The organism is Sinorhizobium terangae (genome assembly GCF_009601505.1).
GTDB lineage: Bacteria > Pseudomonadota > Alphaproteobacteria > Rhizobiales > Rhizobiaceae > Sinorhizobium > Sinorhizobium terangae.
Window position 1 is genome coordinate 1 of sequence record NZ_WITC01000055.1, and the last position, 57,671, is coordinate 57,671.

General features: G+C 59.1%; 51 protein-coding genes and 3 pseudogenes (1 of these 54 running past the window's edge). 35 read left to right on the plus strand and 19 right to left on the minus strand.

The window, feature by feature from the left end:
- Nucleotides 1-1,035: IS110 family RNA-guided transposase (locus GHK62_RS13655; RefSeq protein WP_153439716.1), on the minus strand; the 1,035-nt coding region annotated here is incomplete at its 3' end.
- A gap of 355 nt (nt 1,036-1,390) precedes the next feature.
- Between GHK62_RS13655 and GHK62_RS13660 the strand changes: the two genes are divergently transcribed.
- On the plus strand, nt 1,391-2,794 hold the full coding sequence (locus tag GHK62_RS13660) for a hypothetical protein (protein WP_153439717.1): 1,404 nt from the start codon (nt 1,391-1,393) through the stop codon (nt 2,792-2,794).
- Between the two features lie 101 nt (nt 2,795-2,895).
- On the opposite strand, the gene GHK62_RS13665 is transcribed toward GHK62_RS13660, so the two are convergent.
- Together GHK62_RS13665 and GHK62_RS13670 are read right to left on the minus strand one after the other, a co-directional pair.
- Entirely contained in the window at nt 2,896-3,144 is a 249-nt protein-coding gene (locus GHK62_RS13665) for a hypothetical protein (protein WP_153439718.1), read from the minus strand.
- Nucleotides 3,145-3,173: 29 nt separating this feature from the next.
- A complete protein-coding gene (locus tag GHK62_RS13670; protein ID WP_210253344.1) occupies nt 3,174-4,208 on the minus strand; it encodes a hypothetical protein in 1,035 nt (344 codons plus the stop codon).
- 932 nt (nt 4,209-5,140) lie between these two features.
- Between GHK62_RS13670 and GHK62_RS13675 the strand changes: the two genes are divergently transcribed.
- From GHK62_RS13675 to GHK62_RS13730, 12 genes and pseudogenes are all read left to right on the plus strand, one after another.
- Nucleotides 5,141-6,598, plus strand: a complete 1,458-nt coding sequence (locus GHK62_RS13675; RefSeq protein ID WP_153439720.1) for a caspase family protein — start codon at nt 5,141-5,143, stop codon at nt 6,596-6,598.
- Nucleotides 6,599-6,732: 134 nt separating this feature from the next.
- On the plus strand, nt 6,733-7,752 hold the full coding sequence (locus tag GHK62_RS13680; protein WP_153439721.1) for a hypothetical protein: 1,020 nt from the start codon (nt 6,733-6,735) through the stop codon (nt 7,750-7,752).
- The gene (locus tag GHK62_RS13685; RefSeq protein ID WP_153439722.1) at nt 7,749-8,438 is read left to right on the plus strand and encodes a GTP pyrophosphokinase; all 690 of its coding nucleotides are present in this window, start codon (nt 7,749-7,751) and stop codon (nt 8,436-8,438) included. The genes GHK62_RS13680 and GHK62_RS13685 overlap by 4 nt, the downstream gene beginning before the upstream one ends.
- Before the next feature lie 197 nt (nt 8,439-8,635).
- A complete protein-coding gene (locus GHK62_RS13690; RefSeq protein ID WP_153439723.1) occupies nt 8,636-9,112 on the plus strand; it encodes a hypothetical protein in 477 nt (158 codons plus the stop codon).
- A gap of 143 nt (nt 9,113-9,255) precedes the next feature.
- Nucleotides 9,256-10,950, plus strand: a pseudogene (locus GHK62_RS13695) (ISL3 family transposase).
- Between the two features lie 119 nt (nt 10,951-11,069).
- On the plus strand, nt 11,070-14,471 hold the full coding sequence (locus GHK62_RS13700; RefSeq protein WP_153439724.1) for a TM0106 family RecB-like putative nuclease: 3,402 nt from the start codon (nt 11,070-11,072) through the stop codon (nt 14,469-14,471).
- A gap of 107 nt (nt 14,472-14,578) precedes the next feature.
- A complete protein-coding gene (locus GHK62_RS13705) occupies nt 14,579-15,793 on the plus strand; it encodes an SIR2 family NAD-dependent protein deacylase (protein WP_153439725.1) in 1,215 nt (404 codons plus the stop codon).
- A complete protein-coding gene (locus GHK62_RS13710) occupies nt 15,790-17,637 on the plus strand; it encodes an ATP-binding protein (RefSeq protein WP_184109014.1) in 1,848 nt (615 codons plus the stop codon). Before GHK62_RS13705 ends, GHK62_RS13710 begins: the two co-directional genes overlap by 4 nt.
- Nucleotides 17,627-17,839 (plus strand): KTSC domain-containing protein, encoded by a 213-nt coding sequence (locus tag GHK62_RS13715; RefSeq protein WP_153439726.1) that lies wholly within the window; start codon nt 17,627-17,629, stop codon nt 17,837-17,839. Before GHK62_RS13710 ends, GHK62_RS13715 begins: the two co-directional genes overlap by 11 nt.
- A 95-nt stretch (nt 17,840-17,934) precedes the next feature.
- Nucleotides 17,935-18,990 (plus strand): type I restriction endonuclease, encoded by a 1,056-nt coding sequence (locus GHK62_RS13720; protein ID WP_167528239.1) that lies wholly within the window; start codon nt 17,935-17,937, stop codon nt 18,988-18,990.
- 252 nt (nt 18,991-19,242) lie between these two features.
- Nucleotides 19,243-20,148: a hypothetical protein gene (locus tag GHK62_RS13725; RefSeq protein ID WP_153439727.1), complete on the plus strand. Its 906-nt coding sequence runs from the start codon at nt 19,243-19,245 to the stop codon at nt 20,146-20,148.
- 339 nt (nt 20,149-20,487) lie between these two features.
- A pseudogene (locus tag GHK62_RS13730) lies at nt 20,488-21,695 on the plus strand (IS66 family transposase); the annotation flags it as partial.
- A 117-nt stretch (nt 21,696-21,812) separates the two neighbouring features.
- Here GHK62_RS13730 and GHK62_RS13740 read toward each other — a convergent pair.
- Nucleotides 21,813-22,133, minus strand: a complete 321-nt coding sequence (locus GHK62_RS13740) for a hypothetical protein (protein WP_153439729.1) — start codon at nt 22,131-22,133, stop codon at nt 21,813-21,815.
- 692 nt (nt 22,134-22,825) lie between these two features.
- On the opposite strand from GHK62_RS13740, the gene GHK62_RS13745 reads away from it, so the two are divergent.
- Nucleotides 22,826-23,737: a recombinase family protein gene (locus GHK62_RS13745; RefSeq protein WP_153439730.1), complete on the plus strand. Its 912-nt coding sequence runs from the start codon at nt 22,826-22,828 to the stop codon at nt 23,735-23,737.
- Nucleotides 23,738-25,823: 2,086 nt separating this feature from the next.
- Here the strand turns inward: GHK62_RS13745 and repC are convergent.
- The 3 genes from repC to repA all read right to left on the minus strand — a co-directional run bounded on the left by repC (nt 25,824) and on the right by repA (nt 29,470).
- Complete coding sequence (gene repC / locus GHK62_RS13750; protein ID WP_153439731.1) at nt 25,824-27,023, minus strand: plasmid replication protein RepC; 1,200 nt, start codon at nt 27,021-27,023, stop codon at nt 25,824-25,826.
- 195 nt (nt 27,024-27,218) lie between these two features.
- Nucleotides 27,219-28,250, minus strand: coding sequence for a plasmid partitioning protein RepB (gene repB / locus GHK62_RS13755; RefSeq protein ID WP_153439732.1), 1,032 nt, complete (start codon nt 28,248-28,250; stop codon nt 27,219-27,221).
- Nucleotides 28,247-29,470, minus strand: coding sequence for a plasmid partitioning protein RepA (gene repA, locus GHK62_RS13760; protein WP_167528240.1), 1,224 nt, complete (start codon nt 29,468-29,470; stop codon nt 28,247-28,249). The genes repB and repA overlap by 4 nt, the downstream gene beginning before the upstream one ends.
- 378 nt (nt 29,471-29,848) lie before the next feature.
- On the opposite strand from repA, the gene traI reads away from it, so the two are divergent.
- The 13 genes from traI (at nt 29,849) to GHK62_RS13825 (ending at nt 41,017) form a co-directional block, all read left to right on the plus strand.
- Nucleotides 29,849-30,472 (plus strand): acyl-homoserine-lactone synthase, encoded by a 624-nt coding sequence (gene traI / locus GHK62_RS13765; RefSeq protein WP_153439734.1) that lies wholly within the window; start codon nt 29,849-29,851, stop codon nt 30,470-30,472.
- Nucleotides 30,473-30,482: 10 nt separating this feature from the next.
- Nucleotides 30,483-31,460 carry a P-type conjugative transfer ATPase TrbB gene (gene trbB, locus GHK62_RS13770; RefSeq protein WP_184109016.1) on the plus strand — a complete coding sequence of 326 codons (978 nt, stop codon included), beginning with the start codon at nt 30,483-30,485 and terminating at the stop codon, nt 31,458-31,460.
- Nucleotides 31,450-31,836, plus strand: coding sequence for a TrbC/VirB2 family protein (locus GHK62_RS13775; RefSeq protein ID WP_153439736.1), 387 nt, complete (start codon nt 31,450-31,452; stop codon nt 31,834-31,836). Before trbB ends, GHK62_RS13775 begins: the two co-directional genes overlap by 11 nt.
- Nucleotides 31,829-32,128, plus strand: a complete 300-nt coding sequence (locus tag GHK62_RS13780; RefSeq protein ID WP_153439737.1) for a conjugal transfer protein TrbD — start codon at nt 31,829-31,831, stop codon at nt 32,126-32,128. The genes GHK62_RS13775 and GHK62_RS13780 overlap by 8 nt, the downstream gene beginning before the upstream one ends.
- 10 nt (nt 32,129-32,138) lie before the next feature.
- Nucleotides 32,139-34,595: a conjugal transfer protein TrbE gene (locus tag GHK62_RS13785; RefSeq protein ID WP_153439738.1), complete on the plus strand. Its 2,457-nt coding sequence runs from the start codon at nt 32,139-32,141 to the stop codon at nt 34,593-34,595.
- On the plus strand, nt 34,567-35,370 hold the full coding sequence (gene trbJ, locus GHK62_RS13790; protein WP_153439739.1) for a P-type conjugative transfer protein TrbJ: 804 nt from the start codon (nt 34,567-34,569) through the stop codon (nt 35,368-35,370). The genes GHK62_RS13785 and trbJ overlap by 29 nt, the downstream gene beginning before the upstream one ends.
- On the plus strand, nt 35,364-35,540 hold the full coding sequence (trbK, locus tag GHK62_RS13795; RefSeq protein ID WP_153439740.1) for an entry exclusion protein TrbK: 177 nt from the start codon (nt 35,364-35,366) through the stop codon (nt 35,538-35,540). Before trbJ ends, trbK begins: the two co-directional genes overlap by 7 nt.
- Before the next feature lie 40 nt (nt 35,541-35,580).
- Nucleotides 35,581-36,723 (plus strand): P-type conjugative transfer protein TrbL, encoded by a 1,143-nt coding sequence (gene trbL / locus GHK62_RS13800; protein WP_184109022.1) that lies wholly within the window; start codon nt 35,581-35,583, stop codon nt 36,721-36,723.
- Between the two features lie 25 nt (nt 36,724-36,748).
- Nucleotides 36,749-37,411 (plus strand): conjugal transfer protein TrbF, encoded by a 663-nt coding sequence (locus GHK62_RS13805; RefSeq protein WP_153439742.1) that lies wholly within the window; start codon nt 36,749-36,751, stop codon nt 37,409-37,411.
- Between the two features lie 17 nt (nt 37,412-37,428).
- Nucleotides 37,429-38,241: a P-type conjugative transfer protein TrbG gene (gene trbG, locus GHK62_RS13810; protein ID WP_153439743.1), complete on the plus strand. Its 813-nt coding sequence runs from the start codon at nt 37,429-37,431 to the stop codon at nt 38,239-38,241.
- 3 nt (nt 38,242-38,244) lie between these two features.
- A complete protein-coding gene (gene trbH / locus GHK62_RS13815; RefSeq protein ID WP_153439744.1) occupies nt 38,245-38,682 on the plus strand; it encodes a conjugal transfer protein TrbH in 438 nt (145 codons plus the stop codon).
- Between the two features lie 11 nt (nt 38,683-38,693).
- Entirely contained in the window at nt 38,694-39,986 is a 1,293-nt protein-coding gene (gene trbI / locus GHK62_RS13820) for an IncP-type conjugal transfer protein TrbI (RefSeq protein ID WP_153439745.1), read from the plus strand.
- Nucleotides 39,987-40,312: 326 nt separating this feature from the next.
- On the plus strand, nt 40,313-41,017 hold the full coding sequence (locus GHK62_RS13825) for an autoinducer binding domain-containing protein (RefSeq protein WP_184109024.1): 705 nt from the start codon (nt 40,313-40,315) through the stop codon (nt 41,015-41,017).
- Here the strand turns inward: GHK62_RS13825 and GHK62_RS13830 are convergent.
- Complete coding sequence (locus tag GHK62_RS13830; protein ID WP_153439747.1) at nt 41,002-41,340, minus strand: transcriptional repressor TraM; 339 nt, start codon at nt 41,338-41,340, stop codon at nt 41,002-41,004. The genes GHK62_RS13825 and GHK62_RS13830 overlap by 16 nt on opposite strands.
- A gap of 208 nt (nt 41,341-41,548) precedes the next feature.
- Between GHK62_RS13830 and GHK62_RS13835 the strand changes: the two genes are divergently transcribed.
- Both GHK62_RS13835 and GHK62_RS13840 read left to right on the plus strand, forming a co-directional pair.
- A complete protein-coding gene (locus GHK62_RS13835) occupies nt 41,549-41,797 on the plus strand; it encodes a helix-turn-helix domain-containing protein (RefSeq protein ID WP_153439748.1) in 249 nt (82 codons plus the stop codon).
- A gap of 690 nt (nt 41,798-42,487) precedes the next feature.
- Nucleotides 42,488-43,237, plus strand: coding sequence for a carbonic anhydrase (locus GHK62_RS13840; RefSeq protein ID WP_153439749.1), 750 nt, complete (start codon nt 42,488-42,490; stop codon nt 43,235-43,237).
- Between the two features lie 254 nt (nt 43,238-43,491).
- Here the strand turns inward: GHK62_RS13840 and GHK62_RS13845 are convergent.
- The 4 genes and pseudogenes from GHK62_RS13845 to traA form a co-directional block, all read right to left on the minus strand.
- A pseudogene (locus tag GHK62_RS13845) lies at nt 43,492-44,107 on the minus strand (TraH family protein).
- Nucleotides 44,108-44,123: 16 nt separating this feature from the next.
- Complete coding sequence (locus GHK62_RS13850; protein WP_153439750.1) at nt 44,124-45,287, minus strand: conjugal transfer protein TraB; 1,164 nt, start codon at nt 45,285-45,287, stop codon at nt 44,124-44,126.
- Nucleotides 45,277-45,843 carry a conjugative transfer signal peptidase TraF gene (traF, locus tag GHK62_RS13855; RefSeq protein WP_153439751.1) on the minus strand — a complete coding sequence of 189 codons (567 nt, stop codon included), beginning with the start codon at nt 45,841-45,843 and terminating at the stop codon, nt 45,277-45,279. The genes GHK62_RS13850 and traF overlap by 11 nt, the downstream gene beginning before the upstream one ends.
- Nucleotides 45,840-49,148, minus strand: coding sequence for a Ti-type conjugative transfer relaxase TraA (gene traA / locus GHK62_RS13860; RefSeq protein ID WP_184109018.1), 3,309 nt, complete (start codon nt 49,146-49,148; stop codon nt 45,840-45,842). Before traA ends, traF begins: the two co-directional genes overlap by 4 nt.
- A gap of 256 nt (nt 49,149-49,404) precedes the next feature.
- On the opposite strand from traA, the gene traC reads away from it, so the two are divergent.
- From traC to GHK62_RS13885, 5 genes are all read left to right on the plus strand, one after another.
- Complete coding sequence (gene traC / locus GHK62_RS13865; protein WP_153439753.1) at nt 49,405-49,701, plus strand: conjugal transfer protein TraC; 297 nt, start codon at nt 49,405-49,407, stop codon at nt 49,699-49,701.
- A gap of 4 nt (nt 49,702-49,705) precedes the next feature.
- On the plus strand, nt 49,706-49,921 hold the full coding sequence (gene traD, locus GHK62_RS13870) for a type IV conjugative transfer system coupling protein TraD (protein ID WP_153439754.1): 216 nt from the start codon (nt 49,706-49,708) through the stop codon (nt 49,919-49,921).
- Nucleotides 49,908-51,890: a Ti-type conjugative transfer system protein TraG gene (traG, locus tag GHK62_RS13875; protein ID WP_153439755.1), complete on the plus strand. Its 1,983-nt coding sequence runs from the start codon at nt 49,908-49,910 to the stop codon at nt 51,888-51,890. The genes traD and traG overlap by 14 nt, the downstream gene beginning before the upstream one ends.
- A 435-nt stretch (nt 51,891-52,325) precedes the next feature.
- A complete protein-coding gene (locus GHK62_RS13880; RefSeq protein ID WP_193571416.1) occupies nt 52,326-52,709 on the plus strand; it encodes a thermonuclease family protein in 384 nt (127 codons plus the stop codon).
- A gap of 201 nt (nt 52,710-52,910) precedes the next feature.
- On the plus strand, nt 52,911-53,168 hold the full coding sequence (locus GHK62_RS13885) for a WGR domain-containing protein (protein WP_153439769.1): 258 nt from the start codon (nt 52,911-52,913) through the stop codon (nt 53,166-53,168).
- 32 nt (nt 53,169-53,200) lie between these two features.
- On the opposite strand, the gene GHK62_RS33555 is transcribed toward GHK62_RS13885, so the two are convergent.
- The 3 genes from GHK62_RS33555 to GHK62_RS13890 form a co-directional block, all read right to left on the minus strand.
- Nucleotides 53,201-53,374 (minus strand): hypothetical protein, encoded by a 174-nt coding sequence (locus GHK62_RS33555; protein ID WP_167528241.1) that lies wholly within the window; start codon nt 53,372-53,374, stop codon nt 53,201-53,203.
- A 381-nt stretch (nt 53,375-53,755) separates the two neighbouring features.
- Nucleotides 53,756-53,920, minus strand: coding sequence for a hypothetical protein (locus GHK62_RS33560; protein ID WP_167528242.1), 165 nt, complete (start codon nt 53,918-53,920; stop codon nt 53,756-53,758).
- Nucleotides 53,921-54,211: 291 nt separating this feature from the next.
- On the minus strand, nt 54,212-54,523 hold the full coding sequence (locus GHK62_RS13890) for a DUF736 domain-containing protein (RefSeq protein ID WP_167528243.1): 312 nt from the start codon (nt 54,521-54,523) through the stop codon (nt 54,212-54,214).
- Between the two features lie 456 nt (nt 54,524-54,979).
- Here GHK62_RS13890 and GHK62_RS33565 point away from each other — a divergent pair, with 456 nt between their 5' ends.
- Nucleotides 54,980-55,156 carry a hypothetical protein gene (locus GHK62_RS33565; RefSeq protein ID WP_167528244.1) on the plus strand — a complete coding sequence of 59 codons (177 nt, stop codon included), beginning with the start codon at nt 54,980-54,982 and terminating at the stop codon, nt 55,154-55,156.
- 31 nt (nt 55,157-55,187) lie between these two features.
- Here GHK62_RS33565 and GHK62_RS13895 read toward each other — a convergent pair whose 3' ends face one another.
- The 4 genes from GHK62_RS13895 to GHK62_RS13910 form a co-directional block, all read right to left on the minus strand.
- Entirely contained in the window at nt 55,188-56,114 is a 927-nt protein-coding gene (locus GHK62_RS13895) for an ArdC family protein (protein ID WP_184109020.1), read from the minus strand.
- A 205-nt stretch (nt 56,115-56,319) separates the two neighbouring features.
- A complete protein-coding gene (locus GHK62_RS13900; protein WP_153439758.1) occupies nt 56,320-56,724 on the minus strand; it encodes a type II toxin-antitoxin system VapC family toxin in 405 nt (134 codons plus the stop codon).
- Nucleotides 56,724-56,969 (minus strand): type II toxin-antitoxin system VapB family antitoxin, encoded by a 246-nt coding sequence (locus GHK62_RS13905; protein WP_153439759.1) that lies wholly within the window; start codon nt 56,967-56,969, stop codon nt 56,724-56,726. The genes GHK62_RS13900 and GHK62_RS13905 overlap by 1 nt, the downstream gene beginning before the upstream one ends.
- Nucleotides 56,970-57,094: 125 nt before the next feature.
- Nucleotides 57,095-57,671: the 3' portion of a hypothetical protein gene (locus GHK62_RS13910; protein ID WP_153439760.1), read on the minus strand. 11 nt of this gene lie beyond the right edge of the window; only the last 577 of its 588 coding nucleotides appear in the window; its start codon lies beyond the right edge, outside the window; it ends in the stop codon at nt 57,095-57,097.

The following is a 57,671-nucleotide window of genomic DNA, read 5'->3' on the forward strand; positions in this document are numbered from 1 at the left end:
AGCCGCCACGGCTGGCGCTCCCTTATGAGCAATGAAGTTGGTTCTGTCCCTGAGCAGGCAATGCAACACCACCGCGAGCTTGCGGGCCAGCGCCACGCGCGCCTTTCTGGGACCGGCCCGTTTGGCGACCGCCAACGCCCAGCGCTTCAGATCGGAACCTTTGACCGGTCGCGTCAGGATGACGTTGGCCGCCTCGTAGAGCGCGGTGCGCACGCTCCCATCGCCGATCTTCGAGATGCGACCGCTATGATCGGTCTCGCCCGATTGATATTTCTTCGGCGTCAATCCGAAGTGCGGCCCCACCGCGCGTGATGAGCGGAAGCGCTCCGGCGCATCGACGGCCGCCACAAACGTCAGCGCCACCAGGACACCAACGCCTGGCGTCGTCATCAACCGCTGTGCGTTGTTATCCTGGCGGGCGATGGCGCGCAGCTGGCGCTCAAGCCCTGCAAACTCATGCACAAGCGCGTCGCGCACCTTCAGCAGCGAAGCGGCGATCGCTTCCAAGGTCGAATGGCCTGCAATCAGCTCGCGGATGCGCCCCGCGTAAGTGCGCCGCGTCGTCGGCCCGACCTTGAGGCCGAAGCCGCGCAGGATGCCCCGGATGCTCATCTCGATGTCGTGAAGCTTGCCTTGAATGAGCTTGCGGGCGGTCAGCAGCGCACGCACCTCCTGGGCCGCAAGAGATTTGCAGTGGACCGGCCTGAACCAGCCAAGCCGCATCAACTGCGCAATGCCCCGAGCGTCCTTCTTGTCGGTCTTTACCGGCATTGTCTTGAAGGCTGCACGCACGTGGCGCGTCTCGATCAGCTCGACCGAGAGACCGGCTTTCACCATCCCGGCATGGAGCCACTGCGACAAGGGCCCGGCCTCCAGACCAATTCGCTCCATCGCAACGCCGTGCGCGCCGAACCAGGCGATCAGCGCAGCGGGCTCGCTGAGGATCTTTGCTTCCCGCACAATGCGGCCATCCGCATCCACCACGCACACACTTGAGTATTCCAGGGATACGTCTATGCCGGCATACTCTTTCATGGTCGTCTCTCCGTGCTGCTATGGAGCAGGCCACTCCTGACTCCGCGACACCATCATTGTGAGGGACGACCACCGGCCCTTCAAACCTGCCGGGCCGGGTTCCGCCCGTTACACCATCTTCTTGGCCTAGAACGTGAACAACCTGGCAACACTCCGTGTGTGGGCTCGAGCAGCGGAAAGCAGCTATCTCCAAGCTCGGGCCAATAGCGGACAGGCCGCACGCAGCCTCGTACCTGCCGGAACAGGCGTTTCGCGAGCCTCCACTCGGAAGACAGCCCGCGGCGCCAGATGGCTCGCGGGTTGCCGACGGGAAATCCGGATTGCTGCCCCAGCCGAGTTGGGTCAGACTAGCAGGATGCCACGAACCGATTTCGAGACCACCGTTACCGTTAAGCTGCTTCACCCTGACCGCGGCGACTCCGTGTTCTCTGCAATCCTTGAGCGTGATCCGCACTTCCTGCGTTGGAACCGAATGTCACTGATCGGCGGTGACGACGACTATGGGCGTTTCTTGGGGATCAGCGTGGGGCAGCTAGAGTGGGAGCTCTACGACAACCCTGATTGGCCGAATTCGGGAGGCAGTCAACCAGAACACCGAACATTCGGTGCGGCTATTTTGACTCGGAGTGGAAGGGCAGGCGGCACCTCAATTGCACGCGACGGCATTCAGAAATTCGCCGACCTAGCGATCCACAGACATGTGGAAACACTCACAATATCTGATGGCAAGCTATCTGCCATCTACGAGTTTCTTCAAAGACCACCCACCTGGTACGCCTATCCAAGGCGGCTGACCGACGCGCTGTACGTGCGCGGGGAGTGGCGAAGCGTGCCTTCGCTGGGGTTGAAGCTGCGGTTGCTCACTAGCGGATACCGGCGGAAAGATTCCAGGATTTCGCAGGAAGTCGAACTGATAGAAATTCCCGGCGTTGAAGTTCAACCCATTACAGACATGCCACCTGAGGCCTTTATCACAGCCGCCGAGGACCTTTGGTTCAGCATTCGTGTCCTGCTGATGTATCGGTTCCGGCAGTCCATAACGGCACTGACCGAGCAGGTCTCCACCTCTGACACAATAACGACCACGTGGCATCACGTAGAAGTCGAGCCTAGGCAGGAAGCCCGCGACTTCGACAGTATTGATTTCTTCGGACGCGTAGACGACTTTCTCGCCCAAGCGGCTCCGAGGCTCGCGGCCTATCGCGATCAAAGTGGCCTCCTCCACGCGGCAGCTTGGGGCTACGCCGCCTCTTTTGGCACGTCTGTACTGAATGCCCAACTGACCGACCGCGTTGAGGCAATTGAACGGCTCGTGGCTGTTTACGAAAAGACCTCTGACCTCGATCGCGACCGTGTCAGTCGTGAAATGTGGAAGCCGATCAAATCGGCGCTCAAGAGGACGCTTGACGACCTCGACATTGCTGAGGAACTGGCAGGCCACCTGAAGCGCGGGTTCGCCTCATCGCCCACCCTGACCCTCCAAGAACGTATAGAACGGATGGCAGCCAGGTATTCCGATCAATGGAACCAGGAGGATCAAGGCTTACTCAAAGGGCTTAACAATATGATCGCCGCACGCAACGCCATCGTGCATGGCAGGTTAGTCGATAACATCGATCGGCTCGCTGTGGAACGGCTGAGGGCACAAGTGATCTTCGAGAAGCTCTTTATGAGCTTCTTGGGATGCGACGAGTACTATTCGTCAGGGCATGTACAGTTATCGATCTCATCCCTTGAGCAGCGGCTGGCGGGGTTATAACGACAGATAGAAACTCACGCCATCGAGTGGCTTTCTATCTATTTAACAGCCGCCTTTGGCGAGCGGCAGTGTACCCATGCAGTCCACCGCCGCTGCGACACTCACGTGCCAGCGCGTGTCATATTGCTTGTCAGCGAAACGGACATGTCGATGCGACGAAGTTGGCGGCGAAGGGGCGCGCAATCGGGATACCCAATCTTCAACTTCTGCTTTAAGCCTGTAAGCATCGCGACAACATCCTCGGGTGATTTGGCCATTTCCCGGTATGGAGCGTCCGCCTCGACCTCGGTATAGGAAACCTCAAAGAACTCCGGTCCATCGAACACTCCCCTTCCAATCTCGAGACTCATCCAGTCCTCTAAGGTCGCGCGCAGCGAATTCAGTCGCCGGTATGCCCCATAGGGTCGGTGTTTCGAACGCAACGGAGTACCGCCTTGATGATCCGCCCAGCCTCTATATGCCCCGCAATCCCCAGCTCGCCGGCAGGGCGGCGCTGAGACACCCCTACATTGTAGCTGTAGGCAACGGTCGTCGCGCTAGGGACAGGATAAATGGTGCCCCGGCATCTGGCGCGGCGCACATCCGGAGCGTTTTTCGCCAGCGGGCTTGTGAACGTATCCCATGAGTATGAAGATTCCCCCGGCCAATCTGGTTCGACGAGCGGTGCGGGCATTGCCTCGATCTTGGCCACGAGTCCCTCAAGCTCATAGCCCGAGCGCCCATCTGTCGCGACGTGCAGCTCGCAATTGTACGGACCGTACATTCCCGGCCAGGACGTTTTCAAAACTCGCCAGCCGGTACGGATCGCCCACGCAGCACGCGCCGCTTCATCTGGCGCTCGAGCGTAGGGCTCATCAATCAGAATGAACTGTCCTCTCTCCGGGTCGACCCATAGGGTCGCGTGATCGCTGTGTGGCAGTTCATCCTCGACTGAGCCATTCGGATAAGCCTTGCGGAGATTGCGCGATGGAAGAAGGCCTGTGTGCTCCATGAAGCGAAGTGAGCGTTCGGCGGTACAGAGGCGCGCGCGTGCGTAGCTCTGCGACGGGTCGACCATATCACATACGAAGTGATCGTCGGACACCCGTCGAAGCTCTCCAAAACCACGAACCTTCTTGAGCTCGGATTTCCCGCAAACTTCTAGGAGAGACTTTCGGAGGTCGATTCTGAGGGTTTCTCGACCGCTTTGCCGTAGCTCTTTATCCAGCCAATATCTGGTCAGCAGCACATATGGCCTTGAAGTCATCTCAGCCTGCGCATTGAACACGCGTCGCGCGTTCCGAAAATTCGTGCAATTGGCTGCCCTAGCAGCAAGATCTAGCGCAAGCGAGTGCTTGATCCCTTGCTCTTTGCGAAGCTGCGAGGCGAGCCTTTTAATACCGTCGAGCGTCGTCGGACGCACATTACCAATCAACAGAGCCATTCTCCTGGCTTGATTCGCAAGCGTCACTCGCCAACCGCCTTTCAAGCCCGAATGGTTGTTGAAAGGATTCCGATACATGTAAGAGCAGTGCTGCCAGCAGCTTAGGAACGGCGAGTGCCATGCTCATGCCAAGAGCAACTCAACCGTAGGCGAAACCGCGCATGCAATCAATAGCGCGATCGCAAGCGTCGAGGATGTGCACGCAATCATTCCGAGCGGATCACCGATGGGCGTTCCCTAGGACAGGCAGTGCCGCTGCCCTACTTCAATTGGGGCGGAAAGTCCTGGCCTGGCTAAAATGACTGATTTTTGCCCGCAAATGCGGCTTTCGGGACAGAGCATGGATAGTTGCCTTCCAGATTATGCACCACGAGGATCATCAAGCAATCCTATCGTCCCGTGGTCAGCCGATCCAACTCAGAAGCTTTTATCAAGATCATCATCTTCGACAGCCTCATCGCGAACGCCGACCGGGCTGATCGAAATATGTTCTGCCTCGGTGAAGATCTCATTCCCTTCGATCACGACCAAGCTTTTCACGGACTTGGATGGACCGTCGAGAGCCTGAACAGGCGGGGACCGAAGCGAACCGGTCTACTGCAGACACTGACCTTTCCTGGACCAACGACGACACGCGGAAGAAAATGCTTTCGATTGCGTCCAATTGGGCCGCTGCGCTTGATAGTCAAGTAGAAAACATCGTCTCGAAGATAGGGTCTTTCGTTGCGCTCGATTCAAAGGAGCATTCGGCCATTTGTGAATTTGTGTCGTGGCGAGCACAGAACCTGGAAGAACTGGTTCGTGAGCGCCTCCAGACACATCCATCACAGGTCTAAATGCATGAATGGAGCACGAACAATACAAACTCATGTCCTCTTTGAAGGCAAGCGACGACCAACAGTCCAGGAAAGGCAGCTGACCGAATGACGCGTAAGGCACTTGTTATCGGCAATCGAAAATACAACGGTGCGTATGAGCTTAGAAATGCAGTTAATGACGCAAACTCGATAGCCGATGCTCTGACGCGCAATGGTTTCGCGGTTCAAAAGTTGATAGACGCAACCTCTGACAAGATGAAGCAGGCAGCCCTCGACTTCGGCAAGTCGTTGGCACGAGAAGGAGCAGGCGTGTTCTACTTCGCCGGCCATGGCGTACAGATTAAAGGCGAAAACTACCTCGTTGGATTGGATGCAGATCACACGAATCAGGCATCGACCGAATACCACTCGCTGCAGCTGAGCTATGTCGTCTCCCTTATGGACGGCGCTCGCACGGAAACCAACATCATTATTTTAGATGCGTGCCGGAACAATCCCTGGGACGGAGGCTGGTCACGTTCTGGCGGATTAGGTGGCTTGGCACCGATAAGTGCGCCGCGCGGTACGTTAATCGCTTTTTCTACATCTCCCGGACAGAAGTCACTGGACGGACTTGGCTCGAATGGTCGTTATACCGAGGCGTTGCTTCAGCATATCGATGCCGTCTGTCCGGTTGAGACGATGTTCAAGCGTGTCCGCGCCACGCTTGCCGCCGCCTCGACGAACGAGCAGGTTCCGTGGGAACACACATCACTCGTCGCCGAGTTCTATTTCAATCGCAGTCGTAGAATTCCCACAACGAACTATGCAAGCCAAGCCGTTCAAGACGGTATATTTATCCCCGATCCCGCAAATCCCGGCCACGCGCTAATCTCGGCATTGCGCTCGCATAATTGGCCGGATCAAAATCGGGCCGCCGACCATTTGGATGCAATGGCCGCAATTGCCATGACTGACGACGAGTGCTTCTTGGCGGGGCGCGGTTTGTATTCCGCTTCGGTAGGCGATGCGCGGCGCGCGACCACCTTTATCGACCAGTTCGTCAATCGAACCATTCCTTTCCCACCAAGCAAGCGAAAGGCCGTGCTTGACGGAATTCTGTTCGAGATATTCTTCGATCGCGCCGGAAAGGTTCGGATGGAGCCGAAAACGGAGCGATTCGACGCGGTATTTGAGATCGCTATTCTGCCCGATCTACGCAACAGCCTCGAATTCGTAGCCGAGTGCCTCGTTCAAACCGGTAAGTCTTTTCACGCGTTTCCAGATTTCGATCTTGACGTCGCGGTCGATGTCCTGACGGAAATCGAGGCCGGACAGGCTGTCCCCGCAGTTAAGGGAATCATGGCCGGCGGGCGCAATATTCTAGCTCCCCAGTTTCCGGACGAGGAGGACCCAAATATTGCACCGATCTATCAAACAATAAGCGAGCAAAAGTTTCGCCAGAAGCTATCCAGCCAAGCCGCGATCCCAATTTCACGATTGAAAATGAACTACCCGGACCTTGTGGGGCAGCCTCTACAACTCAGATTCCCTTACGGCCAGCTCGTCCGTTGGATGATTTGATTGATCACGACCGCTGGCCGCTGAAGTCTACGCATCCTAGCGTTTGGTTATCTAACTTTCTTTTTTTCCTACGAGGTGACCCCGTTTACAAAATGAAGAGCGGACTGATAGTAATACCGTGTTGGGGAGCGGGCATGACTATTGAAAATCTTCAAACCTTCCTTGTTTATCCGAACAAGGGTGTTGCTGAACCACGGCTAATCAGCGGCACGGACGTGCCACTAGAGGGAGAAGTTTTCACACTTCTCAGTGAAATCTATTTAAAATCGGAGCGCGAATGCTCGATCGACATCGCCTTCAATCAGCCGACAGAGGGAGTTGGCTTAAATCCTTGCCGAGCTCTTTTGCTTGATTACGCTCGCGCCCCGTCGGTCGCTACCGGACTTCCTCTGGCGACGCGCCTGGCAGCTTATTCGACGAAGCGCTCAGGGCTTGGTCTCCTTTTCCTCGCAACGGGCGTGGTGGGTGCCCAGCGCAAGATCGTCATCGCGCGCTTTGCCGCAAACAGCGGCATTCTGGCGGATGAGAACCGAGAGGCACTTAGCGTCGAGTTCGTCGAACGTGTTTTTCTCAGAAGCGTTGGATCCTACAAGGCCGTGCTGTACCAAGATACAGTCACGGATCACGGCTTCTGGATGGCCAAGGCTGTCGATCGACAGATCAATAGTAGCGAGACGGAAGTCTCCCGTTATTGGATAGCAGATTTCTTAGATTCCGACTTCAAGACCACGTCAGCCACGGGCACCCGGGTGTTGGCTGTGGCCATGCGGAATGCAGCGAAAGCGACTGACAACCTTGACATAAAAAAAGAAATTACAGCCGCCGCGACGCTTGGGGCTGGTCTCAACGATCAGGTGATGACTGCAAACGAATTTATTGCTCGCCTCGGCCTCTCCCAGCGCTCACGTGAAGCGATCACGGCGCAGATGCGACATCAGGGACTTTTGAACGAGCAGTTTCGGTTCAGCGCCGAAGAATTCAATCGCCAATTACCTTACAAGTCCGTCGAACTGCACTCCGGCGCGATATTGACAGCTGCAGCCACTGAGTTCGATCAGGTGTTTGCTCATACTGAGCCGACCGCAGACGGCCAGGTCACCTACACAGCGACCGGAAGAGTCATTAGCGAGAAGCTTGAAAAGGTGCAGAGGTGACGATCGAGGACGAATATCGGGCTCGCTACGAGAAGGTGCTGCTACCGCTTTCTGCCTCACTTTCCGCGCTGTTGACGGAGCATTTAAGTGGTCACAAGCGGATTGACCGGATTAGCTCACGGGCCAAGAGCGTGGATCGGTTTGTCGCGAAGGCGGGAAAAATGACGGACCGGAGCGTCCCGAAATATGAGTATCCGCTTGACCAGATCCAAGATCAAATCGGCGCCCGCGTGACGGTCTTCTATAAATCCGACGTGGAAAGCGTCCGTGAGGTGCTGATGCGTTATCTTCGACCTGTCGAGTCGAGAGATCTCGTCCCAGCATCAGAATGGGAGTTTGGCTACTTCGGCTGGCATTCAGTATGCCTATTTCCGGCGGAGCTCATAGTGCCGGATTGGCCTAAAGAACTTGTCCCCAACTTCTTCGAGATCCAGGTTAAGACCCTATTCCAGCATGCTTGGTCGGAAGCAAACCACGATCTCGGATATAAGCCAGAAGGAGGCGGTCTAACATCTGACCAAAACCGTCTGCTTGCTTTCGCCTCTGCGCAAGCGTGGGGCGCCGACCGTGCATTCGATGAGTTGTTCAATGAACTTCACGGCCTGCCGTTTAACACTTGTGGGGAGCATGCCGCCGGAACAGGCTTTGATGCCACGGAAGGATGTAGGGTCCAACTCTCTGGATGAGTAATCCAACACCCGTACCAAAATTGTTTCCGCTGGGTAAGCTCGAACAAAGTAAGAACATTTACTTTGACAATCATCCGAATTCGTGGCTAATCGGTACCTTCGGTCTTGCCCAGTTGAACTTTGAGTCTCAGGGCAGCCCGCCTACAGCATGAAAATTTCGTATCCGAAGATAATAAATTCGCAGGGTTATCCTTATGGCAAAAGATAATTCACTGTCATTGGAATTGCACAAGATAATTGGACAGCGGATCGACGCCGGTCAAATTGCTCAACCTAGCCAAATTGTAGAAGAGGCCTTCAGGAACAGGCCCCTGACTGGACCGCATGCCGAGTTCTACAAGGCCTTTGCGAAGAAACAATTGGTCAGCGTTGTAACGCAAATGCTGAAGCGCATTGGCATGAGCGACGATCCTGCACCGCCCCAAATGGTTTTCCCGGGCCATACCCGTTTGGTCAAGTCCTATCCTGTGCGCAGGAACGGCGAGCGAGCTTTGGTTCCCCTAAGTCAGTGTACGCCCCAAGAGCTATCAGACCATATTTCGCTTTTACGAAAGCAGGCGAAGGGCTGCGAAAACCACGCGACTGAGTTGGAAGGCTATGTCAACAAGAGGCTTTCTGTAGGAGACGCGGCTTTCGCCGGCCAAGCGGTACACCAGCTCGAGCCCGCTTGACGGATAAAGGATCGAGCTAATTTTCGCGACTTCCATAGCGGGGAACGCTGAACCCAAAGCAGATGTCGCTTGGCATTTAATTAGGGTCTTCCTCACTTTGCGTGGTTCACTCACCGTTAGACGTGATTCCGCTATGGCCGGGCATGCAAACGAAAACAAAATGGTCGCCCGGCCCAGGGGCAAAAGTCCTGGGTGTCGCGCTCACTGCTGATGACAGTTGGGTTGTTTCCGCTACCGGACCAGGGTTGAGCATTTGCCCTGATTGCGGCCGGCGGATTCGAAATCGGCATGGCTGGTCCAACCGGAGCGTTCAGGATCTGCCGGTCCAAGGAAAGGCCGTAACGGTTAAGCTTCGGTTGAGCCGCTGGCGGTGCGCACACCAGAACTGTCAACGACAAACGTTTACTGATCGACTTCCGACGATTGCTCCCCCTTATGCGCGCCGGACAAGGAGGGTCTCAGAGATTGTCAGTCTGCTCGGCCACAGTGCAGGTGGTCGTCCTGGCGAGCGCTTGATGCGAAGGCTCGGCATGGCTGTCAGCGACGACACGATCCTGCGGCAGCTGAAGCGGGATGCCGCGCTCGCGCGTAGCGACGCTGCGATCCGGGTCGTTGGCATCGATGACTGGAGCTGGCGGCGATCCTGGCGCTACGGCACGGTGATCGTCGACCTGGAGCGCCGTTCGGTTGTCGATATCCTTGACGACCGGAGCGTGGCAAGTGCCGCGCAATGGCTGGAGCGGCACCCTTCTGTCGAGATCGTGAGCCGAGACCGATGCGGGCTTTACGCGCAAGCGGCCCGCGAAGGAGCGCCGCAAGCGCGTCAGGTGGCTGATCGGTTCCATCTCATGCAGAATCTGCGCGTCGCAATCGAGGAGCAGATGAGCCTTTCCGGCCGCGCCACGGGACGAGCTTTGCTGCCGGATAAAAACACCGGAAGCGCGCAAATCGATCTGATTCAGGAGGATCCGCAGGTTGATGCAGCGCACCGGCGCCGGTTCGCCACGCTCATCGAGAATCACGGCAGATGGTCTTCGATACCGTGCACGCCTTGCACAAGGAGGGTCTGGCCTGTTCGGAGATCGCACGTCGCACCGGCTACGGCCGGCGCAGCATTGCGAAATGGCTGACTTTCGAGACACCACCCGACCGGCGAAGGTCGGCGTTGAAGCCGACATCGCCCTTATATTTCGAGGCATTCCTCGCCGCGTGCTGGAAAGATGGCAATCGCTGCGGACGACATCTGTTCCACGATATCAAACAGCGCGGCTACACGGGCAGTTTCTCGAATCTCGAGCGGCTTCTCGCAAGCTGGCGCCGCGCCGAGAGGTCGGTCAAGGACAGTGCGTCGCCGGCTCCGATCATACCGCATCAATCGGACCGCGATGCTGTCATCCCGATACGGGATCCGGAGACCGGCCATGTGATCTCGCCGGGTCGCGGCTGCCCTTTGCATGAAGCCGCGAAGCATGCTGACGATCAATCAGGCGAGCAAGGCGGACGCCCTGAAGCAGGGGTCACATGAGTTTGCCCTTATGCGCAGCCTTGCTATGCGATTTCGCGGCATTCTCCGGAGCGGCGAATCGAGCAAGCTTGACATCTGGATCGACGATGCCGTCAGCTCCGGGCTCGCTCCGATGGTGCGGTTCGCGCGGGTCTTGCACCGTGACATCGGCGCCGTCCGCAACGCCATTGAACTCCCCTGGAGCAACGGCCAGGCGGAAGGCCAGATCAACCGCCTGAAGACGATCAAACGTGCGATGTATGGCAGAGCGGGCGCGGAGCTCCTCAGAGCGCGCATGCTACCGCTCATCAATAATCATCACCACACAAGGTGAGAAAGACCCGGGCACAAGTCATGTGCCGAACTTAAAGAGTCAGAGCGGCGCCTGAGAGAAATTGCTGCGGATCCGATCGCGCATTAGACAACGCCCTCCCCACCTCTTACAGTTGAATGATGCAGCGAATCGGCACTCAACTCATCCTCAGCGCGCATGATCTGGTTGGCCACCTGAACTGTCGCCATTTGACGGAACTCGACCTTCAAGTGACAGACGGCGTACTAGCGAAACCTACTCGGTGGGACCCATTGCTCGAGATCCTCCGAGAGCGGGGCTTGAAGCACGAAGCCGAGTTCCTCGAACATCTCAAGGGTCAGGGATTGGAAGCAACCTTGATCCCCGGCGTCGAGGTCAATGACGGCACCGTTGCTGCCACGTTAGAGGCAATGCGATCCGGCCAACCTATCATCGTCCAGGGGGCGCTTCGGGATGGGCGCTGGATAGGTAGAGCGGATGTTCTGCGGAGGATTGAACAGCCGAGTGAGCTGGGTTCGTGGTCCTATGAGATCATCGACACCAAGCTCGCTCGTGAAACCAAAGCCGGAACGGTGCTTCAACTCAGCCTCTATGCCGATCTGCTCAGGTCGATGCAAGGGATCGCCCCAGAAAACGTTTATGTTGTGGTGCCGTGGACCGATTTCGTGCCTCAAGTCTTCCGCGTTGCGGATTACGGCGCGTTTTTCAGAAAGGCGCGCCGCGCGGCTGAGGAGGCCACCAACGTTCGATCGGGGGAGTACTACCCGGAACCGACCGAACATTGCGACGTTTGCCGGTGGTCGGACACATGCGACGCTCGCTGGCGAAAGGACGACCATCTGTCCCTCGTCGCGAATATCTCCAAGTCGCAAATGGCAGACCTGCGTGCGCACTCCGTTTCGACAACAAAGTCATTGGCGGACCTTCCATCTCCGTTCCCATGGAAGCCCGACAGAGGCTCCTCGGCGAGCTTCGAAAAAATCAGGGCGCAGGCGCGTATCCAAGTGAGTGCGCGCGAAGCAGGCGAGTTGCGATACGAGGTCCTCGAAGTAGTTCCGGACACCGGGCTCTGTCGGCTTCCGGAACCGTCGGCCGGTGACATCTTCTTCGATATCGAAGGCGACCCGTTCATCGGTGAGCATGGGCTCGAATACCTGTTCGGGTACCATTACCGCAACGAGGCAGGCGAAATCGTCCGGATCGCCGACTGGGCGTTCGACCGGAGCACGGAAAAGGCCATCTTCGAACGGTTCATGGATTTCGTAACCGACCGCCGTGTGCAGTTCCCGAACCTTCACATCTATCATTATGCGCCATATGAGCCCGGAGCATTGAAGCGCCTGATGGGACGCTACGCTACCCGCGAAAGCGAAGTGGACAAACTGTTGCGCGGCAGCGTCCTCGTCGATCTCTACGCGGTGGTCCGTAACGCAGTCCGCGCGAGTGTAGAAAGCTACTCCATCAAGAGGCTCGAAGCGTTCTACGGGTTCGTCCGCGCCATGCCCCTGAAGGAGGCGAACGTTGCACTTTCGGCATTGCAGGTGGCGCTACAGGTCAATGACTTTGTCTCGGTGTCAGACGAGATTAAGGAGGCTGTAGCCACCTACAACGATGACGATTGTCGATCGACGGAAGCCTTGCGCGACTGGCTGGAGCAGCTGCGTACGGATGTTGTCGCCTCTGGGATCACTATCGACCGTCCTCCGCCCGAAAAGGAAGACGCAAGCGAGGACGTGTCTGAGCGTGAGGCACGCATCGCGGCGCTCATTGGAAGGCTGATTGACGATGTTCCGGTTGACCAGGCAGAAAGAACCCCCGCCCAACACGGCAAGTGGATTCTTGCCCATTGCCTCGACTGGCATCGACGAGAGGCCAAGGCAAGTTGGTGGGAGTTTTTCCGGCTTGGCGACCTGACAGCCGAAGAGCTGCTGGACGAGAAGGCAGGGCTGGGAGGTCTGCGGTTTGTGGGCACGGTGGATCAAACAAAGACCGGCATCCCCACGGACCGGTACGAGTTCGATCTGCAGGACACCGATATCCGGGACGACGACGATCTGCGCGCGGCTGGCGGGGACACCTTCGGCAAAGTGGTGTCGATCTCGCAGGATGGGCAAACGATCGACATCAAGAAGACCAGGCGGACGGCGGACCTTCACCCAGACGGGGTGTTCGCTCACACCCACATCGGCACGGCTGAACAGGAGAACTCCCTCTTTAGGCTTGGCGAATACGTCGCAGATCATGGCATCGAGGGAAGCGGCCGGTACCAAGCGGCCCGTGATCTCCTTATCCGCCACCGCCCGCGGGTCGCCGGCGCGCTTCATATAGACGGCGAGAATACTCTTGCCTGCGCGACCAGAATTGCTCGGCTGCTCGAGGGCGGCGTCCTTCCAATCCAGGGGCCGCCAGGAACAGGTAAGTCTTTCACGGCCGCCCATATGATCTGCACGTTGATCCAAGAAGGGAAGAAGGTTGGAATCACGGCCAACAGCCACAACGTTATCCGGAACCTGATCGACAAGGCCTTGGAGGTCTCGAAGGGAAGCGGCAGAAAGATACAGGCCGGCCAGAAGCTCTCGTCGAAAGCGGAAGACACGGAAGCTATCCACTTCTACACGGACAATGCTGATGCCGTCACGGCGATCGCGACCGGCGAAGTGCAGATGTTGGGAGGAACCTCGTTTTTTTGGGCTCGCGAGGATGCCGCTGGCTGCGTCGACGTGCTGTTCGTGGACGAAGCAGCGCAAATGTCGCTCGCCAATGTGCTGTCCGTCTCGCAGGCAGCGCCGTCGCTCGTGCTACTTGGGGATCCGCAGCAGCTGGAGCAACCGACCCAAGGGTCCCACCCAGATGGAACGGACGTGTCCGCACTCGACCACCTTCTTTGCGGCCACAAGACAATTTTGCCGGACCAAGGTCTGTTCCTGGCGGAAACGTGGCGGCTACACCCAGACATCACCGCCTTCAATTCGGAGCTATTCTACGAGAGCAAGCTCGAGTCCGAGAACAACTGTCGGGCTCAATCGACGACTTCGTCTGGGCCATTCACGGGGACTGGCCTGCGTTTTGTGCCGGTCGCCCATTTTGGCAATCAGTCGCGCTCCCTCGAAGAAGCAGCCGCGGTCGAGCGGATCGTTAATATGCTGCTTGCCTCCGGTATGTGCTGGACCGACCGTAAGGGTGTATCCAGACCGCTGGCGCTGGAGGACATCATCATTATCGCGCCCTACAACGCCCACGTTTTTGAGATCCAGAAACGCCTTCCGAATGCCCACGTCGGCACCGTGGACAAGTTTCAAGGCCAAGAGGCGCCTGTCGCTATCTATTCGACGGCCACTTCTAGCCACTCCGACGCCCCTCGCGGAATGGAGTTTCTCTATAGCTCAAACCGTCTGAACGTGGCCATCAGCCGGGCGAAGTGCATGGCCATCCTCGTCGCCTCACCTGATCTTTTTGAAGTTGAATGCAAGACGCCTCGGCAGATGCAACTTGCGAATGCCTTTTGCCGATATCTGGAAATGGCCGAAACGGTAAAGCTCTGATGGTCTTCACTCCCGTTTCGAATCCACACAACGAAGAGAACAGTCTCTATACGACATTCCCGTTCACTGGCTATCGACAGGCCTCTCCATAAAGTTGCGAGTCTTCCATGGAATCCGTGCATAACCCCGATCGCTTCCTGGCGGACCTCAGGCAGGTACTGTCGCAAGGCAGGAAGCGTATCGGCATTCTGATTGGGGCGGGCGCTCCACTCTCCGTTCGCGTGGATGGCGAAGGGAAGCTTTCCGCGAATGGGAAGCCACTGATCCCGGGTGTTGAAGCCCTAACCACGGAGGCGCTGACTGGCCTGACGGGCGTGGACAAAACTGCGGCGGACGCCATAAGAGCGGCACTTCCGGCCGGCGGCAACATAGAGAGCATACTTACCCGCATAAGACTTCTACAACAGGCACTTGGCGACACCTGCGTTAACGGCCTCGACGGGAACGGGTACGAGGAACTAGGCAGAAAGGTCTGCGCGGCCATTGGAAGCATCGTTGGCGCCAAGCTTCCAAGCGAGCGTTGCGCGTATCACGAACTAATTTCGTGGATCGCGGGTACGCAGCGGCCGCATTCTGTCGAAATTTTTACCACGAACTATGATCTCTTGTTGGACACCGCTTTCGAAGCGGCAAAAGTCCCGTATTTCGACGGCTTCAGCGGAGGACACGCTCCCTTTTTTGACCCCGTCACGGTAGCGGGAGACGATCTCCCTGCGCGGTGGGCGCGTCTTTGGAAACTCCACGGCTCCTTGGGATGGAAAGTCGATGGAGAGCGCGTAGTGCGCTCCGGCGGATACGACTACAACGAGCTTATATACCCCGACCACCTCAAATACGACCTGACGCAGAAGCAGCCGTATGCAGCTCTCTTTGAGCGGTTGAAGCGCTTCCTGATGACACCCGACTCTCTGCTTCTTACTACCGGCTTTTCGTTCAGGGATGCCCACATTTGCGCCGTTCTCGACGAGGCGCTTGCAGTGAACGCGAACAGCTCCGTTATCGCCTTCCAGTTCATGACGTTGAAACAGGAGGAAGCCGCCCTCAAACTCGCCTACGATCGGCCGAATGTATCCGTGTATGCTTCTGACGGCGCGGTAATCAACGGTGTCGCGGGCAAATGGAAGCTTGGTGATGCTCCAAAGAACTGGGGCGAGATTCGAAAGAGCTTTTGGGGACCGCGATGGGACAGCGAGAACCCGATGTTCCTGCTAGGTGATTTCGCAACCTTCTGCCGGTTTCTGGCACTCTCCTATTCTAGTGACATCGCTCGTGTGGAGGTAGAAGCCGTAAGCTCGGAATCAACTGGGGGCGAAGAAAAGTGAGCTCCACTGACCCGACTTTTCTGGGGGTGGTGACTGCGGTCTCGGGCGCATCCATTACCGTCCGGCTTTCCGAGTCATTGGCATCCGGTATGGCCATCATCGGAGGGCACACCTACCGGGTCGGACAAGTAGGCAGCTTTGTGCGCATCCCTCTTGGATACCAGGACTTGTTTGGCGTCGTGGCTGAAGTCGGCGCCACGGCCGCTCCCGAAAACGTGAGAGAAAACGCCCCAAGTGCCGCGAGATGGATGCGAGTTGAACTCGCAGGCGAGGCGATAGGAAGCAACTTCGAGCGAGGACTGAGCCAGCATCCGAACGTCGATGACAATGTGCACATTGTCACGGAATCCGATCTGAAACGCATATACGGCGGAGTCGACAACACACAGGTAGCGGTTGGTACCCTCTCGAGTGCCGAGAACATCGTAGTTCGCCTGTCGCTCAATGCGCTGGTTACCCGACATTCCGCGGTTCTTGGATCGACCGGGTCAGGAAAGTCGACCACGGTAGCGAGTATGCTGCGCTCGATTGTTGGTTCGGGAGAAGCGGCGGCTTCCTCGGCCTCACGCATTCTGCTTCTCGATATCCACGGCGAATATGCGTCAGCCTTGGGCGACCTCGCGAAGGTTTTCAGCGCGACTCCGCAACCTGGGGAGAACCCCCTCCATGTGCCTTACTGGGCGCTCGAGGCCGGAGAACTGCTAGAATTCATTGCCGGTGGCCTAAATGACAACCAGTTGATCGCCTTCACCGACAAAATCCAAGAGCTGAAGCTCCAGAGACTCACAGCCGCTCCGTTGGCGGGGCTCGACACACAGTCGTTGACCGTCGACACACCCGTGCCGTTCTCCCTGAAACAGCTATGGTACGATCTGATCGACTTCGAAACCGCAACCTTTACTGGACCTCAAAGAGATCAACCGGCGCTGCAGGAGCCTGGAGACGCGGACACACTTACACCGCCGCGATACGTTCCGCATGCCATGGGAGCCGCCGGTCCATTCATCAATCAAGCGGCCAAGGGCATCCGGCGTCAGCTCAATCTTCTCCGATCGCGTCTCCTAGATAGACGGTTCGATTTCATCCTTCACCCCGGCCCATGGGAGCCGGACCTTGCGGGCGTTTCAGAGCAGGACCTCGATACGCTTCTCGCTGGATGGCTGGGTCACGACAAACCAATTACCATCCTCGATCTCTCCGGGGTTCCAAGCGTCGTATTGGTCAGGTTGATCGGTTGCATCTTGCGGATCGTGTACGAGGCCTTGTTTTGGAGCCGAGAGAAAACAGAAGGCGGAGTACTCCGGCCCTTGCTTGTCGTGATGGAAGAAGCCCATCGCTATGTCTCCCCAGAGGGGGGCAATGTTGCCGCCGACATCGTCAAAAGGATCGCGAAGGAGGGGCGCAAGTATGGGGTCGGAGCGATGGTGGTTTCGCAGCGGCCGTCCGAAGTCGACGAAACAATCCTCTCTCAGTGCGGCACCCTGGTGGCACTCAGGCTGACGAACCCGACGGATCGCGGACGTGTCAAAGGCGCGCTGCCGGACAATCTTTCCGGGCTGATGGACTTGCTACCGGTGCTACGCACGGGCGAAGCCATCATTGCTGGAGAGGCCGCACGGCTTCCTGTCAGGACCCGCATATTCCTGCCCCCCGAGGAGCACCTGCCCAAGAGTGCAGATCCCGATGTCGCTTCCGCGTGGAAAACAAGGCGCGTGGCCGAAGGGTACGACAGAGTCGTCGCGTCCTGGCGTGCGCAGAGTACGATCGCGGTCGCGCGCAACCTTGAGATCGAGAGACATTTGGTTTCGGACTTGGCTGAGGAACAATCCAACAATGATACGTGATCCCGTAGCTTCCAGCACCGTCGTGTCAATCGGGTACGACCAAGCCACAGAAACGCTAGAAGTCGAGTTTCTGAATGGTGGCGTTTATCAGTACTACAATGTGGGTCAGGTCGTTTACGACGAGTTCCTGACCGCCCCATCCAAAGGACAGTATCTCTATCTCAACATTCGGAATTTCTACCCGTATTCACGGGTGGGCTGATGCACGTCGACGGTGATGTCCCGCCCGGGGACCGCCCTTGACGGCAAGGACGCTATCGGCAACTTTAGCTTGAGGAATCTGTTGGGGGGGGCCCATTGTCTACGATTGAAGAGAGCCTGCGGGCGATATCAGAGCGCGTCAAATCGCATTCCAGCACCATGGCAACCGAAGAGGCGGTGAAAACGGCCGTCGTCCTGCCTTTTCTCCGCTCCCTTGGTTACGAAGTATTCGATCCCACCGAGGTCATACCGGAATTTACGGCCGACGCCGTGGGCAAGAAGGGCGAGAAGGTCGACTACGCGATCAAGATCGACGGCGAAATCCGAATCCTCATCGAGTGCAAACCGATTTCGGTAACACTGGAAAAGAAGCATCTCGACCAGCTCTATCGCTACTTCAGTGTGACGAACGCCAAGTTCGCCATATTGACGAACGGCCGCACGTTCAATTTCTACACGGACCTCGAAGCTCCGAACAAGCTCGATGCCCGGCCCTTCTTCGTCTTTGACGTCACTGATTTCAACGCGGGGATCGTGACCGAGCTGCGTAAGTTCGAAAAGGTCTCTTTCGACGTATCCGCCATACTCGCGACCGCCGAGCGGCTGAAGTACACGTCCGGTGTCAAGCAGGTGATCTCCAAGCTTATCGAAGAGCCTTCCGAAGACTTCGTGCGGCTCGTCGCCGGAAATGTCTACGAGGGCAGGATCACAGCCCAGGTAAAGGAGATGCTGACCGGCGTAGTCAGGACTGCCTTCCGTGACGTGATCATGGACTCGGTGAAGAACCGGCTCTCCAGCGCACTTGCCGATACCGAGGAGGTCATCGAAAGGATTGATGAACCCGTCGAGGAAGAGCCCGAAGTCGTCACAACCGAAGAGGAGCGTGAGGGATACATGATCGTGAAGGCTATAGTCCGAGACACGATCTCGCCGAAGCGCATCGTGATGCGCGACCAAAAATCCTACTGCGGCATCCTGATCGACAATAACAACCGCAAGCCGCTGGCGCGGCTACATTTTAATCGTTCGGTCAAGTACATCGGGCTTTTCGATGGTGAGGCGGAGGAACGGCTCATAGTCGACTCTCTCGATCAGATCTACGATCACAGTGATCGGCTCCGAGCTACAGCGAAGAAGTACTCCGGCGAATAGCGCAGAGCCAGCCGCGACTTCACAAGATCGATGCCGATGACAACGCTCCCCCAGGACTTTCTGGCGGAGTCCAGCGGTCGTAGCTGCCCACCTTTTGGGTCTTTGTGGCTCTTGCCCCCCGAGCTAGCTGGCCCCCAAACTCGGCGGGCGAGCCCCTATCGTTACGGCGGATCTCGCACCACTCCGCCATTTCAGCGTTTAACATCCGATCGAAAGCTTAGCGAATTGCTCCCCCGCTCCCTGTACAGTCCGATGGTCAGCGCGGCCGATGCCGCGATTTCTCACAGCCTCTCGCGCGGCGCTCCATTCTCCATCAAAGCACCACGGACCGAGCCAGGCCTGGTCGCCGCTGTCACGCTCCATGGCATACCGCAGATGGCGATGGATTGGAGGAAGCTCACGACACCGCACGGAGTTCGCTTGAAGGTCAGCGCAGTATTCACGCACAAGGCGCCCCAGGTCAGTTTTAAGAGTCCCGTTGCGGGAGGAAGCCCCTGCGAGTTGGCGGACCTTCTTGTGGTGGTGGACGATTTTAACCGTCGGCGAGCCGCTTTGGTCCAGGCTAAGATGGCCGCTAGAAAGGGAACCGTGCAAATCAGCGGCACCAAGAACAAGGCACAACTCGACCTGTTTACACGGTGGCCGGTTTTTGATTTCGAAGAAACCATATATGGGCTGAAGGGGCTAGATTTGCACCGCGGTGGCCGGGGCCTGACATCGGGTATGTACGGCATAATCGACCGCCACTGGAGCAATCCGCCTAGACACCCGAGTTGGAAGCAAATGGTGCCCGCCTCGGTTCCGGGGTCGGTGGGGGCGGCCCCGTCACTCGGCAGGTTCATCGTGAGGATGATTTTCGGAACGGCCGGACGTGACGCCACCCCCGGCTCTGCCGCTCGAGACTGGGTGCAGATCGTAGACGCCCTTATGTCCGTGACCTACACGAAGTATTTCCACGATCGCCCGTCGCTCGGTCCACCCGCGTTTCCTCGGGGGAACACCACCGCAGCGTTCTTTTTGCAGGGCCAAGCCAAAAGCATCTACACCTTCACGGACGGCGGCCTCGCGGTTGATACTGAGCCGGAGATCATCCGCCTCGAGCGCGAACCAGAAATCGGCGCGCTGAGCCTTCTCCACATCATCAAATCTCCCGCATGACGGTTAGACCGCCCAGCCACGGCACTGGTCGGCTCCCCTCACCTACGATCGGCTGGACGTTGCCTGACTACCGCCGACGCCGGCGTCTTGCACTTCTTCACCCTATGGTCTGATCCACATCGCGACGCGCTTCGCGCGTGAATCGGCACGGCCCACAAATCTGCCCCGGTTACCCCGGTTAGTACGTGGGGCAAATTGGGCGGCATGCGCTGACAGAGCGTGTTCTTGCTGCGGCTCCGACACCCGGAATTCAGTTAGTTGTGCATAATGCTCGGGCTTGGCTTCAAAGAGCGTTGGCGCCGATTCCGCCGATTGGGCAAATCATGATTCCCTCCAGCCATGAAGAAGAGGCTGCCCTCTGTCGAGCATGTTGAGACGCTGTCGCTTGTGGCGATGCGCAGGCTGGTGGGCGGGCTCGTGGAAGAGATGCAAGCGCTCAAGACAGAGGTCGCAACACTGCGATCCGAGAACGAAGCCTTGCGGGAAGACAATGCCCAGCTTCGGCTCGACAATGCACGCCTCAAGGCTGAGAACCAACAACTGCGCGACGAGATTGCCCGCCTGAAGAACCTGCCGCCGCGTCCGCCGTTTCGACCGTCCGGCATGGAGAAGGCGACAGAACCCGGTAACGGTGATCGTGCCCCTGGTAAATCGCCACGCGGCCCCAAGCGTGACAGGAACCGGATCACGCGCACCGTGATACTGAGGGCCGATGCGCCTGAAGGCTCTCGGTTCAAAGGCTACAAGAGCTTCTTCGTGCGCGATCTGGTGCTTGCGGCCGAACTCGTGAACTACCGCCGCGAACGCTGGCAGACGCCCGAAGGCAAGGTGATCGTCGCGCCTTTGCCAGAAGGGGTCTCCAGCGGCTTTGGTCGGAACCTGCGCCGCGCCTGTCTGGCGCTGCATGCCCAGGGGCAGGTCACCACACCGCGCCTGACCGCGATCCTCAACAGCATCGGCGTCGAGATCTCGAAGCGGCAGGTCGTCCGGCTGCTCACCACCGATCTTGAGCAGTTCGTCGAGGAAGACAGTGCGGTTCTGCATGCCGGACTTGTCTCGGCGCCCTTCATCACAGTCGACGATACCGGCGCCCGCCACAATCGGCGAAACGCCTTCACCACCCAGATCGGCGGCGAACGCTTTTCGACCTTCCGCACCAGCCTGTCGAAATCGCGGCTAAATTTCCTGTCCGTCCTGTGGTCGGGCCATCAAGATTATGTTCTCAATGACGAGGCGATGAACTGGCTGAAGGCGCAAGGGCTCGAGCAGGCGCTCATGGCAAAGCTCAAGACCAATCCCCCACAATATTCGCCGACCAGGCTGCGTTCCTCGAGCATTTGGTCAGCAAGGGCATCGATATCCTCGACTGACAGCTTCTGCGTCCTGTCGCGGAGGCGGCAATCTGGGGGGCGATCCGCCACCATGGACTGCTCGGCAACACGGTGATCGTTTCGGACGATGCGGGTCAGTTCCGTGTCGCCAACCACGCCTTGTGCTGGATCCATGCGGAACGCCTGCTGCAGAAACTGATGCCGGCGACACCGAAGACCTGCCACAAGCTCGACATTTCATTCTATATGTATCTCGGCGATCGTCTTGGCCTTGACGCTGCTGGATCACGGATCCCGCCGCTCGCTGACCTCGTCATCACCGCGCCCTAACGTTCATCCCTTCCTCGGAAACGGCACGAGCTTGCCACCCTGCAATTTCCCAACGCTCTTTTCTTTTCGCAGCAACTGCGGTGAGACATTCCATTGGCGGGCGTTGTCGCCGTGCACCGTGACCGTCTTGCGGTTTCGCCGGATCACGATCCCTGCCTGCGTCTGGCCGTTATTGTCTTCGAACATGACACGCTCACCGATCGCCAGTTCAAGCAGCGCGTGAGTTGTCTTCTGTTGATGCAGAAACTGCAGCCGATCGACGATCTTATCGTGCAATTCGATCAGCTCCGCTTCACTCAAGGCGTCAAGGTCGATCCTGTGCATCCTGGCCTCCACTCATGACGATGGTCGCCCCGAACATGCGCCAACGCAATCGCCCTGCACGAACAACCCACAAGATCCTCCGGCAAAGGAAAATCCAGCCCCGCCACCCAATTTGCCCCACGTACCCCCGGTTACGTCGCTGTGGTCGCCTTCACGAATAATTACCTATCTGTATTAACTAAGCAAATCTCACAAATGGAAGCTAAGTACGGTTATCTTTCCGTCATCCGGACGGCGATGTTCGCGATCCATCACTATCGATAAGTTTCCAGTATCGATGATAAAGCGATTCGCGGCGCCGGTCATCGAATCTTGGGCGTGCCGGATCGGCAGCTTCGCCTGGAAGTTTGGACCTTTCGGCCCCTTCCTGACTCGTTCAGCCGACTCATTTGCCTGACCGCGTGGACTGGACCTCTCCCAGCGGCCGGCCGCGGAGCGGTGCCCCAGCGACCACTCCATCTCAAAACGCGGCTGCGGTTCCTTTTATAACAGCTGATTTTATCGTTCTTCGGCCATGGAAGGCGGCTGACGCGAGTTCCTGACCTTCGACGAACCGATGCTCATTGCAGCCCCCATTTCGCGCTGTACGGCCCTCCATTTCGAGCATAAAACACGCTTGCAAAGGTTCCTTTTCTCGTGCACGCCTTGTTTGTACAAACGTCGCTACAGAAGTTTCCAAGATTCGGATAGCCATGCCCGCGAACTTCAGTCCCCCTCCCCTGCCCCGAAGACTGGTTGGATATGCGCGTGTTTCAACAGACGATCAGCTCAATGATGCCCAGGTTGACGAATTGCGCGCGGCCGGGTGCGATCGCATTCACCAGGAACACGGATCCGGCGCGTCGCGTACGAGGCCGGTTCTTGCGAAACTGCTGAAGGATCTCACGGCTGGCGACGTGCTCGTCGTCGTTCGCCTTGATCGCCTGGCCCGATCCGTCAGCCATTTGCTCGACGTCATAGAAGACCTTGAAAAGCGAGGCGCCCACTTCCGGTCTCTGCGCGATCCAATCGACACATCCACGCCGCAGGGCATATTTTCTTTGCAGGTGCTTGGAGCTGTCGCCCAACTCGAGCGTGCCCTCATCGCGGAGCGAACCAAATCCGGCATGAAGGCCGCCAAGGCGCGTGGCAGGATGCCCGGCAATCCCGGGCTTCGCGAACGCCGACCGGAAGCGATCCGTTCGGTTTCGGCCGCTCGCGAGCGAGCCTACCTCGATGAGCTGATTTCGTCAGCGCAGACGTGGCTGCCGACGGTACGTCAGCTACGTCCGCAGCATAGCTGGGACAACGTCGTGCGTGTCCTCAACCGTAGGGGTCACAGTTGGACGGTGGAACGCTTGCGACGGGCTGTCCACCGAATGGTGCGTGAGAAGCTCGCTGAACCGGAACTGCTCGCTCGATCGCCGCGTCGGCCGGCTGAACATCAACTGATGAGGCTGGTTGCCGCAATCGCGATCGCCGATTCCAATCTGTCGCTGCGCGACATTGCTGCCCAGTTGGATCAGATGCATGAGCGACCGCCACGTGGGGGGCGGAAGTGGCAACCGTCTTCCGTCAGGGCATTGCTGGAGGAAGCGCGTCGCTTCGGGCTTATCCGCTTATGAGTGCTTGGTCCAAGGCGCGGGCGAGCTGCCTATTACGCGAGCGCTGTGGAAAATGTCGTCCACGCGCCGCGCGCCAAATTTGCGCCGGCCAGAGGGGAGATTCGATGCCCTGGGCTATCCGAATCGGTGAGCCGATACCCTGCCCTCGCCTACGCCGTGGACGGCTGCTCCAATGAACTCCCGGAGCGTAGAGAACTCACGCTCGATGAAAGCCTAGCGGCGTGCCGAGCCAGCCGTCTCGATTGGACCAGATCCATCGGCGCGGCCAACATAAACCGGCGCGGAGCCCAACGAGAATGGTGCGCGGCAGCATGTTGGCCGAGGTCCAGACTGCCCGCGCGTCGGCGACCTAGTGGAATCGGCCGGGGCGCATGGGCCGGAAACGGCGCGACGACGCCTGACGGCTGATCCATCCGCCTTGGGTCTCTCCAGGTGTGCGAAACAACTATTCCTAAAGCGACACAGCGACCGCTGCACAAGTCGGCAAAGCCCGCGGCTCGCTATTACCGCAAGAAACGGAGAAACGGCCCGGTGGTACGTCTGTTGACTTGGAGGCGCCCTACGGCAGCTGTTCTAAGGGAGAACATGGTCATCGGGCACGTCGTCGCCCGACGACCAGGTGACAGATGTGCAGATGATCGACTGCGCTTCCTATTGGCGATCTCATTGTGCAACATGGTTGGCTCGCGCGCCTGATCGGTGGCCTTTGCAACGAGATTTTGCGCGGCATCTGTGCCGACAAGACGCTCACCGCGTCTCGGCTCAACCGTCTGGCGCGGCGCTCATTTCCGCTCCGTGCGCAGCCGATCTCACGTCGGCCGAACGTCTTCGCGGAAACTAACCCAAGCTCCTGAACGTTGATTCGACGAAACAATAGAATGCATTCTTTTCGCCCATCGACCATGCAGCCAATCCGGCCTCACCTCCTGCTTCTAGAGAGACTATCCCTTGCGATGGGGCATCAAAAACCCTGACAACTGTCAGGGTTTTTGACCCGACCGCAGCTCATCGGGCCAGAACAGCCGGACGCTTCTGATCGATCTCTCCAGCCGGGGTCCCTCCTATACATTCCTCGCCGGATGCGTAGATGCTTGAGATGAGAGCTCCGCAGACGCGGCATTTTCGTTGCAGCAAGGTCTTCAAGAAGCACCATCAGCTTTCCAAAGTCACGCATGGCCGCGCGCGTCGGGGAACGTGTTGTGTTTCGGCTTATCTCCACGAGGTAAATCACAAGGGACCCGAAGACCTTTGGGCATTCATGTATCGCACGGTCGTGTAAATCTCGAACGGGCCCTTCGCGTGGGCGTAGTTTGCATGAGAAGATGATTGCTCGGGGCGAAAATGACACGTGACGATCTCTGTTCGAGGCTGGTCCAACGCGAAGCCACGTAGAGTATCCGTAGGTCGCGTGCGCTCCAGGCTTGCGGTGTCGGGGTCAAAAGGGGACCCGCCCTTCAGCGGGGCGTACCATCTGGTTCTTCGCGGTAGAGCTTACTCACGTCCTGTAAAACTGATCGCTAGGTGCCCTCGATGCGCTTTAAGAGCATTAGTGTGAACTGCACATAGCTACAGTCCCCCTGTCCCGACTGGGCAGGCAGGTGGACCTTTCAGAAGGTCGCTATGCTCCGGAGTTCAAGATCACGCCGGCCTGTGCACAAGCTTGGTTCCTAACGCCGGCGTGGCCAGACACAATGAGAGACTCTAGAGAGGTTCTCTCCCGGCCACGAGATTTTCTAAGCAGTTGAAGCTACGGGTAAGGGGCAGGGGTGACGGGGCAGTGGGTCGATCTTGCGGTCGCCAACTGCGTCCCGCCGTGTTTCGCTCAAATAGCAGGGCTTTAGGCGGTCGCTGAACCCAACTTGAGACCATAGCCATCGCCTCTAGTGGTACTTCACAGAGGATTCTAAAACCATGTGCTAGTCAAAGTCGGTCGCCCTCGTGAACGCCGTCATCATCACAACATCTCGCCATACCTGCCTCGAGGTAGCGAAGTCGATGCTCGCCATCTTGATTAGGCGCCAACCGAAAGCCTGACAGTTGTCAGGGTTTCGGTTGTTGCTCCTCCCGGTTAGGGGACTTTCTTTTGTCACCTTTCCCCTTGTGCCCTGAGCCGGGCCATTAGAGCAGGCCCAAGCGAAAATACACCACGCTTCGACTTCGACGTCAGATCTCGGAGGTACCCGCCTGCGGAGTTGATCTGCTCTGCTCGCTCCAGGATGCAAGCGATTGTGACGGCGGCATTTTGCGGCCCCATGGTCTCACATGCTTCCTGGTAAGCCGATGGGCTGACCCGAAGCATCGACCGCACGACGACGGCCGCGACCATCAGGTCCCGCCAGTTGCGTATCGTGCCGGAGGGACCGTATGCCACAATCTCTGGGCACGCTTTAAGCACCATTTGCAGTGAAAACGTCTTCGGCGGTTCGCTCGGGCTGTTGTGGCCTGCACTCGGCTTGGCTTCCAGCTCTTCCTCAGAGCGAGGTTCAAGTTCATATATGGATTCGGTATCTGAATTCTGTTTGTGGTGCTCATTGTGAGCATCATTGGTGCTATAATTCTCGGAATTTGTTTGGAAATTCAACGTGGTAAGGACGTGCTCCCGCAGCATAGTCATTTCATCGAGAAGGCCCAACAACTCGGAAAGGCTTGGGGCGCGCGGTATACGGCGGACTAGCTCGACGTACGTGGACTCAATCTTCGCCCAATCCCCGCCCGCGCCCTCTTCGATCGCGGCAGTGATGAGCTTGCACACGTCCCGGCGGCAGATTGTGAGGTTTTCTTTCGCTCTCCTGAAGGCCGTGCGAGCCGCAGCGACCCGTTGCGCCATTTGAGCGAGTTCTTCAGCGCGGGTGAGGAGGGGCGAGAGATCGAATCCAAAAGCGCTTTCGATCTCGCCAAACCGATCCTTTCGGGCGTAGCGTTTTCCATTGGCACTGTCCTTACGGACGATTAGACCCGCCTCAACCAGAAGGGCGAGATGTCTACGAAGCGTAGCCCCAGCAATGCCATGGGCGCGGAGTATCAGCTGCGCATTAGACGGGAAGACTATGAGCTGCGCATCCTGACGGAGTTCATTGTCAGGATAAAAACTCAACAACGCGTTAAGTACGGCGAGGCTGCGGTCCTGCAGCCCGAGCAATTCGCGCGCTTCGGAAGCGTCCCGAAAGACTTTCCATTTGTCGATCGACTTGCCGGGCCTTATCCGGGTCGCGGCAATTTGTTGGCGAACCAACGCAAGCGTCATCGATCGCCGCCCGAAGGGCGTCGTCACGCTTCCACTCTGCATAATCCTTCACCCTTTAAAAAAGGCAAAAGAAATCCACTCACCAAAAAACGGTGCCAAAGACTCTTGACTGGGATTCGGGGAAATGCGATTCTCTAGTTGTCACACTCAGAGAGAGGCTTCCACGACGGCAACGTTTGGGGGCCTTTTTCTTTTGCGGCGCTTCCTTTCCTCAATAAATTCCATTCCTGACAGCTGTCAGGGATTTTCCTGTTCGCGCTGGCGGGCAAAGCGCTCGGCCAAGCCAGGCAGCTCCGCCTCAACAAACCTTAAGAATTCGATCCCAAGTGAACCCTGAGCCAAGAGACGCACCTCTTTCGGGGACACCATCAAGCCGCCAAGTCTCGTGCCGGAACCATCCGAAATTGGAATTGGCTCAACGCCCTGGTTGGCGGTCGGCTTGATAGTCTTCAGGACACGCTGAAACCTCTGGTCAGAACTTTCGGCACCGTCGATTTTCCTTTGCAATGCAGCGCGAATGGAATCGAGAGTGGCCGGATCGGTGGCGACCGCCTTGGCAAGATCCAGCCAACGCGGCCGGCCGATCTTTGGTGCCCGCCCGATAGCCTCGATGACGTCCGCCGGCACGATGCGATAGACATTCCGCATACGCGCCAGCTCAGCGTCCTCAATCGAAAGCGCTGCGTAGATATAGCGTGGCTTAATCCCTGCACCATCCATGCGCGACGCGAACAGCGCGCGCTCAATCCAGGTCAGGTCCTGCCGGCTTGCATTCTCGATTCCTTGCGCGAGAACCAGATCGAGATCGGAAATCTCAACCTCAATGGCGCGAACCGGCCTGCCGAGTTGTTTGGCGGCAAGCCAGCGCCGGTGACCGTAGACGATCTGGTAGCGATCAGGCGACGAGGGGTGTTTCCGGACCTGGACAGGAACCTTTTGCCCCTCGGTCTCAATTGAACGTTTGAACGCTTCGAAGTTCGTCTCGTCATCGTCCGGCAGTCTGTCGGGGTAAGGGGAGGGGTCGATGAGGCTGGGATCTAGCTCGCGAATCGCACCCCCGCCCGACTCGATGAGGGCCTTCAACTGATCTCGCTCTGATCGAATTTCGCCAATCGCTCGGTGGGTCGCGCCGATGACACCAGCCCCGACACGTTTCCCTGCGGACGGGATAGGGGTCGCTGGATGTTGATCGCTCGCCAGTTTGTTCTCCAGCTCTGCAGAAAGCAGTCCGAAGCTGGCCACAATCGATTTACGAGAAGATTTACTCATGTTCGCCCCCAACTGTCGTTGATAAGGCGGACAATCGCCTCGTTCACGGCGTCTACGGCCTCGCGGGCGCGCTTCTGGGTTTCGCGTCCGATCTGTCCCATTTCGAGCTCGTATACCGAGCGTTTCGCGAGGCCGGCGGCCTCAACTGCCGTGCTCTCGATGGCCGTAGGCAACAAAACATCGTCCCCGAACAGATGTCGAAGCATAGCAACAACCTGAGACTGCGGGGCATCATTGGGATCGTGCCTTGTCACGAGATAGCGGATGAAATCTTGGTCAAGCTGAGCGCCGCTCTCATTCAGCACGCTAATAAGATCGCCCATCATGAGAAGGAATTGGCTCATTGATGCAACGTCCAGCATGGCCGGATGCACCGTTATGATCATGCTCGTCGCTGCATATATCGCGCCGAGCGTCAAAAAACCGAGCGACGGTGGAGTATCGAGAACCACGACGTCGTAGTCCGACTCGACTTCTGAAAGAGCGAGCTTCAAGCGCTCAAAGAAGATTGCGCCCGAGCTAGATTTGTTTGCCAAGACCCGCGGCGTTTCGTGCTCATATTCCATGACTTCCAAGTTGCCCGGAATGAGGTCGATACCATCAAAGTATGTCTTGCGGATGATCTCGCGGATTGGGCGACGTTCAGCGTCGTCATAGCGCAAAGCGGCATAGATCGTTTCGTTCGACCCGACGTCGATCTCTGGCTGCGCACCGAACATAGCGGACAGGGATGCTTGAGGATCCAAGTCGAGTGCTAGAACGCGATAGCCGTGCAGAGCCAGATAGTGGGAAAGGTGGACGCAGGTAGTCGTCTTCGCGCTGCCGCCCTTGAAGTTGGCTATCGCAACAACCTGAAGGTGCTCCCCGGGGCGACGGCGAGGAAGAAAGCGCAAGGCCTCCGCGGGTTTCTGCTTTGCGAACAGCTCTCGCAACTCGTTGATCTGGGCCAATGTATAGACGCGGTGGTTGTTTTCCAGCCTGCTGGGAACCGGCCCTCGTCCTTCCGTGGACATGAGCTTCAGAGTGGAATCGGGTATGGACGTCAGCTTCGACACTTCGTTGGTCAAGAACGGTCGAAGCGTCTTTTCCGACGTTGGCGGATACATCCGAGTTCTGAGTTGCTGCAGCTGCCCGGACAGAAGTCCGGCATGCCGCGTGATTTTGCTGCCCGCATCTTCCTGCGAGCTAACAACTGATTCCACTCGGTTTGCTATCGCCATTGATCCCTCTTGGCGGCCTTCCGCCGGTTTACCCGCGTTTGCCCGCCAAAGGTAGAACACGATTCTCCCGAGCCCGTCCAGAAGTTTAGCGTTAACAAAAGTTTAACGAGGCGAAAGTTTCCTAGCACCCCAGCAAGCGGCTTCTCGGCTTTTTCTGTTCCCGCTCCGAGGGTTAGCCGAAACTCTCCAACTTCCTGATCCCGGATTGTTCTCCTGTGAATCTTACAATCAAAGCTGGCGCTCCGAACCGCGTCAAGGAGGTTCTTGACAGCAAGGCGGTGCCCGACTCAGCTCCACTAATCTTGTCGAATTCTACAACTGCCCAACGATTCTGATCCGTGCTCATCTCCGCAACGATTTTCAACGACGGAGAGAACCATGCAGGTGATTGCGATTTCTGCACGCCCGGATTTTCGGGAGAAGCGACTACTCGAACAACACCACCGGCTGCGAGCGCGAGTCTTTTCTGATCGGCTGGGCTGGGAGGTTAGCGTTTCCGACGGTCAGGAATCTGACCCTTTTGATGAGCTTCAACCGACCTACGTCCTAGCCGTTTCGGAGAGCGGGCGCGTGGCAGGATGCGCCCGGCTACTGCCCGCCCTGGGCCCAACCATGCTGACTGAGGTCTTTCCCTCACTTCTACCGGGCGAGGGATTGAACGCTCATCGTTTCATGATCGAGAGCTCTCGCTTCTGCGTCGACACGACCCTTGCGGAGGGAAGGGGAGCCGGCTCGGTCCATGAGGCGACCCTAACCATGTTCGCGGGTATCATCGAATGGTGCATGACGAATGGGTACGCGGAGATCGTCACGGTGACCGATCTGCGATTTGAGCGGATCCTCGCCCGCGTTGGTTGGCCGCTTCAGCGCCTTGGCCAGCCGAGGACCATCGGTGTGACCAAGGCCGTGGCGGGCACTCTGCCCGCCACTCGGGATGCGTTTTTGAAGGTCCGCCCTACCGACTACCGGTCTGAGTTCGCCCCTCACAGCCAGGCAGCATAAGGAGAAATCCGTGACACAGCTTCGCTCTCATCTTCGACTCGTCCGTAAGCTTCAGGAGGCGCTGGGCAATCAGCTTTGCATTGCACTAGACGATAGCAATGTCGTCGAGATTATGCTGAACCCGGATGGGAAATTGTTCATCGAGCGGCTCGGTCAAGGTGTCGCGCAGGTTGGAGAAATGTCGTCGGCTGCGGCGGAAGTGGTGATTGGAACGGTCGCCCATGCGCTTCGGTCGGAAGTGGATACCGACCAACCTATCATCTCCGGAGAACTCCCGATCGGCGGTCATCGCTTTGAAGGCTTATTGCCGCCGGTAGTTCTCAAGCCGGCCTTTACTATTCGTCGGCGGGCATCACGCCTAATTCCACTTATTGAATACGTTCGTTCAGCTGTCATGACGGAGGCCCACGCCGCGACGATCCGTAGCGCGATTGCCTCACGTCTAAACATTGTGATTTCCGGTGGTACCGGCTCCGGCAAGACGACGCTCGCGAATGCCGTGATCAATGAGATTGTGAAGACCGCACCGGAAGACCGGCTCGTCATCCTGGAGGATACAGCCGAGATCCAATGCACGGCTGAGAACGCCGTTCTCCTGCACACGAGTGATACCATTGATATGGTCCGGCTCCTGAAAAGCACGATGCGCCTGCGCCCCGACCGCATTGTCGTTGGCGAGGTTCGCGACGGCGCCGCGCTGACGCTTCTAAAAGCTTGGAATACGGGCCACGCCGGCGGGGTGGCAACAATTCACTCGAACACAGCGACGTCGGCGCTTCGCCGCTTGGAACAGCTGACTGCCGAAGCCAGCCAGCAGCCGATGCACGAGGTGATCGGCGAGGCGGTCGACCTCATCGTTTCGATCGAACGGACGCCACGAGGACGGCGCGTGCGCGATGTCATCCATGTCGAGCGCTTCACCAACGGCCAATATGAGATTGACTCCGGTCAACTCACACAAGAACAGGAGGCGCGGCATGTGGCGTAAGAATATGGTTGCGTCCATTGGACTCCGTGCAGCGCCGATGGTCCTGGTATTGGTCGCCCCAGCGCTGGCCAGTTCCGGCGGCGGCGGGCTGCCGTGGGAAGGACCGCTCGAGCAAATCCAGGAGTCGATCACTGGCCCCGTCGCGGGCTACATCGCGCTTGCCGCGGTAGCGATCGCTGGCGGCATGCTTATCTTCGGCGGTGAGCTTAACGATTTCGCGCGGCGGCTGATCTACGTCGTTCTGGTCGCCGGTATTCTTCTCGGCGCGACTCAAATCGTCGGTCTCTTCGGCGCCACCGGCGCTTCGATCGGATTGTCCGACGAACAAACCACACCAAGCGGCTCGAACGGAAAAGGGGAGGGGGCTCATGGCTGAGTCCCTGTCTCGCCTCCAGCGCAACCGAATACATCGAGCCCTGTCACGCCCGAACTTGCTGATGGGGGCGGACCGAGAACTTGTGCTCATCACCGGTCTCGCCGCCATCATCCTAATCTTCGTCGTGCTGACGATCTATTCGGCCCTTTTCGGGGTGGCTGTCTGGATCGTCATTGTCGGCTTGCTCCGAATGATGTCGAAGTCCGATCCGCTCATGCGGCATGTCTACGTGCGGCATGTTTCCTACAAGCCCTACTACAAGGCGACTAGTTCGCCTTGGCGGCGGCATTGAGGTGGCCGCCATGGTAGCTCTGAAACGCGTCCGGGCCACAGGGCCATCCTTCGCCGATCTCGTTCCGTATGCGGGCCTAGTTGACAATGGCGTGTTGCTTTTGAAGGACGGGAGCCTGATGGCCGGTTGGTACTTCGCTGGCCCGGATTCCGAAAGTGCCACCGATCTGGAACGCAACGAGCTGTCGAGGCAGATCAACGCGGTGCTCTCGCGGTTGGGCAGCGGCTGGATGATCCAGGTCGAAGCGATCCGTATTCCGACCGTCGACTACCCATCCGACGAACGCTGCCATTTTCCCGATCCGGTCACGCGTGCGATCGACGCCGAGCGCCGGGCGCACTTCACGCGCGAGCAGGGACATTTCGAGAGCAAGCATGCCCTGATCCTGACCTACAGACCGCTGGAACCGAAGCATACTGCGCTCAGCAAGTACATTTACTCCGATGAGGAGAGCCGCAAGAACTCCTACGCCGACACGGTGCTCTTCATCTTCAAGAACGCCATCCGCGAGATCGAGCAGTATCTGGCGAACACGCTTTCGATCCAACGCATGGAAACGCGCGAGGTGGCGGAGAGGGGAGGGGAGCGGATTACCCGGTATGACGAGCTGTTGCAGTTCGTCCGCTTCTGCATTGCTGGCGAACGCCACCCGATCCGGCTCCCTGACGTTCCCATGTATCTCGATTGGATCGCCACGGCCGAGCTCGAGCACGGCCTCAGTCCCAAGGTCGAGAACCGCTTTCTGGGCGTCGTGGCGATTGATGGTTTGCCTGCCGAGAGTTGGCCCGGAATCCTGAATAGCCTCAATCTAATGCCGCTAACTTATCGGTGGTCATCGCGTTTCATCTTCCTCAATGCCGAGGAGGCTCGCCATAAGCTGGAGCGGACCCGCAAGAAGTGGCAGCAAAAGGTCAGGCCGTTCTTCGATCAGCTGTTCCAGACACAAAGCCGTTCCCTCGACCAAGATGCCATGACGATGGTCGCGGAGACTGAGGATGCGATCGCGCAGGCTGCCTCGCAGCTGGTCGCCTACGGCTACTATACACCTGTCGTCGTGTTGTTCGACGACGATCGCCACGCATTGCAGGAGAAAGCCGAGGCAATCCGCCGACTTATCCAGGCGGAAGGATTCGGTGCGAGGATCGAAACGCTCAACGCCACCGACGCCTATCTCGGTAGCCTGCCGGGCAACTGGTATTGCAATGTCCGCGATCCGCTGATCAATACGAGCAACTTGGCCGATCTCACACCGCTAAATTCCGTGTGGTCGGGAAACTCAATCGCACCTTGCCCATTTTACCCTCCGAACTCGCCGCCGCTCATGCAGGTCGCCAGCGGTTCGACGCCATTTCGCTTCAACCTCCATCTGGATGACGTCGGCCATACACTGATCTTCGGCCCGACCGGTTCGGGCAAGTCGACGCTCCTGGCACTCATCGCAGCACAGTTCCGACGCTACGATCGGGCGCAGATCTTCGCTTTCGACAAAGGAAGTTCGCTCCTGCCGCTGACGCTCGCTGCGGGCGGCGATCACTACGAGATCGGCGGGGACAATGAGGACGAGGGGAGGGCACTGGCCTTCTGCCCCTTGGCCGAACTCGGCAGTGATGCAGACCGGGCTTGGGCAACCGAATGGATCGAGATGCTGGTCGCCTTGCAAGGCGTCACCATCACGCCTGACCATCGAAACGCCATCTCGCGCCAGATTGGCCTCATGGTCAGCGCGCCAGGCCGGTCTCTTTCGGATTTCGTGAGCGGCGTACAGATGCGCCAGATCAAGGATGCGCTCCATCACTACACGGTCGATGGGCCGATGGGTCAGCTTCTCGACGCAGAAGAGGATGGCCTGTCCCTCTGCGCCTTTCAGACCTTCGAAATCGAGCAGATCATGAATATGGGCGAGCGCAATCTTGTACCGGTTCTCACTTACCTATTCAGACGGATCGAGAAGCGCCTTGATGGTTCACCGAGTCTGATCGTGCTCGATGAGGCATGGCTCATGCTGGGGCACCCCGTGTTCCGCAACAAGATCAGGGAATGGCTGAAGGTCCTGCGGAAGGCCAACTGCGCCGTGGTCCTTGCCACCCAATCGATATCGGACGTCGAGCGGTCCGGGATCATCGACGTGCTGAAGGAATCCTGCCCGACCAAGATCTGTCTACCGAACGCTGCGGCTCGTGAGCCCGGGACGCGGGAATTCTATGAACGGATCGGTTTCAACGAACGCCAGATCGAGATCGTTGCAACCGCGATCGCGAAGCGTGAGTACTACGTTGCGACGCCCGAGGGCCGGCGTCTCTTCGAGATGGCACTCGGCCCGGTGGCGCTGAGCTTCGTCGGCGCCTCCGGCAAGGAAGACCTCAAGCGCATCCGCGCACTCAAAGCCGCACATGGCCGCGATTGGCCGGTCCATTGGCTACACACGAGAGGAGTTCACGATGCCGCATCGTTGCTCAAACACGACTAGCTGGCTCGCCGGCATCACGTCCCTCGCCGTAATGATCAATGTGACTGAGCCTACGTACGCCGGCACGGCCACCGGTGCTGCGACCGAATGGACGCAGGTCCTCAACAACGGTGAGCTAATCTCGCTGGTAGGGAAGTCCGGTGAACAGATTCAGAATCAAATCACCCAGATCAGTCAGCTTGCGCAACAGATCGAAACTCAACTGAACATCTATCAGAACCTGCTTCAGAATACCGCCACCCTGCCAAGTCACATGTGGGGCCAGGTGGAAAGCGACCTCAACCAGCTACGAAACATTGTCGATCAGGGGCAGAGCATTTCGTTTTCGATGGGCAATGTGGACGACGTGCTCCAGCAGCGCTTCCAAAGCTATGCTGACCTGAAGACGAACCTGCCTGACAATGCATCGTTTTCGAAGTCCTACCAGTCCTGGTCGGACACAAACCGCGACACGATCGCCAGCACACTGAAGGCCGCAAGCCTGACCGCCGACCAGTTCCACAGCGAGGAGGACACGATGGCCTCGCTGCGTTCAATGTCGCAGTCATCCGATGGCCAGATGAAGGCGCTGCAGGTCGGGCATCAAATCGCCGCCCAGCAAGTCGCGCAGATGCAGAAATTGCGCGGTCTCGTCTCGCAGCAGATGACGATGATGGGCACCTGGCTGCAGACCGAACAGACCGATAAGGATTTGGCCCAGGCCCGACGGCACGAGTTCTTCAGCTCGAGCGCTCCCCTCACTTCCGGTGGTGAAAAGATGAAGGTGGAATGGTGAGAACGAAGCTGATCCTGATCACAATCGCGACGATTCTTACGATCGACCGTGCCGGCATCTGGTTCATCATCTCGGAGAAGCAGACAGCACTGGAGCGCCGAGCGAAGTTCTACGGCTCGTCGAAAGAGTACCCGACGTCGGGTGGCCAGAAGATGAAAGTCGAATGGTGAACCCATGAACGTGAAACAACTCCGTGCTCTTCGCGTCGCCATGGTGTTTGCTGCTTTCGCTGTATTCGCCGCGCAGCCCGCATTGGCCCAGGAAGGCTCGGTACTGACGTCCCTTCAAAACCAGATCACGACTGCTGCGAAGGGGTGGGAAACCACCGTCATGGACGCCGCGAAGTCATTGTTCTGGATTCTTGCTACCATCGAGATCGGCACCGCAGCGGTCTGGCTTGCCCTTCAGGCAGCGTCCCTCGACAGCTGGTTTGCCGAGCTCGTCCGGCGTATCATGTTCGTCGGCTTCTTCGCGTTCGTGCTGGCGCAGGGGCCGACCTTCGCCAAGGCCGTCGTCGACAGTCTCTTCCAGATTGGCGCCGGAGGAGGCACCGCCTCGCCGGCGGACGTCTTCAACGCCGGGCTCGCCGTCGCAACCAAGATGTCCGAAAAAATCCAGTTTGGCCTCTTCGAGGACAATTCGCTCGCGATCTCGGCCGCTTTCGCCATGGTGGTCGTCGTCATTTCTTTCTCCCTTGTCGCGGCAGTCTTTGTCTCCGTCATGGTTGAGATGTACCTCGGCCTGCTTGCCGGAATGATCATGCTTGGCCTTGGAGGGTCGTCGTTCACCAAAGACTTCGCCGTCCGCTATCTGGTTTACGCCTTCTCGGTCGGCATGAAGCTCATGGCGCTAGTCATGATCTCCCGCATTGGATCGGAAGTCCTCATCGGGTTGGCGAATGAGCCCCAAGTCGGCGACCAGTTCCAGACCGCACTCGCAATTGCCGGGATCGCCGTGGTCGTCTTCATCATTGCGATCTACGTGCCGAATATCATTCAGGGCGTTGTCCAAGGTGCATCGGTGACCGGGGGCATGGAAACGATCCGTCACGGCGGGCAAGCAGCATCCTTCGCCGCAGGCGCCGGGTTCCTCGCAGCAGGTGGGACAGGAGCCGGTTTTGCGGCAGGTCAGGTCGCCAGAGCGACTGGGTCATCGTTCGCTGGTGCAGCTCTTCGAGGAATCGGCGCCGGGTTTGGATCGGCAGGCAAAGCTGCCGGTTCCGCGGCAAAGGAGAAGGCGATCGGTTCGCCCGGCGCTTATGCAGGTTCAATTCTTGGACTCGCCAACGCCAAGCTCGATGAGAGCCGCGGTAGTTCCAGCGGGCACAAGCCTCCTCCCGAACGCAAAGACTAACAGCAACCAAGAAAGTGATGGATCGATGGCAGCGAACCGCGCCCCCGAAAACCCCTATCTTGCCGCGCGCCAGGAATGGACGGAACGTTACGGTTCTTATGTGCAGGCGGCCGCGGCGTGGCGCATCGTCGGTATTCTCGGGCTGTCCATGGCCGTGATCGGCTTTGGGTATGCCATGTATCTCAGCACTCAGGTCAGGCTGGTGCCTTACATCATCGAAGTTGACAACCTCGGCACGTCGGTCACCGCCGGTTTCCCGGAGCAGATCGAATATGCGGATGTCCGGGTGGTGCGCGCCACGCTGGGCAATTTCGTATTCAGCTTCCGCTCGATCACGCCGGACGCCGTGGTGCAGAAACAATATATCGACCGAACCTACGCGCTCCTTCGGACCTCCGATCCTTCGACGGAGAAGATCAACGCCTGGTTCCGGGGCAATTCGCCATTCGAGAAGGCAAAGACATCCACGATCGCCATCGAGGTCAACAACATCGTGGCGCTGTCGAACCAGACCTATCAGATCGACTGGACCGAATACGAGCGGGATCGCAAAGGCAAGGAAATCGGCACGCGCCGGTTCCGCGGAATCGCGACGGTCGCGCTGACCGCGCCGCAGGACGAGGCGACGATCCGCCTCAATCCGATCGGTCTCTATATCCGGGACTTCGACTGGACAGCACAGCTTTAAGCGTAGGGGATTTTCCAATGCACAAAACAGGATTGATCGCAGCCGCCGGCATGGCCGGACTCGTCCTTGCGAGCGGCGCTTTCGCCCAAAGCATGACATCGAATGAGATGAAGGGAACGAACCTTTCCAGGAAGTGGCGCGGCACGCCGGGCCTTGTAACCACCGGGCCGGATGGGAAAGTTGTCTTCCTGTTCGGCGAAACCCAACCCTCCGTGGTCTGCTCGCCGCTGCAGGTTTGCGATATCGAACTGCAGGGCGGCGAGATCGTCCGGGACGTTCTGGTCGGTGACACTGTGCGGTGGAAGGTCGAACCGGCGACCTCTGGCGCGACCGGCGGACAAGCAATCCATTTGATCGTCAAGCCATCCGAGCCGGCTCTCGTCACCTCGATGGTGGTCACGACGTCACGGCGCACCTACCACATCCAGCTCAAGTCCCATCCGAGCCAGTACATGGCCCGCGTCGGCTTCGAATATCCCGAAGACACCTCGACCAAGCTCGCCGACATTAATGCCCGGCTTGAGACCGGCGGTTTGCCGGGCACCACCGCCCCTGAGAAGTTGAACTTCTCCTATTCTGTCAGCGGCAGCGCCTCGTGGAAGCCGAAGCGAGTCTATTCCGACGGCTCGAAGACCTACATCCAGTTCCCCCGGTCAATCTCGGGACAGGACGCACCCGTCCTCTTCGTCGTTTCTGGCGGCCAGAACCGCATCGTTAACTATCGCATGAAGAACGATATGATGGTCGTCGACTATGTGGTCGACAAGGCGATCCTTGTTTCCGGTGTCGGCTGGCGACAACAGAAGATCACCATCCGGCGGGGAGGCTGATCGATGCGCAAGCTGCTCCCTTTCGTCATCGGCGCCTCGCTCCTTTCCGGTTGCCAGACCGTCGACGATGCTCTCACCACGAACTCCACCCCCGTCGCCGTCAGCGGACCGGCCGCGGGCGCCATCGCCGACGATATCGCAAGTCGGCTTGCCGAACAGATCGGCCCGGTCGCCACGACAACAATCACGATGGACAAGGACACTTCGGAGTATGGCACTGCCCTCAAGGCGGCCCTGAAGGGACGGGGTTACACCGTCGTCACCGATGGAAAAGTCGAGAAGGACCAGAAGCCGGTCGAACTTGCGTGGTCGCTCGACAGTTTTGACGGCCAGGTTCTTGCCCGCCTGACGACGCCATCGATCGCGCTCGGCCGTGCCTATACCCCTACGGCAGCTGGAGCCACACCGGCGAGTCCACTTTCAATCATGCGGCGCAACTGACGGAGAGACAGATGGTCCAGTCGCTTCAGCTCGGCACGTCCGGCAAAGCCGAGGATGAGCAGGGCATGCGCCGTCTCAACCGGCTGCCGATCATCATCGCCATCGTCATCATCGTGCTGTTCTTCGGCGTCGTCGTGATCGGTCTTTCGTGGCGCGGGCTGACCTTCAACCGCGGCAATGATCTCGACAGCGCATCCAATTCCCCGGCAACGAACTTCGGGGACCAGCTGAAAAAAGGCATCTCGGACGGCATCATCGGCGAGCCTGAAAGGCAGGAGGTCTTTCAGCCAACACCCGTCCTCGTCCAGAAAGAGGACAAACAGGAACCCGCTGTCGAGCGCCCACCGCTGGAACGACAAGAGCGCCGACCGCGGCTCGAGTCGGAGGAAGAGTGGAAGGCTCGGCTGATGCGCGAGCAGGACGAGCAATATATCCGTGAGGCGCAGCGCCAGCGGATGGCCCGCCTCCAGGCGCGCGCAACGGCATTGGACTCACCGTTGAAGGTGGATATTTCCGATGTCGAGAAGACCGCGGCAAATCCCACGGACACCAGCCGCGAGAATGCGACCGCGAAAAGTGCATCGGACGTTTACGTTGCGATGAGATCCGGCCTCATGGGACAGAACGTCGATCCGAACGGCCAGACGTTGAAGGAGGATTTCTTCAATCAGGACATCAAGGACCTCGGCTACTTACCGAACCAGGTCGTGCCGCAGGTGTCTCCATACGAGCTGAAGCGCGGGTCAGTCATTCCGGCAACCCTCATCACCGGCCTCAATTCCGACCTTCCCGGGCGTATAACCGCACAAGTCAGCCAGAACATCTATGACAGCGCCACCGGTTATCGCCTTCTCATCCCGCAAGGCGCCAAGCTCTTCGGCCGTTACGATTCTAAGTTGTCCTTTGGCCAGGAAAGAGTGCTCGTTGTCTGGACCGATCTCATTTTTCCGGACGGGTCCACACTGCAGATAGACGGGATGGCCGGAACGGACGCGGAAGGCTATGGCGGTTTTAGAGACAACGTGGACCGCCATCTTTGGCGGACCTTCGGTTCAGCCGCGCTGGTAGCGATCATCGGTACCGGAATCGATAAGTCTTTGCCTGAGAGTTCGACGCTTGCCGCCCACGATACGGCTTCGGAGGCCGCTCGGCGGAATTTCGCGGAGAGTTTCGGTCGTGTGGCAGAACAGACCATCTCGAAAAATCTGAACGTCCAGCCGACGATCCGTATCCGACCAGGTTACAAATTCAACGTCCTCGTCGATCAGGACATTATTTTTCCGGCATCTCATCAGTGGCGCTAAGCAACCCCGCGCGCCTGCGTGTTGATTCAATCTGTGCGCCAGGAGGCAGTCATGCCCCGGGGGCAAATTCTCTCATCAGGAGTCTTCTTTTAGAACAAGACGGCTTGAATACCCGTTAAAGGAGAGTACATCTACGATGCAACAGCCGTGGCCATGCTCGCGCAGCATGGGAGGCTACGCTTCACTTGCCAAACCACAGGTGCGGTGTTTCGCAGTCATGAGCCGATGGTCAAGCGGCTCCCGGCCGGCCGAAACGCACCATGGATAAGCGCCAAGTTGCGACGATCGGAGGCTCGCAACTGCCCAAGAAGACAGGAGAAAAGTCAGTGAACGGAGATCTTCGCTCTCTTATAGACATGGCAGAAGCCGCGCACGATGAACGTATTATCAAAAGCGGTCTGAAAAGCTTCGCGATCTCTTTTGGATTTGAGCGTTTCGCTTATCTGCAAACTGACGGCGTTAGACTCCGTACATTCAACTCATATCCCGTGAAATGGCAGGATATTTACCTCGGCAGCCGATATTCCCTTGTCGACCCAGCTGTGACGGAAGCCAAGCGTCGTATGGAAACAATTTCTTGGACGGCTGATGACTGGCGAGCGCGTGGAACCTCGGAATTCAAGCGCTTTCGAGAGCAAGCGATCGCACACGGCATTCGCAGCGGCGTGACGATCCCGGTCAAAGGGAGCTACGGCTCCGTGATGATGCTCACGTTTGCATCATCGGAGAAGAAGGCTGATATCTCAAGGTTCGAGGATCGGCAAAAAGCAATACAGGCGGTCCTGGCAATCCACTACCGCCTGAAGATCATAGCCGCTGCGACGATTGTGGCCCCGAGACGACTCCTCTCGCCCAGAGAAGCGATGTGCCTCATGTGGGCGGCAAAGGGCAAAAAAGTCGGGGAAACCGCAGACGTAACGGGAATCAATCCAAGAACGGTGCAACATTACCTCGACAGCGCGCGTCGAAAGCTCGATGCGGCAACCGTTCCGCAACTTGTCGCGATCGCCAAAGATCACGGTTTGGTTTGACCTGACTCATCGCCTACCGGAACATCAGGGATATAGCCAAGCGCGTCTATGATCTGCGAAAGCACTTCCTGCTGAGCTTCGGATTTCTTCTGGCGCTCCAGATACTCGTCTTGCAAGCTCTTGAGCACGGCAGTGGAGACTGACCGGTCGTCGTTCGCGCGTGTCCACTCCTCATAAACAGCTTGATCGGCGGCGAGAAGACGACGGTGTTCGAGAATCGCGGAGATCGCCAAGGCCTCCAGTTCTGATTTTTGCATCGAGTTGTAGAGGGTTCCTTTCTCTTCTCTTTCGTCGCTCGTCTCGCACGGGACGACATCGTTCATCCGTTGCTCCTCTCGAACTTCATTCTCTGGGTCGCCGAAACCTTGCCTTCGTGCGCAATCTCATCTCGCCGTATGCCGTTCAGGCGAAGAGAAGCTCAAACCCAAACGGGACTCTTCTTGTTCGGCTACACGTAGGTATTCTGTTACCACAACGCTTGTAGAAGATACTCCGTGGTCGGATACTCATCAAGCCGCTGTTCTCTCGAACATGGAGATTCGAGAGGTATTTGCACGAAACCTGCGAGCAGCCCGGCAAGCCAAAGGCCTGTCGCAGGAGGAGCTTGCTCATCGTGCGGATATTGATCGCACATACATCAGCTCGCTGGAGCGCAGTATCTACAATGCAAGCATTGAAGTCGTGGACCGGTTGGCGACAGTCTTGGGCGTGGAAGCGTCAGAATTGCTGAAGCGGTCGCAAGACGAACATGTTAAATCGACCATCGAGCTAGACGAGTAGAGAAGATATTAAAGGTCGCGACCTTCCGAATGTGGATAAGCGCAACTCGTGGGTCTGCGTCGGAAGCGGACGTCAGGACGTGCAAGCCCATTCAGGATTTAGCCAACAGTCGTTAGGCGGCCTGGAGCGCCGGCGGCGCAACCTGACCCATTCCGCTCTATGAGCTGGCGCAAGCTCTCGGCGTGAGCCTCGCCGAGCTTTTAAGTCTCGCTGATGAAGGTAGGAGGTAATTTTCTGACAGTGCACCGGCCCTACACTAGATCCGGGCTGACGGCTTTTGAACGTCCTCGACGCTCTTTGGAATAAGATGGTCCGCAAAATGGAAGCGGTGCTGCTCGCAGTTTCTCTCCGAAACGCGTCGCACGGTCATGGTCGTGCAAGACTGATCCTGACAAAACGATCGCCAACGGCTGCAACTGCGCCATCCCCAGCACGGTTTCCACGCGTCTTATCAGACGCGCAAAGTTGCTGTAGCACTTTGAAATGCCGGATGTCCTGTCCTTGAATCGAACACAATTTAAGGAGACCTGCAGTAGCGTCCCAAGGCTGCGGCGCGGCTATTGTGCAGGCGATATGCGCTTCGCGCAGCCATCTACCTTCGCGATTCCGAACATTGATGGACACGTTCGGAAGCACAACATCCCGTCACCGCGAGCACATCCGCTTGCGATCGTTCGAAAGGGAATAAGAATGGAAAGGCGTGACTTCCTCCGGGGCTTGGCTCTGCTTGCCGCTTGCCCGCTCTGCGTCAAGACGGCCTACGCGGCCGAAGGTGTGCACTGGAGCTACGAGGGCCAAGAGGGTCCTGAGCATTGGGGTTCTTTGAGTAAGGAGAACAGTGCCTGTTCGGCCGGCTCGCAGCAATCGCCGATCGATATTACCGGAGCGATCAAGGCCGATATCCCGGACCTCGCGACCGACTGGAGGAGCGGCGGCACGATGCTCAACAATGGGCATACGATCGAGGTGAAGGCCGCCAGCGGGACGCTCAAGCGCGGCGACAAGACATACGATCTCGTGCAATACCATTTCCACGCGCCGAGCGAACATTTGGTCGACGGCAAGAACTTCCAGATGGAGGTGCATTTCGTCCATAAGCACGCCGAAACCGGCGCACTTGGCGTCGTCGGTGTCTTCATGGTGCCCGGCGCGGCCAACTCGACGTTCGCGAGTCTCGCGGAAAGGTTCCCGCAAAAGGCCGGCGAGGAGATTGCCCTCAACGGCGTTGATCCGACGGGTCTGCTGCCCGCCTCGCTCAAATATTGGGCCTATGAGGGATCGCTCACCACCCCGCCCTGCAGCGAGATTGTCGACTGGATGGTGGCGATGGACCCGATCGAGGTCGATCCCGCGGACATCAAGAGGTTCACCGCGCTCCACTCGATGAATGCGCGCCCGGCCGTTTCCGGCAACCGCCGCTACATTTTGAGCTCCATTTAATTAACTCTTCGGCGGCTGTCAGTTGTCGTGACGGCCGCCGGCTCACTTTGGCAAGGCGCTGCCCTGTCAAATCGGCTTGCACAAGAGCCTTTTCGCGGCAATGCCTGCCTAAGGACGCCTTCGCTGCAAAAGGCTTCAAGGACAAGGCCATATCGGTATGGATCGCTCCACCAACGACGAGGGCAACGAAGTTATCCTCAAAGAAGAGGACGGTGCGGAATTCCCTTTCAGAAACCTAGGCGCCCTTCGGACAGTCAGGTTCCGCCAATTCTAGACAGGTCGATCCGCATCTCCGCCGCCGCGACACCGAGTTCCCCGCGGTCGTCTAGCTGCGATGCCTTCGGGTCGCTATCTCTGCCGGTGTCTTCCTCAAGGCTCGAAGGCGTAGCACCGAATATCTCCACCGTTCCTCCGGGATCCTCTGCCTGAAACACGCCCGCACCTTCGAACTCACCCGTTTTCCATGCGTAGACGGCGTCCTCGAATATCTGAGCGAAGACGCCTTCACTCTTGGGATTGCCGTACCACTTGGCAACGATCCTTAGAACCTTGGCAAACATGGAGGTTCCCTTGGGGAAGGGTTTCGCAGGCATCGACGAGATTCGGCTGAAGGTCCGCTGCGTTCTTTACGCAGAAGCCCGCCGGAAACTGTGTCAGCCCGACACGAACCACCGCCTGACCGGCATATTGCTTCACGATCGCCATCGCTTCGTTGGCCGAAGTCGCCTTCGACACAAGAATCAATCGGCCACCCGATTTGACGGAAACGGCCACGGGGTCCGTCGAGCCGACAGCCGCGCCGAGCTGCTCGACAATGGCGGGCTTGAGAGAAGGATCGGCGCATTTTTCGATTAGGGCAGCCTCCAACATGACGTCTCCTCGGGTTTCACGTGTTGAAGGAAAGAACAAGTGGTCTTGCAAAGAGCTTCGCCCATGCGACGGCAATCGCGCGCTGGATTGCGACGATGGATGTCCCCTTGGTCCACCATCCGTTTCCGACTGCTAAAATCAGGTCTGGGTCGTGGAGCATCGATTGCAGTACCGGCCAGACGACGAGCTGCTCATAGCAAATGAGGGGCGCGACCTGGCGATCGCCCACAGTCGCAACTGGATTGGCAAAGAAGTTAGCTCGGGCACTGCCGCTTGTCCCCAGCCACAACCGCCACGGCTGCCACATTGAGCCCGGGACAGGCATTCTCTCGCGATATAGAAGCCTGCCGCCGTCAGCGGAGAGCAAGACGAGCACATTGTCATATGCCTCCGCATCGATTGTGGCCGCACCAGCGACGACGGAAATTTCGGTTCCCTGCAGAGCCTCGACCCAGAGGCGTTCGACAGTCGGTGTCAAGAAGCCCAGGCTGCTTTCGGGCAAGACGACACTCGAAATGCGTTCAGATCCGATGTTCTTCACCGTGGCAATCAGATCACGATGACGCTGAATACTGGCGTCACGGCCCAGCGAAGCCCCCACTTCGAGATCGACGCCCTGCCAGCCCTCGGGTAGTTTCGGATCGGTCCAGTTTGCGGCGGACCAAAACCAAAAGCCTAAGAAGGCGAGTGCGACAGCCGGCCACATGCGGGTTATGAGGCCCATGAGGCCGGCCGTCGCCGCAACCAGTCCCCACCATCCCCATCCGGGAAACAGGACACCCGCCGCCGTTATAGGATGTGCCCAGCCGGTGATGCCGAAGGGTGGAAGCGCCGTAAGGGCGGCCGCCAGGAGATAGCGAAACTGGCGAACGCCGGAGCGTTTCGTCCAAAGCACCGCATGCACCGTGACGAAGCTCACTGAGGCGCACAGCCATAGAGCCAAGCCCGGCCAGAGATCGGTCGCGTAAAAGGCCGCTACCCCCTGCGGCAGACCGCGCGATGCCATGAGGAAGTATCCCGCCGAGACAAGCGCCGCCACGGATCTGGTTCGCGCCCGTGACCAGAGGACCGGGAAGACAAGCGCGACCGGAAGAAGCACGACATGACCATTCCATCCGATCGCTCCGGCACCAATCGAAGCGATGACCAGAAGTGCCGGCCGGAAGTGATCACGGCGCATAGGTCAACACCTCTCGCGCCAAGCCGAGAATTCCCGCAGCCGGGACAGGACCGAAATAGCGGGAGTCGTAGGAGCCCGAGAACGGCGAGTGCAGGAAGACGTAATCTGCCGCGACTGTCCCGCCTGGGAACCGCACCATTGGCCGTCCCTGTCCGTCTCGCTGTGCCACGCTGGAGGAGGGAACCGAACGGCCGTCCACGTTGATGCTGGCGCCCACTTCGACCCGCTGTCCTGCAACGGCGACAACCGTCTTGATGAGCGGCGCGACGCCGCCCGCGCACAGGCCGGGGCGCAAATAACCGCGTGTTCGCGCCTGACGCATCGTCGCGGTTAGAGGAGGGCAAATGAAGACGAGGTCGCCAACGGCGGCCGGGCGATCAAGTCTGACGATACGCCAGAGACCAAGCGGTTCGCTCGGCGTGAGATTGACCCGATAGTCGCCGAACCAGACGACCGAGATCGCCCCGAGAAGCGCTGCAGTGATTGTCGCCAAGACAAGAAGCAGCGGCTTACCTGATCGCCTCATCGGCGCAGTCTCAATGAGAGGAACGGTCATTTCAGCGACAGCTCCTGGCTCTTGGTCTGCCGCAGCGTCTCAGCCTGCTGCAGGGCTTCGGTTGTTCGCTCATGGGCACTGAGTTGCTGCACCGAACGCATCGTGTTCCATGCCGACTGGACCTCTGCCTTCTGACCGGGGCTCATGCCCGCGGTGATCGTCTTGAAGGTCCCGCTATTCGTATCCTTGGCGGCCAGGGGCAGGAAGGTGCGCTCGCCGAAACGCTCCGCGACCGCTTTGGCAAATCCCTCCAGTTCTGCCTTTACCATTTTGTCGGCGAGAGCGAATTCGAGCGCCGAAGGAAGATCGTTGCGATCAATGGCGTCACGCACTCGCTCCAGCGTCTGGCGCGCACTTGGAGACAGCACCGGGATATCGATCGAGACCTTGCGGCGGACCGCCAGCTCGTCCGCCCGATAGCGTTGTTCTGCGCGGTTGCGTTGGGTCAAGTAGTCGCCGAGACTTTGGGCCAGAGCAGGAATATTGCGTTCCGCGCGTTCTCGGTCCTGCTTGTCGGCGCGGCCCGCGAGCAAGCCGGTTTTCCCCTTGAGCGCACCAAAACTTTCCGGCTGGCTGGCGATCTTCGCGAGCGTCGACTTGGCTGCGTTCTCATCCTTCAGCATGGCGTAGACATTGACGGACTTGAAGGCGGCTTCCGGCTGCGCATAGACGAGATGGAAGCGCGCCGAGACGTCTTGCCATTGCTTCTTCAAGCCGGGATCGGCTTCGAGCTTGTCGGCGACTGCGTGCTCGAGCGATTTCGGGAACGTGGAAATACCGGCAACCATCGGCCTGGTCTCCTTGATGTTTTGTGACTTGGTTGTTTTTGCACCGACGGCGAGGCCCAGCCGCGCGCCGACGGCAACGAGACGGTGGGCCAGATCGGCCAATCTCTGTTTCTGCCGGATCGAACATTCGAGCCGGTCACGGGCGATCGTACGGGCAACGTTGACGAGGTGCAGGCCGCGCGCTTCGGCAAAACGCAGCGCCTGGCGATAGAAGGTGGCCTTCTCGTAATCGAGCGTCGTTTCCTTCGAATTCTTCCGCGACAGGATCGGTATCAAGCCGCCCGCCTTGGCGAAGGATCGGGCGCCGTAATAGACACCGAGATCCTCGCGATGACGGGTCATCCCCACATAGGTCAGATGCCGATCGAGGGAGAGCGAGGCGAGCACCTTCACCCGGTCGACAGTGGCCCCCTGGCTCTTGTGGATCGTGGTCGCATAGCCATGATCGAGATTGTTGTAGAAGCGTTGCTCGACCCTGACCCGGCGGCGATGCTCGCCTTCGCCGATCTCCGCGACGATGCGGTTTTGAGCGGCTTCGACGACCTTGCCGAGCATGCCGTTCTTGACGCCAAGCGAGCCTTCATTCTTGAGGAAAACAATCTGGTCGCCCGGCGCGAAGCGGCGGTTTCCATCCTCCGTCCGGAAAGCAAAATCCTCGCCAAGGATTCCACGCTCGACGAGCTTGGCGCGCGCCATCTCGTTGAGCATGCGCACATCACGCCTGAGATGGGCCAGAATCAATGTCGTCTTAGTGGGATCGTAGTCCCGGTCCCAATCGGCGATGAGGTTTTCGACAGCTTGAGCTTTGAGATCGGAGCCCATCATCCTGCCATTGGCGCGGTACGCTTCGATGGCCTTGCAGACATTGCCGCGGGCGAGGTCGAGCGAGGCATCGCGCATCCACTGCTCGCGCTGACGATAGATTGTTTCGAGTTCGGCATAGCCGATGCGATCGGCAATGGCGCGGAAGGCGGCCCCCGCTTCGATCGGCTGAAGCTGTTCTGGATCGCCGACCAGGACAAGCTTGGCGCCGGCCTTCGTCACTGCTTCGACCAGGTGTGCCATCTGCCGCGACGACACCATGCCGGCTTCATCAAGAACGAAGACAGTCTTTGCGTCGAGCTGGCTTCGGCCTCCGTTCCAGCGAAGCTCCCAGGACGAAAGCGTGCGGGAGACTATGCCTGCTTCCTTCTCCAAACCTTCGGCTGCTTTGCCGGCAAGCGCGCCGCCAACGACACGATAGCCGGCAGCTTCCCACGCCTCGCGCGCCGCCTTCATCATCGTCGTCTTGCCCGCACCGGCGCGGCCGATGACGGCGGCGATCCGCTCGGCACCCGCGACATGCTCGATGGCCGCCTTCTGCTCCTCCGACAGGCGTGAATGGCGCGCGACTGTCGCCTGCAGCACCGCTTCCCGGACGCCATGCGAGGATTGTCGTGAGAGCCAGATAGCACGGCTCGCCATCTCCGCTTCCAGCCGAATTAGCTCTCGCGTCGTGTATTTTGTCGGCACCCGGATGCCGGTCACAAACGCGATCCGCTCGCGTTGGAGACGGAGCGTCTCGGGGCTCTGCAGGATACGTGCCATCAGACTCTGGAACAAAGCGGGGTCGTCGATATAGCGATGCAGGATCTTCGCCACGTCGCGTTCGTCGAAGACGCTCTTCTCGCGCGTGATCAGGTAGAGAACGATCTCCGGCCGGCGCTGAATGCGCCGGGCATTTTCGGCCCGCCGTTCCTCCTGTAGGTCCAGGCGCTCGAGCGAAAGTGGTTGCTCATCGGCCGCTGATTTCCGCTCGATCGCCTTGGTGCCGACTCCGAGGTGAATGGTCGGCTTAAGCTCGATACCCTGCTTTTCGAAGGAACGACCATCGATGCGAATGTCGAGACCGGCAAGCGCCAGATGCCGGTTCTGGCAGGCAAACCAGCCGTCGCGAAGCGCGTTGAAGTCGTCGAGGCTTCCGGCCCATAGGTCGTAGACGATCTTGCCGGCATCGTTGCGGATTGGATTGCCATCCGGTCCAAGGACAGCGACCTTTTTGGCGCCGAAGCCAGCCTCGGTGAGGGGTCGCAACGTCGTCATCAGGTGGACGTGGGGGTTGCCCGGTGCATCGTGATAGACCCAGTCCGCGACCATTGCCTTGGCGGTCACATGCCGTTCGACGAAGTCTCGGACCATCACGATGTTCTGCTCGACCGTCAGTTCGGTCGGCAGCGCGATCGTGACGTCCTTGGCGAGCTGGGCGTCGGCGCGCTTCTCAAAATCCTCGACCTTGTTCCAGAAGGCTTCGGACGCACCGGAGACCGAGCGATCGGCGATCATCGACCGCAACCATTCCGGTGAATCGGCGGGAATGACGAACTCCTCGTGAAGCAGGCCTTGCTTGCGGGTGTAGTCGATCGTTCGGGCTTCCCGCTCATACTCCATCTTCGCGCAGTGGCGATAGGCCGCGGACAGCACGGCACTGCGGCCGGAGCCGCGGGCGACGACGCTGACGGAAAAATGAGGAACGGCCACGACGCACTGAGCTCCCGATAGCGAACAGATCAACGGGTTCGTCGGGAGCGGCGGCCCCGCCAGGGCTCTCTCGAGCCAAGACGTCGCGACAGCGACGTATAATTGCGCCCTTGGAAGCCGCTCCTTCGGAACGGCCGGGATCATTCACCAAAGCATCGCCCTTGGCGATTGTAGGATTCACAGTAGTGCGTTCCGCACTCCGTTCCGAAAGACTGCCCTCGAAAGACAAGCTTTCTCAGCCAGGGAGACGAACGGAATGAAGAAACCTTCCTCGAAAATTCGCGACGAAATCGCCAGACTCCAGGAGCAGCTCAAGATCGCGGAAACGCGAGAAGCCGAGCGGATCGGCCGAATTGCTCTCAAGGCAGGCCTTGGCGAAATCGAGATCGAGGAAGCCGAGCTTCAGGCGGCCTTCGAGAGTCTGGCGACACGCTTTCGCGGAGGGCAGGGCCTTACGACCGGAGGGAAGAAGGGTAATGGAGACTCCAGCGCCGGCGCATCGATCGCGGCGGTCACGTCTGGCGCGGCTCAGGGCAGCAGTGGCGAGGCTTGAGCGGATGGCGAGGAGGACGACATCCGACGCCCGCAGACAAGACACGCGGGAGAAGATCGAACTTGGCGGCCTGATCGTGAAGGCGGGTTTGCGATATGAGAAACGCGCGCTCCTGCTCGGGGCGCTGGTCGAACTCAGCCACCGACTGAAGTCCGACGAAGGCGAGCGGGCGCGGTTGATCGCTCTCGGCGCGGAGGCCTTCGGCAATGACGGCGAATAAGCTTGCTCTCGTCGCTGTCCCCGTCGCGCTCATGATGCTGGCCGTCATCGGCCTGACCGGGATCGAACAGTCGCTATCGAACTTCGGTAAGACGGAAGCCGTGAGGCTGACGCTGGGCCGCCTCGGCATCGCCGCGCCCTATGTCACCGCCGCGGCGATCGGTGTGATCTTCCTGTTCGCGAGCGCCGGCTCCGCGAACATCAAATTCGCTGGCTGGGGCGCCTTGGCCGGAGCCGCGGCAACAATTCTGACCGCGGCGACACGCGAGGCGGCACGTCTTGCCGCGTTCGCCGGGCAGGTGCCAGCGGGCAAGTCCATTGCGTCGTACCTCGACCCTGCAATGATGATCAGTGGGGCGGCGGCGCTGATGGCGGGATGTTTCGCGCTGCGCGTCGCGCTCATCGGTAACGCCGCCTTTGCACGCGCCGAGCCGAAACGCATCCGCGGGCCAAGGGCCCTGCATGGCGACGCCGATTGGATGAAGATGCCGGAAGCGGCAAAGCTCTTTCCCGATACCGGCGGCATCGTCATTGGCGAGCGTTATCGTGTCGACAGGGACAGCATAGCCGCGCAGTCGTTTCGCGCCGATGATCCCGAAACCTGGGGCGCCGGCGGCAAGTCGCCGCTCCTTTGCTTCGACGGGTCGTTCGGATCCTCCCACGGGATCGTGTTCGCGGGCTCGGGCGGCTTCAAGACGACATCGGTGACGATCCCCACAGCGCTTAAGTGGGGCGGGGCGCTTGTCGTACTCGACCCTTCCAACGAAGTGGCGCCGATGATTTACAAACATCGCAAAGACGCCGCCCGCTTCATCCGCATTCTCGATCCGAAGGAGCCAGAAACAGGGTTCAACGCGCTCGACTGGATTGGCCGCTTCGGCGGAACCAAGGAGGAAGACATCGCCTCCGTCGCCTCGTGGATCATGAGCGACAGCGGCGGTCCGCGCGGCGTGCGCGACGACTTCTTCCGTGCATCGGCGCTGCAGTTATTGACCGCGCTGATCGCCGATGTCTGCCTTTCCGGCCATACGGACCAAGAGAACCAGACGTTGCGGCAAGTTCGGTCCAATCTCTCCGAGCCGGAACCGAAGCTGCGTGAGCGGCTGCAATCGATCTACGACATTTCGAACTCGGACTTCGTGAAGGAAAACGTCGCCGCCTTCGTCAACATGACGCCGGAAACCTTCTCCGGCGTTTACGCCAATGCGGTCAAGGAAACGCACTGGCTGTCATACACCAATTATGCCGCACTCGTGTCGGGTTCGACCTTTTCGACCGACGCGCTGGCGAACGGCAAGACCGATGTCTTCATCAACATCGACCTGAAGACATTGGAGACGCATTCCGGTCTGGCGCGTGTGATCATCGGCTCGTTCCTCAACGCGATCTACAATCGCGACGGCGCGGTGAACGGCAGGGCGCTCTTCCTTCTCGATGAGGTTGCACGCCTCGGCTACATGCGCATTCTGGAGACCGCCCGCGATGCCGGTCGCAAGTACGGGATCACGCTCACGATGATCTACCAGTCGATCGGCCAGATGCGAGAAACCTATGGCGGCCGCGATGCCGCGAGCAAGTGGTTCGAGAGCGCGAGCTGGATTTCGTTTGCCGCGATCAACGATCCTGAGACGGCCGACTACATCTCGAAGCGTTGCGGCATGACCACGGTCGAAATCGACCAGGTCAGCCGCAGTTTTCAATCCAAGGGGTCGTCGCGGACGCGGTCGAAGCAATTGGCGGCGCGACCGCTGATCCAGGCTCATGAGGTGCTGCGGATGCGCGCCGATGAACAGATCGTGTTCACGGCCGGCAACGCGCCGCTTCGATGCGGTCGCGCAATCTGGTTCCGGCGCGACGACATGAAGGCTTGCGTCGGAACGAACAGGCTTCACCCTAGCGGAAAGACGTCTGAAGCCCGCCTGATCCGGCCGGCGCGCAGTGCAACGAGCAAGGCGGATCCAGAATTATGAAGAGTATCGGAGAAATCAGCGTGAGCGACGCCCAACGGGCGGGATTTCGGGAATTCTCGTCGTGCGAGGGCGGGAAACAGCGCAGCCGCAGGAGCCTCATTGTGGCCCGAAGGGAAGGCGGGACCGACTGCGCCCCGCACCTCGCACACTGCTTTATCGGCCGTACCAGGTCGTCGGTAAACCCGGACGAAACTATGGCCGTCGTACCGTTCGACGAAATGCATGGAGACTAAATTGGCGCAAAACAGCGTGACGCCATTCCGGAGACCCCGGAAGGCCGGCGGCGGCCGCCGGCAAGAAATACGTGCTAAGCGGAAGAGACCTCGTGTCGCTTATCCTCTTCGTCGCGGAAGACCAATCGCGATCGTGGGGCTCGCGATCATTGCCGTCGCTGGATTCCTCTCAGCTTACGGCACAAGCAACCTCACGAGTCTCCTGGCTTTCGCCAACCCCTCGACAGCGGATTCACTGTCAGCTTCGTTTTCGATCTGCGGCGATAGCCGTCACATCAACTGTGTCGTCGATGGCGATACGTTCTGGTTCGAAGGCGAGAAAATCCGCATTGCCGATATCGACACACCTGAGTTGAGCCCGCCGCGATGCGAGGCAGAACGGCGAAAAGGGGAGGCGGCGAAGGCGCGCCTACTGGCCCTGCTTAACGCGGGGACGTTCTCGCTTTCGACCGGCGTCCGAGACGAGGACAAATATGGGCGCAAGCTCCGTACGGTGACCCGCGCGGGACGCTCGCTCGGCAGCACACTTATCCATGAAGGCCTTGCAAGGTCCTGGGACGGTGAGAGACACGGATGGTGTGATTGACGTTCGCGAGAGGATCGTTACCGAATGGCCGAAACCGTTTCGCGGGTTCGGGGAGCGGGAGCGAGTAGAGCCGTGCGCCGAAGGCGCCTCGCCCGAGCTTTTCGCGACCTGTCCGATATCATCACCGATCTGAATCGATCCATGCCGACCGATTCATAAGTGTTGTTGGACGCGATTATCGTGATCAGCGATCCTGATCTCATGATCTCTCAACCCTATCGACTCTATGTGGAACGCTCCGATGCCTCGAGGAACATGGCACGCTATTATGCCATGTCGATCGAACCAAACCTTTTCGGTGATGTCTGCCTGTTTCGTAAGTGGGGCCGCATTGGAACCAGAGGACAGATGACGGTTCATCATTTCAGGCGGGAAGAGGAAGCGGTCCGGCTGTTTCTCGATCTGCTGCGACAGAAACGAAAACGCGGATATCGGCCGCGTGCGTCCATGCCGAGATGAAAAAGGCCCGCCGAAGCGGGCCTCGAAAAACCTCATCGGCGCTGGTTCCAGCCGGTCTCGAAGGACACCTCGATCTCGACGAAAAACGGGACCTTGATGGCGAGCTTCAGGCCGAGCTTTCCCTTGCGGAAGAAGTAACTGATCACTTTGCCAAGGACGCGGAGCCGGCGGCCGGTGGCGGCCAGGAATTGAGCGAGCTGTTGCATGATGGATCTCCTTTCGAATTGCGGTCATCGCAGGGATAGGCTGCTGACCGGAAAGGAGGGACGCACCGGGACGGCCGCAGCAGAGCGGAGGACTTGGCGACGCCTGAATTTTGTCCCGCGAGGAGCCGCAGCGCGGCGGGGAAAATTCCGGCGGCGGCAGGTTGCGTCGTGACGACCGGGTTGCAACATCCCGTACGCAGCTGACAGCAGGGTCGAAAGGAGAGGCGCAGCTGATCGCTATCGCTGCGCTCAGCGCCAGAAGGCGTTCTCGCCCCTAAACTACCGTGATCCCGGTTTCCCGGTCCGAGCCAGCGGGGAGCGTCGGTCGGGTGGCCGATCGATCCGGTTGGACGGGGTCCCGGACGTAGCGAGAAGCCTCCGTCAGAACGGAGGCTCGGCGCTGAGGCGGCCGTCCAGCTCGGCCAAGATCACCTCGCGTTCGGCCTGGGCGAGTACAAGTTCGCCCTCGATCTGTCGACGCTCGTCCATGTCGACGGCGTTCCACAGCTCGGCGCGCAGTTCTTCGATGTGCTGTTCTATGGTCATCGGCGTCATCTCCTGATGTTTGAGAAAGATGACGCCCGCGGATGTGAGGAGAGGGCGGGGTCAAGGAGCGCGGCACGCGACCGCACCGCGGCGGGTGGGGGAGCCGAAATGCGCAAGCATTTTGGGGGGAACCGCTCGTCCTTGAGACTGCCCTCTCACCACGACAAGATGGCTCGATCTGAGCAGACCCCTACCTCTCGCTTCGCAGCAGAAAGCCGGAAACCGGCTCGATGCCTGTTTCCGGCTTCGAAGACGAGGAGTTGGCCCCGCCTTGGCGGGGCCAGTGGATCCTTAGTCCCGGTTCGGGCGGGACCAGATGAGCTGGAAGCCGTCTTCGCCTTCGACTTCCGTCAGCGTCGCGTAGATCGGAGCCGGGAAGCTCGGGTCGTCGAGCTTGACCGAGAGATAGTCGCGGTCGCTCTCGTTGGAGCGCTTCTGCCAGGCGGCGCCCAGTTCGACGGCACCCGCGTAGATGCGGAAGTGCGGGCCCTTGTCGGAGGGATTTTCGATGCGGGCGATGCGAGCCTTTACGTTGAGGGCGAGGGTGCGGATCGAGCCGGTGAAGCCGTTTTCGGTGGAGGTGAAGGTGCCGATGGTAGCCATTGTCATGTTCCTTTCGTTGTTTCGGGCCGCGCCCTTCGCGGCCTCGATGGCTGTCACAAAGACCGGGGACGATCGGACCGCACCGATAGGCCGGAATGAAATGGAGGGCGGCCGGGAGGAATTTTGTTGCTCCGCGAGGAATGGCGGCGCAGCCGCCAGGGGAAGAAAGTTCCGAGGGCCGTTGCGGGAAGACGATCGAGGCGAAGCCGCTCTCCGGTCAGACATGCCTCATCGAGCCCGCAGAACGAGCGCCGGCAACAATGAGGAGAAGGAACATGGCGATGGGTACCTGCACGCCGTTCGAGCGCGATTGTGCAAACGGCTCACAGGCGAAACTGCGCAGGATGCCAGATGTGCTGCCGCGGACACTTCGATGTCGAACTCCCTAGACGCCAGTTGCTTTGATCCATACGCGGGATATCGTTGCAGCGCGATTCGTTCTGCCCAAGAGGATCCATGCGCAAACAGACAAAGCCGTTCACTGTCGAAATCAAGCCGTCGCGCAAGCCGAAACCGGGTCCACAGAAAATGTCGATCTGGGGCAAGTTGGACCTGAGAACGGATGAAGATCTGCAGGTGAAGACCGAACCGGTGGTGGAGCCGGCCACCGCCGTTGGCGGCGACCAGTCCTGATTATCTGTGCGCGGGAGCGGCACTACCTTTTTCAAGCCGCCTGCCGGTTCTGGCTCTCCGTCGGCTGAAGATCGTGAAGATAGGCGACGGCACGCTGGGCATGCGCCGCGGCGTGGAAGATCGCTCGCTTGTCGCCCGATAGAACGGTGAGCCAGGATTGAAGGTAAGACGCGTGATCCGGCCTCGGCTCGAGCTCTGGCGCAATGCAGAGATCGGCGCAGAGGAAGCAGCTGCCAAGCTCGGCAATGAGTTCCTCGCGGGCACGTTCGCTTCTATCCCTGGAATAGCGGGAAAGCTCCCGGCCGACACGGCCGGCCGGCGCCGTCCAATGTGTGGCCTCATGACTGAGCGTCGCATAATAGCTCGCCGCGTCCTTAAAACTCTCGAACGGTGGCATCTGAATCAAGTCGGTACCTGGCGCGAAGAAGGCCTGGTTTCCGCCATGGCGGATTACCGCGCCGGTGTTTCGGAAGAAGCGGTCCACATGCGCAATGCGCTCGACCGGGTCGAGGACGGGATCCGGGCGATGATTATAATGGTCGGGCAAGCCATCGATCTGCTCGACGTTGAAGACGGTGTACGCCTTGAGGAACGGGATTTCCCGCTCGATCTCACCGCCATTACCGTCCGCTTCGGATTTGGTGAAGCGGCTCGCGAAGACGACCGTCGCGCCGGTCTCGCCCTTGCGGACGGACGATCCCATTTCGCGCGCCTGCTTGAATGTCATCCACATCGGCGAGGAATAGCCACGCGCCATGCCCTCCGACCAAAGCAACAGCACGTTCATGCCAGAGTAGGGCTGGCCGTTGTGGCGCAGCGGCCGGGTGATACGGCCGTTCATATTTGCCGCGTTCCATGGTTTCATCCAGGGCCGAACGCCATTCGTCAGGTCCTCGATGATCTTGTCAGTGATCCGTGTGTAGATGTCGGCGCGCTGGCCTTCGTCCTTCCTGCTCATGTTCAAACCTCCATTTCCAGGAGGTCGCGCCGATCGCGACCCCGTCACGGCGGTCCAAAGGCGGAGCGGAAAGGGGGGAGGGCACCTTGAGGCCGGAACGGAGGTGGAGGACGGCGAAGCCGTTGCCCGAACGCTTCGCTCCGCCAGCACCTAAGGCCGGACGGGGTAGCGGCGGGCCGATCTCGGCGTAACCGCTTCAGCAGGTTCAAGGAATGGTTTCGAGGTCGGTCGACCTAAACTCGTCCGCCGTGGCAAGGATCGGCACGCCATGGAATTTGGCGCAGGCATAATGCAGGCAATCGCCGAGGTTCAGGCCATGGCGGCCGGTGCGATAGCGATGCCCGGCGACAAGGGCGAGCCGCGTCGTCTCGGAGGCCGGCGGAAGATCGCGAACCTCGATTTCCTGCGCTTCGAGGAATTCCATCACGATCGTTTCGACCGAGGCAACCGGAAGATTGAACTTGTCGGGCCCTGCAAGGCCGAGGACGGTCTCGAGAATAGCGACCGGGGATGTGAAGGGATGTCTGGCAGAAGCAACAGCGTCCGAGACGCGCGCCGCTTCCGGTTCATCGGAGAGAAGCGCGATGATCGCACAGGCATCGATGAACATCAGGCCTCATCCCACATCTCGTCGAAGGCTTCACGGGGAAGAGGCTTGCGGGCATTGTCGCTCAAGGCAATTCCATGCGCTTTCCGCAAACGTGCCGCAGTCTGCAATGGCGTCTCCGCGCGATTGCGACGCTCGATCGCCTCCCGCATGGCGATGACGATGGCGTCGGTGATGCCGACGCCCGCCATTTGGGCGAACTCGCGCGTCAGCGCATCCGCTTCCGGATTGTTGACGTTTATCGGCATGCATCATCTCCATGTAGATAATTCTCGAAAATAATGTAGATCATCGTGCGACCTTTTCCAAGGCCGTCGGCACGCTTGCTTCTCGTCAGGGAATAAGGCGGGGCCGGAGCCCCGCCGGAAAGCGCTCAGTCGAAGGCCGACATCTGTGCCTCGGCTGCTTTGCGATCGAGGGACTGACCTGGGTTGTCGACGGGTCGATCGAAGGACTTCCAGGTCTCGCCGACGATGTGCTTGTATGCTGCAACGGCGCCCTCCGCGGCCATCCTGAGCGCGTGTGCCTGCACGCCCATGTCGGCGGCAAACTCCCGCTTGCGCTGGGCAGCACTATCGTAGCCGACGGGGCCGTCGAGGTCCTCGTCGCGGCTGTCGTTTGCTGCCTTTGCCGTGGCGTCCCGCGCCTCGGTGACCGCGCGGCTGTAGAACTGTCCCGCACCGTGTGCGGAGCCGACGAAGGCGCCGACGATCCGCTGCAGGTGGATCTGCATGGCTTTCTCACCGAGACCGTCGCTCAGAGCATCGGCCGTCTCGCAGATGAGGCGCTCATGGAGATCGCGGATTCCGTCGCTGTCGACGATCGTGATTCCGAAGCTTTCGGCGATCTTCAGCGCCTGGGCGCTGTCTGGGCATGAGAGCCGGACCATTTCGAGGGTGGCGCCCTTGCGAAGCTGAACGACGCGGGCGGATTGACGAGAGGGTGTTGCG

Excerpts from the sequence above, each read along its gene's own strand:
- GHK62_RS13660 (WP_153439717.1), top strand. The coding sequence starts at position 1,391 with ATGCCACGAACCGATTTCGAGACCACCGTTACCGTTAAGCTGCTTCAC.
- GHK62_RS13665 (WP_153439718.1), bottom strand. The coding sequence starts at position 3,144 with ATGAGTCTCGAGATTGGAAGGGGAGTGTTCGATGGACCGGAGTTCTTT.
- GHK62_RS13675 (WP_153439720.1), top strand. The coding sequence starts at position 5,141 with ATGACGCGTAAGGCACTTGTTATCGGCAATCGAAAATACAACGGTGCG.
- GHK62_RS13680 (WP_153439721.1), top strand. The coding sequence starts at position 6,733 with ATGACTATTGAAAATCTTCAAACCTTCCTTGTTTATCCGAACAAGGGT.
- GHK62_RS13690 (WP_153439723.1), top strand. The coding sequence starts at position 8,636 with ATGGCAAAAGATAATTCACTGTCATTGGAATTGCACAAGATAATTGGA.
- GHK62_RS13700 (WP_153439724.1), top strand. The coding sequence starts at position 11,070 with ATGCAGCGAATCGGCACTCAACTCATCCTCAGCGCGCATGATCTGGTT.
- GHK62_RS13705 (WP_153439725.1), top strand. The coding sequence starts at position 14,579 with ATGGAATCCGTGCATAACCCCGATCGCTTCCTGGCGGACCTCAGGCAG.
- GHK62_RS13715 (WP_153439726.1), top strand. The coding sequence starts at position 17,627 with ATGATACGTGATCCCGTAGCTTCCAGCACCGTCGTGTCAATCGGGTAC.
- GHK62_RS13725 (WP_153439727.1), top strand. The coding sequence starts at position 19,243 with ATGGTCAGCGCGGCCGATGCCGCGATTTCTCACAGCCTCTCGCGCGGC.
- GHK62_RS13740 (WP_153439729.1), bottom strand. The coding sequence starts at position 22,133 with ATGCACAGGATCGACCTTGACGCCTTGAGTGAAGCGGAGCTGATCGAA.
- GHK62_RS13745 (WP_153439730.1), top strand. The coding sequence starts at position 22,826 with ATGCCCGCGAACTTCAGTCCCCCTCCCCTGCCCCGAAGACTGGTTGGA.
- repC (WP_153439731.1), bottom strand. The coding sequence starts at position 27,023 with ATGCAGAGTGGAAGCGTGACGACGCCCTTCGGGCGGCGATCGATGACG.
- repB (WP_153439732.1), bottom strand. The coding sequence starts at position 28,250 with ATGAGTAAATCTTCTCGTAAATCGATTGTGGCCAGCTTCGGACTGCTT.
- repA (WP_167528240.1), bottom strand. The coding sequence starts at position 29,470 with ATGGCGATAGCAAACCGAGTGGAATCAGTTGTTAGCTCGCAGGAAGAT.
- traI (WP_153439734.1), top strand. The coding sequence starts at position 29,849 with ATGCAGGTGATTGCGATTTCTGCACGCCCGGATTTTCGGGAGAAGCGA.
- GHK62_RS13775 (WP_153439736.1), top strand. The coding sequence starts at position 31,450 with ATGTGGCGTAAGAATATGGTTGCGTCCATTGGACTCCGTGCAGCGCCG.
- GHK62_RS13780 (WP_153439737.1), top strand. The coding sequence starts at position 31,829 with ATGGCTGAGTCCCTGTCTCGCCTCCAGCGCAACCGAATACATCGAGCC.
- GHK62_RS13785 (WP_153439738.1), top strand. The coding sequence starts at position 32,139 with ATGGTAGCTCTGAAACGCGTCCGGGCCACAGGGCCATCCTTCGCCGAT.
- trbJ (WP_153439739.1), top strand. The coding sequence starts at position 34,567 with ATGCCGCATCGTTGCTCAAACACGACTAGCTGGCTCGCCGGCATCACG.
- trbK (WP_153439740.1), top strand. The coding sequence starts at position 35,364 with ATGGTGAGAACGAAGCTGATCCTGATCACAATCGCGACGATTCTTACG.
- trbL (WP_184109022.1), top strand. The coding sequence starts at position 35,581 with ATGGTGTTTGCTGCTTTCGCTGTATTCGCCGCGCAGCCCGCATTGGCC.
- GHK62_RS13805 (WP_153439742.1), top strand. The coding sequence starts at position 36,749 with ATGGCAGCGAACCGCGCCCCCGAAAACCCCTATCTTGCCGCGCGCCAG.
- trbG (WP_153439743.1), top strand. The coding sequence starts at position 37,429 with ATGCACAAAACAGGATTGATCGCAGCCGCCGGCATGGCCGGACTCGTC.
- trbH (WP_153439744.1), top strand. The coding sequence starts at position 38,245 with ATGCGCAAGCTGCTCCCTTTCGTCATCGGCGCCTCGCTCCTTTCCGGT.
- trbI (WP_153439745.1), top strand. The coding sequence starts at position 38,694 with ATGGTCCAGTCGCTTCAGCTCGGCACGTCCGGCAAAGCCGAGGATGAG.
- GHK62_RS13830 (WP_153439747.1), bottom strand. The coding sequence starts at position 41,340 with ATGAACGATGTCGTCCCGTGCGAGACGAGCGACGAAAGAGAAGAGAAA.
- GHK62_RS13835 (WP_153439748.1), top strand. The coding sequence starts at position 41,549 with ATGGAGATTCGAGAGGTATTTGCACGAAACCTGCGAGCAGCCCGGCAA.
- GHK62_RS13840 (WP_153439749.1), top strand. The coding sequence starts at position 42,488 with ATGGAAAGGCGTGACTTCCTCCGGGGCTTGGCTCTGCTTGCCGCTTGC.
- GHK62_RS13850 (WP_153439750.1), bottom strand. The coding sequence starts at position 45,287 with ATGCGCCGTGATCACTTCCGGCCGGCACTTCTGGTCATCGCTTCGATT.
- traF (WP_153439751.1), bottom strand. The coding sequence starts at position 45,843 with ATGACCGTTCCTCTCATTGAGACTGCGCCGATGAGGCGATCAGGTAAG.
- traC (WP_153439753.1), top strand. The coding sequence starts at position 49,405 with ATGAAGAAACCTTCCTCGAAAATTCGCGACGAAATCGCCAGACTCCAG.
- traD (WP_153439754.1), top strand. The coding sequence starts at position 49,706 with ATGGCGAGGAGGACGACATCCGACGCCCGCAGACAAGACACGCGGGAG.
- traG (WP_153439755.1), top strand. The coding sequence starts at position 49,908 with ATGACGGCGAATAAGCTTGCTCTCGTCGCTGTCCCCGTCGCGCTCATG.
- GHK62_RS13885 (WP_153439769.1), top strand. The coding sequence starts at position 52,911 with ATGATCTCTCAACCCTATCGACTCTATGTGGAACGCTCCGATGCCTCG.
- GHK62_RS33555 (WP_167528241.1), bottom strand. The coding sequence starts at position 53,374 with ATGCAACAGCTCGCTCAATTCCTGGCCGCCACCGGCCGCCGGCTCCGC.
- GHK62_RS33560 (WP_167528242.1), bottom strand. The coding sequence starts at position 53,920 with ATGACCATAGAACAGCACATCGAAGAACTGCGCGCCGAGCTGTGGAAC.
- GHK62_RS13890 (WP_167528243.1), bottom strand. The coding sequence starts at position 54,523 with ATGGCTACCATCGGCACCTTCACCTCCACCGAAAACGGCTTCACCGGC.
- GHK62_RS33565 (WP_167528244.1), top strand. The coding sequence starts at position 54,980 with ATGCGCAAACAGACAAAGCCGTTCACTGTCGAAATCAAGCCGTCGCGC.
- GHK62_RS13895 (WP_184109020.1), bottom strand. The coding sequence starts at position 56,114 with ATGAGCAGGAAGGACGAAGGCCAGCGCGCCGACATCTACACACGGATC.
- GHK62_RS13900 (WP_153439758.1), bottom strand. The coding sequence starts at position 56,724 with ATGTTCATCGATGCCTGTGCGATCATCGCGCTTCTCTCCGATGAACCG.
- GHK62_RS13905 (WP_153439759.1), bottom strand. The coding sequence starts at position 56,969 with ATGCCGATAAACGTCAACAATCCGGAAGCGGATGCGCTGACGCGCGAG.